The sequence below is a fragment of the Streptomyces sp. NPDC044063 genome (assembly GCF_056434285.1).
Map to the genome: position 1 here is coordinate 1 of NZ_JBWKFM010000013.1, position 57,391 is coordinate 57,391.

Sequence of the window (57,391 nt, forward strand, 5' to 3'; positions counted from 1 at the left end):
AGAAAGGTGGTGGGAAGATTGTCGGCACCCCCCCCTCTCCCCCCCCCCCCCCACAACCCCCCCCCCCCCCCCCCGATTCCGGCACGCCCCCTCCAACGCTTCCTTTACGCCCCGACTTCTCGCCGTTCGCCCGTTTCCTGGGCGCCCGGCGGAAGTTGGGCAGTACATGAATCGTGACCGTTCCCCGGCCATGTTCCGCCTGGCGGCCGCCTCCATGGCCGGCACCGCCATCGAGTTCTACGACTTCTACGCCTACGGCACCGCCGCCGCCCTCGTCCTGGGCCGGCTGTTCTTTCCCGGGGTCTCCCCCATCACCGGCACCCTCGCCGCCTTCGGCACCTTCGGCGTCGGCTTCATCGCCCGCCCCCTCGGGGCGATGCTCTTCGGCCACATCGGCGACCGCCACGGCCGCCGCCCCGTGCTCGTCCTCTCCCTGCTGCTGACCGGCGTCGCCACGGTCGCGGTCGGCTGTGTGCCCACCTACCGGGACATCGGCCTGGCCGCCCCGGCGCTGCTCCTGCTCCTGCGCTTCCTCCAGGGCCTCGGCCTCGGCGGGGAGTGGGGCGGCGCGGTGCTGCTCACCACCGAACACGCGCCCGCCCACCGCCGCGCGCTGTGGGCGAGCTTCCCCCAGACCGGCCCCTCCGTCGGCTTCCTGCTCGCCAACGGCATCACCCTGGCCCTCTCGGCCACCCTGACGGACGCGGACTTCCTGTCCTGGGGCTGGCGCGTGCCGTTCTGGGCCGCCGGCGTACTGGCCGCCGTGGGGCTGCTGCTGCGCGCCCAGCTCGCCGAGACCCCGGAGTTCCGCGACCTGGCCGACCGGGAGAGCCTCTCCAGGCTCCCCCTCGCCGAGGTCGTCCGCGACCACTGGCGGCTGCTCCTGCTCACCGGCGGGGCGCTGTCGTTCGGCTACGCCGTCTACTACGCGGTCACCACCTGGGCCCTGTCCTACGGCACCGGGACCCTCGGCGTCGACCGGACCGTCATGCTGAGCTGTGCCATGGTGGCGGTCGCGACGAACGGCGCGGCCACCCCGCTGGTCGCCCTCCTCTCGGACCGCTACGGCCGCCGTCCGCTGTGCCTGGCCGGCTGCGCGGCGGTGGCGTTGTGGATGTTCCCGCTGGTCCGCCTGCTGCACACCGGCCGCCCCGCCCTGATGCTGCTGGGCTTCGTCGTGGCGATGCTGTCCTTCGGCCTCGCCTTCGGCACGGTCGGCGCCTACCTCCCCGAGCTCTACGAGGCCCGGATCCGCTGCACGGGCGCGGCTGTGGGCTACAACCTGGCGGGGGTCCTGGGCGGTGCCGTCACCCCGCTGGTCGCGACCGCCGCGGCCCGGGGCGAGGGGACACCCTGGGGCGTGGCGGCTTATCTGGCCGGTGTCGCGCTGCTGAGCCTGGCCTGCTTCCTGCTGCTGCCGGAGACCCGCCCGGCGCCGGCCGTCGGGCCCGCCGCCGAGGCCGCGCCCGCCTGAGCGGGCCCGCCGGCCCCGGTGGGCACCCGCCCGTCAGGCGCGGGCGCTCTCCCGGCCGGCCCCGTCCCGTTCCTCCCCGGTCGCCGGGGCCGCCACCGCGGCCTCGGCGGCCTCCTCCCGCGCCTGCCGGGCCGAGGCCCGCAGGCTGGTGACGGTCGTGACGGCCAGCACCGCGCAGATGACGCCGAGCGAGACCGGGATGCTGATCTCGGGGACGGCGACGCCGCTCTCGTGCAGGGCGTGGAGGACGAGCTTGACGCCGATGAAGCCGAGGATGACCGACAGGCCGTAGGAGAGGTGGACCAGCTTCCTCAGCAGGCCGCCGATGAGGAAGTACAGCTGGCGCAGGCCCATCAGGGCGAAGGCGTTGGCCGTGAAGACGATGTACGGGTCCTGGGTGAGGCCGAAGATCGCGGGTATGGAGTCCAGCGCGAAGAGCACGTCGGTGGTGCCGATCGCCAGCATGACGATCAGCATCGGCGTCATCAGCCGTCTGCCGTTCTCGGTGATGAACAGCTTCGTGCCGTGGTAGCGGTCGGTGGACGGGAAGCGCCGCTCGACCAGCTTCAGGAAGCGGTTCTCCTCGAACTCCTCGTCCTCCTCGTCCGCGCGCGCCTCCTGGATGAGCTTCCAGGCGGTCCAGACGAGGAACGCGCCGAAGAGGTAGAAGACCCACGAGAAGTTGGCGATGATCGCCGCGCCGGCGCCGATGAACACGGCGCGCAGGACCAGGGCGATCAGCACGCCCACCATCAGCACCCGCTGCTGGTAGACCGTCGGGACGGCGAACTTCGCCATGATCAGGACGAAAACGAAGAGGTTGTCGACGCTGAGCGACTTCTCCGTGATGAAGCCGGCGAAGAACTCACCGGCCGGCTGCCCGCCGCCGAAGGCCCAGAGCCCCAGCCCGAAGAGCCCGGCCAGGGCCACCCAGACCGCCGTCCAGACACCGGCCTCCTTCACGGAGACCTCGTGCGGCTTGCGGCCTCCGATGAAGAAGTCGGCGGCGATGAGGGCGCAGAGACCGAGGATGGTCAGCACCCACAGGGTCAGGGAGACGTCCACTGTTCCTCCGGTACGTCGTACGGGCGTACGGCAGTTCCCAGAACGGTACAGGAACACCCAAGGAAAAGTAAAGAGAAACCCAAAATCCCAGCTCAGCGGCCCTTTGCCGGCAAAAGGCCGCCGTCCGTCCGCCGGATACCGCTAGATGCCGTAGGCCTTCCGGGCCTGGCCGACCTGCCAGAGCACCTGCCGGAGCACCTCGCTCCCGGCGGGCGCCCGCGAGGGCTCGTACGTCCAGGAGTGGCCCACCCAGGGGTCGGCGAGGTGGTCGTCGGGCACCGGCGTGATCCGCAGCAGCGAGCGCCACAGGGGGTCCAGCACGGGCCCGTAGCCCCGGGCGTCCTCGCGGTCGGCGACCATCAGCAGGTGCACGCCCACGGACGGCCCCTCGTCCGCGAGGTAGCGCAGCTGGGTGACGGCGCGGTCGTCGAAGCCGTGCGGGAAGTCGTTGACGATCAGCAGCTGCTCGGCGGTGTCCAGGTCCGGCGGCAGGGAGTCCAGGGCTCCGCTGCGGACCGCCATCTGCACCAGGTCGACGCGCCGCGTCAGCCGCTCCAGCACCTCCGTCACGCCCCGGGCCCCGGCGACGGGCGGCTCCTTCAGCGCCCCGTACTCCAGCAGCGGGGCCAGCGCCGTGCCCGCCGCGCCCGCCGGGTCGATGACGTGCGCCGAGTAGTCGCCGACGGGGTGGACGGCGAGGAGCCGCACGGCGTGCGCGACCGCGCAGTCCAGGGCCAGCCGGCGCCGCTCGGCCGGGTCCGCCAGGCCCGCGTCCTTGGCGGAGCGGCCGCTGTCGATCCACAGCCCGCGCTCCAGCGGCAGCCGCACCAGCATGGGGACGCGCAGCTCGGGGCGCTCGGGCAGGTGGAGGTCGCCCAGGCGCAGCGCCATGGGCCGCTCCAGCGGCACCTGGTAGCCCTGCCACACGGGGCTGTCCCAGCGGGCGTAGGCGGGCGGCAGGGCGTGCTCGACGACCTCGGCCTCGGCCACCAGCCGGTCGAGGTCCCGGTCGAGCGCGGCGCGCGCCTGGCCGATCAGCTCGGTCTGCCGGGCCCGCGCCGCCTCCCGCGCGGCGTCGGCGGCCGGGCCGACCCGGGTGAGCGGGTCGGAGAGCACCCGGTCCAGCTCCTGCTCCAGGCGCGACTCCGCGAAGTCGGCCGCGCTGCGGTAGGCGGCGGTCGCCCGGGCCAGGTCCTCGAACATGCCCCAGACCTGGTTGTAGAGCCGCTCGTCCATGGTCCAGCCGGTGGCGTCACCGGCCACCGGCCGGTACGGCTCGTCCGGCCCGGTCGCGGGGGTGGCCGGAGCGGGCTCGGGCGGCGCCGCGGTGGCACGGCCGGGGTGGCGGTAGTCGACCGGGCCCGTGGAGGGCGCGGCGCGCGCCGGAACGGGCTCCGGGGCGGACGCCTGCGGGCCGGTCCCGGAGGTCCGGGGGGAGGGCCGGTCGTCGGCCGGGCCGCCGCCCGCCGGGGCGGTCCGGCGCCCGGCGGCGTCGGCCCCGGCGACCTGCGCGGGCGGGGGCGCGACCGCGCGGGCCATGCCCTGGGCGACCGCCTCCTCGATGGCCGCCGCCATGTCCGCGGCCCGGGACAGCCCCTGGTCGTGCAGCATGGCGGCCAGCCCGCCCGCGTACCCCTGGCCGACCGCCCGCACCTTCCAGGCGCCCTGCCTGCGGTAGAGCTCCAGGACGACGACGGCCGACTCGGCGTCCAGGCCGGTGACGGTGTAGCTGGCGAGCTCCGTGCCGTCGGTCGCGGTCACGGCGACGAACGGGGCGGCCAGGGCCCCGAAGCGGCCGGGGCCGGACGTCCCGGCGGGCAGGGCGAGCAGCACATGGACGCGGTGCGCGGTGTCCGGGAGGGCCTCCAGGTCGACCGCCAGCCGGTGCTCGGCGGCGGCCTGCCGGGAGACCTCCAGGCCGGGGATCCGGGGCGAGGCGGGGTGGGCGACCCACTCCTCGCCGGGGATCCTGCCGTCCGCGTCGCCGAGCGTCGCTCCCGCCACCACCGGTCGGCCCGCCGAGATCCGGATCTCCAGCCGGGTCTCGGACAGCGGGTGGTTCTGCCCCCGCATCAGCTCGGCCGTCATCGCCGCTTCCCCCTTGTCGTGCTCGCCATGTCGTTGCTCGTTGTGACGAGGGCCCGGCGGATGCTCCGCCGGGCCCGGTCCGCTCCGCCGCGACACCCGTCGCGGCCCGGGCGGACTCAGATGACGGCCTGGATCTCCGCCAGCAGGTCCTGGAACGTCCGGCCGTTGGACGGGGAGCCGATGGCCGTCATCTGCCAGCCGTTGCCCACCCGGTGCACCTTCGCCATGATCTGGGCGGTGTACTGGCCGCCGCCGTCGAGGGTGTAGCGCGCCAGCTCCTGACCGGTCGTCTCGTCGACCAGACGGCAGAAGGCGTTCTGCACCTCGGCGAAGGTCTGGCCGGTGAACGAGTTCACCGTGAAGACGATGGTGTTGATGTGCACGGGAACGCGCGCCAGGTCGACGAGGATCGCCTCGTCGTCGCCGCCCTGGCCCGCGCCGCCGACCAGATTGTCGCCGGTGTGGCGGACCGAGCCGTCCTTGCTGACCAGCTGCTGGAAGAAGGCGACGTCGACCGGCTGCTTGTCGGCGAAGAGCACCGCCGAGGCGTCCAGGTCGATCTCCCGCGTACGCGACCCGAACAGCCCGCGGCGAGGGGCCGCCTGCCAGCCCAGCCCCATCCGCACCGCGGTCAGGGTGCCCCCGTCGGCCTTCTGCAGGCTGATGCCCTGGCCCTTGGACAAATTGACCGTCACGCGCGTCCCTCTCGTTCGTACATCCCCGTCACCGCGCCGTGCGCGCGGTGTGCTTGAACGACCCTATGCACAGCCGGGGGCGGCGTACGCACCCGAGGGGGGCTTTGTGGCGGTCTTGCAACATGCCCGGCCACCGGCCCGTGACCCGCCCCTCCCCAGGGCAGCCGCCCCGTCACGGACCGTCAGGCCAGGCCCGCCTCGCGCATCTGACGCAGCTCCTTCTTCAGCTCCCCCACCTCGTCGCGCAGCCGGGCCGCGACCTCGAACTGGAGCTCCGCGGCGGCCGCCCGCATCCGGTCGGTCATGTCCTCGATGAGCTGGGCGAGTTCCGCGGCGGGCCGGTCGGTGGGCACGGCGGCCGCCGCCTTGGCCTTGCCGCGGCCCTTCCCCTTGGCCGCCGGGACCGGGGCCCGGCCCTTGCCCTGGTCGCCCTTGCGGTAGCCCGTGCCCAGCAGCTCCTCGGTGTCGAGCTCCTCGCGGGCGAGGGTGGCGACGATGTCGCCGATCTTCTTGCGCAGCGGCTGGGGGTCGATGCCCCGTTCCTTGTTGTAGGCGATCTGCTTCTCGCGGCGCCGGTTCGTCTCGTCGATGGCCTTCTCCATCGCCGGAGTGATCTTGTCGGCGTACATGTGGACCTGCCCGGAGACGTTGCGCGCCGCACGGCCGATGGTCTGGATCAGGGACGTGCCGGAGCGCAGGAAGCCCTCCTTGTCGGCGTCGAGGATCGCCACCAGCGACACCTCGGGCAGGTCGAGGCCCTCGCGCAGCAGGTTGATGCCCACGAGGACGTCGTACTCGCCGGCCCGCAGCTCCCGCAGCAGCTCCACCCGGCGCAGGGTGTCGACGTCGCTGTGCAGATAGCGCACCTGGATGCCCAGCTCCAGGAAGTAGTCGGTGAGGTCCTCGGCCATCTTCTTCGTCAGCGTCGTCACCAGGACGCGCTCGTCCCGCTCGGTGCGCGTGCGGATCTCGTGCACCAGGTCGTCGATCTGCCCCTCGGTCGGCTTGACCACGACCTCCGGGTCGACCAGGCCGGTGGGGCGGATGATCTGCTCCACGAAGCCCTTGCCGCGCGAGAGTTCGTACGGGCCGGGCGTCGCGGACAGATAGACCGTCTGCCCGATGCGCTCGGTGAACTCCTCCCACTTCAGCGGGCGGTTGTCCATGGCCGAGGGCAGCCGGAAACCGTGCTCGACGAGCGTGCGCTTGCGGGAGGCGTCGCCCTCGTACATCGCGCCGATCTGCGGGACGGTGACGTGCGACTCGTCGATGACGAGGAGGAAGTCCTCGGGGAAGTAGTCGAGCAGGGTGTTGGGCGGGGAGCCCGGCTCGCGGTCGTCCATGTGCAGCGAGTAGTTCTCGATGCCCGAGCAGGAGCCGACCTGCCGCATCATCTCGATGTCGTAGGTGGTGCGCATCCGCAGCCGCTGGGCCTCCAGCAGCTTGCCCTGCTTCTCCAGCTGGGCCAGCCTCCGCTCCAGCTCCGCCTCGATGCCCGCGACGGCCTTCTCCATGCGCTCCGCGCCGGCGATGTAGTGGCTGGCGGGGAAGACGTACAGCTCCTGGTCGTCGGAGATGACCTCGCCGGTGAGCGGGTGGAGGGTGGAGAGCGCCTCGATCTCGTCGCCGAACATCTCGATCCGGACGGCGAGCTCCTCGTAGACCGGGAAGATCTCGATGGTGTCGCCGCGCACCCGGAACGTGCCACGGGTGAACGCCAGGTCGTTGCGTGTGTACTGGATCTCCACGAAGCGGCGCAGCAGCTGGTCGCGGTCGATCTCCTGACCGACCTTGAGCGGCACCATGCGGTCCACGTACTCCTGCGGCGTGCCCAGGCCGTAGATGCAGGACACGGACGCCACCACGACCACGTCACGCCGGGTGAGCAGGGAGTTCGTCGCGGAGTGGCGCAGCCGCTCGACCTCCTCGTTGATGGAGGAGTCCTTCTCGATGTACGTGTCCGACTGGGGGACGTACGCCTCGGGCTGGTAGTAGTCGTAGTACGAGACGAAGTATTCGACGGCGTTGTTCGGGAGCAGCTCCCGGAACTCGTTGGCGAGCTGGGCGGCCAGCGTCTTGTTCGGCGCCATGACGAGCGTCGGGCGCTGGAGCTTCTCGATCATCCAGGCCGTGGTGGCCGACTTGCCCGTACCCGTCGCGCCGAGCAGCACGACGTCCTTCTCGCCGGCCCGGATGCGCCGCTCCAGGTCGGCGATGGCCGTCGGCTGGTCACCGCTGGGCTGGAAGGAGCTGACGACCTCGAAAGGCGCCACCTTGCGTTCGATCTTCGATACGGGCCGCATGACACCACCGTACGGCCCACCACTGACAACGGCCTCGTCCCCGCCGTTCCACCCCTGTTTCCCGGGCCGCGCGGGGGCGAACACGCGGCGAAGAGTCGGCAAAGGGTCTCTCGTCCGGCTGCCCCGCCCGTCGCGATCGCGTAGGTGTTTCGTGTACGACTTTCCGTGCACCGGGTACGACTTTCCGTACAGGCCGGCCGGCGCGGCCCCGCGCCGGTCCGGAACGCCGTGAGGAGCCGCCATGCGCATCCGCCCCGTCTCCGTGACCAGCGCCCTTCTCGGTCTCTCCCTGACGACGCTCGCCGCCCTGTCCACGGTCGGTCTCGGCGCCGCCCCGGCGGGCGCCACGGCCCGCCCCGCCGCGCCCGTGGTCATCGGCCACCGCGGGGTGCCGGCGCTGGCGCCGGAGAACACCCTGGCGTCCATCGACAGAGCCGCGCGCCTGGGCACCGTCTGGGTCGAGAACGACGTCCAGCGCACCAAGGACGGCGCCCTGATCGTCATGCACGACACCACCCTGGAGCGGACGACCGACGCGAAGAAGCGCTACCCGCGACGGGCGCCCTGGAAGGTCGCCGACTTCACCCTCGACGAGATCCGGCGGCTGGACGCCGGCAGCTGGTACGACCGCCGCTTCGCGGGCGAGCGGGTGCCGACCCTGGAGGGCTACCTGCGCCGCGTCGACCACAACCACCAGAAGCTGCTGCTGGAGGTCAAGGCACCGGAGCTCTACCCCGGCATCGAACGGCAGCTCGTCGCCGAACTGCGCCGCACCGGCTGGCTCGACAGGTCCCACGTCAGGGACAGACTCGTCGTGCAGAGCTTCAACGCCTCCTCCCTGAAGACGCTGCACACGCTCCGCCCCGACCTCAAGAAGGGCTTCCTGGGCGCCCCCAAGGCCTCCCAGCTGCGCTCCTACGCGGCGTTCGCCGACCAGATCAACCCCAGCCAGGGCAGCGTGAACCCCGCCTGGCTGCGCTCCGTGCACGCGCTCAAGGGCCCCCACGGCAGGCGGCTGGAGGTCTCCGCCTGGACCGTCGACGACCCCGAAGAGGCCGTGCGGCTGGCCCACATGGGCGTCGACGGCATCATCACCAACGCCCCGCACGTCGTCGCGGACGCGCTGGACGACGACGCGGACGACACCTCCCTCCTCGACGACGTGCTGCCCGGGGTCGCCGAGATGCTGTGAGCCCCGGGCCGGGGGCCGCCGGCCGCCCGCCGGACGGCCCCCGCGCCCCTGGCCCGTGACCGATTGTCAGTGGCACGCCCTAGCGTTCCCGTCAGTCGACCGGCCGCCCGTGGCCGGCGGGAGGAAGGGCTTGGCCATGGCGGGGAACACGACGTACCTGGAGCTGTCCCAGGACGGCGGCGGGGCGCACAAGTTCTACGAGGTGACCGTCGACGGCACGACCGTCTCCGTGCGCTACGGCCGCATCGGCGCGGACGGGCAGTCGCAGACCTCCACCTTCCCCACCACCGAGAAGGCGCGGGCCGCCGCCGCCAAGAAGGTCGGCGAGAAGGTCCGCAAGGGCTACGCGCCCGCCGTGCGGGGGGCCAGGGCCGCCCGCCCCGTGACGCGCCGCCAGGTCACCTCCGCGCCCTCCACGGCCCGTGCCGTCGCCCCGGTCCTGTGGCGCTTCCGCACCGGCTCCGCCGCCTTCGGCATCCACATCGACGAGGACCGCTGCTGGGTCGGCAACCAGTCCGGCGACGTCCACACCCTGAGCCACGACGGCGAGGTCCTCGCCCGCTACCGCCTGCCGGACGGCGTCAAGTGCCTGGTGGCGGACGACTTCTGGATCTACGCCGGCTGCGACGACGGCACGGTCTACGACCTGTCGGGCAAGGTCCCCTTCGCCGCCTACGAGATCGCCTCCGACGTCGACATCTTCTGGCTCGACATCCACGAGGGCGTCCTGAACGTCGCCGACCGCGACGGCGGGCTGACCGTCATCGACCACGAGGACGAGTACCAGTGGTCGCGCAGGAGCTCCGGGCACGCCGCCTGGATGGTCCGCCGGGACGAGCGCGCCGTCTACCACGGCCACAGCGGCGGCGTGACCGCGTACGCCCAGGACGGCGGCGCCGAGCTGTGGCACACCCGCACCGCCGGTTCCGTGCTCTTCGGCTGGCAGGAGGAGCACTCCGTGTACGCGGGCACGAACCGCAACGTCGTCCAGCGCCTGGCGAAGACCGACGGCTCCGTGGAGGCGTCCTACCGCTGCGACGCCGCCGTCTACTCCTGCGCCACCGCCCCGGACGGCCGCTACGTCTTCGCCGGCGACTCCTCCTCGTCCGTCTACTGCTTCACCGCGGACGGCACACGGCTGTGGAAGCTGAGCACGGGCGGCGGTTCGGCGCTGTCCATGCAGTATCTCGACGAGAAGCTCTACATGGTCACCACGGACGGCTCCCTGGTCTGCGTCGACGCCTCGGAGAGCGCCGTCGACGCCGCCCGGGCGGGTACGGTCCCGGTCCCGGTGGACGTCAAGTCGGCCGCCGCGCTGCCCACCTACGCCCCGGCGACCACGGTGACCACCGTCGCCTCCCCGCCCGCCTCGGGCATCGTCGTCGAATGCGTCCAGGAGGCCGGCCGGCTCCGGGTCCACGTGGTCTCCGGCGGCTACGAACCCACCTGGAACGTCCAGTTCCCCCAGCACATCCGCCAGGCCGGCGCCCGCTATGTCGTCGAGGCCCTCTCCCCCGCCGCCTCCGGCTTCTACCGGGTCCGCGGCGAGATCCAGCGCCTGCTCTGAGGGCGGCGCCGGGCCCCGCCGGGGTGGATGCTGGAGGTGGGAGATGGTGCGCCATGCGTACGGGCAACGAGCCGGCCACCGCCCGCAGCCCGCTGCGGCTGCGCTGCGGGCTCGCCGTCTTCGGCCTGGTGTGGACCGCCGCCGGCACGGCGGCCTTCGCCGCCACGGGCCGGACCGGCTGGGCGGTCGCCTGCGGCGTGCTGCTGCTGGTGACCGTCGTCGACCTGATCATGATCATCCGCCATATCCGGCAGGGCGCGCACTACCAGCCGGGCCGCGACGTCCCGCCCTACGAACCGGTGAAGCCGGAGAGGGAGGACGGGCCCGGGCCCTAGGGCCCGTCGTCCTCCGCCTCCGGGCCGCCGCGCCCCACACCGCGTTCCCACGCCTCCCGCAGGGGCCGGGACCGCTCGCCGAGGGCCTCCGCGTAGGCGCCGACCCGTACGGCCTCGTCGAGGCCGATGCGCCCGGCGAGGATCTCGCGGGCCATCTCCCGCAGCACCTCGCCGGCACCTCCCTCGGCCAGGTGCCGCAGGGCCCCGTGGAGCACGCGGGCCTGCGCCTCGTCGCGGCCGGGGGCCAGGAACTCCTCGTAGCCGACTTCTCGTTCGCCCATGATGTCCCTCCTGGCTCAGACTGCCGGGTGGTCGTAGCCCGCGCGGGGCAGCGGAAAGGTGTGGATCCCCGCCGCGGTCTCGCCGATGACGCGCTCGATCGCCGCGTAGCCGGTGTTCACGGCCGACTGGGCGGCGGTGACCATCAGGGTCATCCGCTGCCACTCCTTGAGGATGACCTCGGCCTCGGCAGCGCCCAGCGCGTAGCCCATCGCGGCGCCCCAGCCCGTCCAGCCGCCGGCCGTGCCGGCCGCGGCGGCGATGGCGGCGGTCACCAGGGCGTCGAGGATCGCCCCGATGCACTGGGCGACGCCCTCGGCGGCCTGGGAGACCGCGTGCGCGATCATGTAGTACTCGCCGCTCAGCGTGTACAGGGAGTCGCGGAACGTCTCCAGATGTCGGCGGAGCGCGTCGAAGTAGAGGAAGGCGGCGTCGGCGGCGTTGCCGTGCCAGGACGCGTCGGCGCGGCGGTTCGCGGCGTCGAGGGAACGGGCCAGGGCGTCGCAGGAGCGTCCCAGGTTGCGCCAGGCCTCGGAGCACTGGGCGTAGGCCGACCAGTCCCCGGCGAACACGTTCTTCGCCCACTCCAGGGGGTCCTGCGTCGTGACCAGCTCGGCCAGCTTGAGCAGCCACGCCCCCGGGCTGAGCACGTCGCCGACCGCGTTGAGCGCGTCCAGGGGATGGGTGAACTTCTCCGGTTCCCGGGGCGGCAGGAGAGCGGCCGTGGGGTCCGGGGCACCACCGGCGGAGGCGGTGCTGTGGGAGGCGGTGCCGTGAGAGGCGGTGTGCGCGGAGTTCATGGCGGGTCAGCGCCTCACCCGCGGCCGGGCCGCGTCGAAGTCGGCCGCCACGGCCCGGTCGGTGTGCCGGTAGTACGAGGCGGCGGCGCGTAACTCGTCCGCGGAGCCCCGCAGGACGGCGGTGAGCCGTTCGAGCGCGCCCAGCGCGTCGTCGCACACGCCCTCGTGCCCACCGAGCACCAGCTCCATCAGCCCGGCCCGCAGGGCGGGGACCCGTGTGAACCGGCGGGCGTACGCGAGCACGTCACCCGCGTCGTCCGCGGCCCTGCCGACCTGCCCGGCGAACGCCTCCAGCCGGTCGCAGTCCACCTGAAGCGGCGTGGACATCCGAGACTTCCCTCCCCATGTCGTGTTTCCGTCCCCCGTCGCGCGCCCGCCCTACGGCGAGACGAGCGCCAGCAGGACGCACAGCAGCGCGCCCACGCCGCCCACCCGGCGCAGCCACTTGACGGGCTCCGCGAGGAGCGACCCGCCGACGATCGTCCGGGCGGCGGTGAACTGGGCGATGGTCCGGCGGGGGAACCCGACGACGAGCGTCACCAGCCCGTGCGCGTCGAGGAGCATGCCCGCGAAGAAGAAGGCCAGCCAGCACCAGAAGTTCCGCGGGCTGACCAGGTAGTAGTCGGAGTCGTCGCGGTAGACGTCCACCCGCTCCCCGGGCACGTACCAGCCGGCCAGCCGGGCGTCCTCGCGGGCGGCCCCGCCCGCGGCGGGACGGAACACGCCGTCGCACACGCTCTTCTCGTCACCGCCGCCCGCGCGCTCCAGCCGGCAGTGGGCGACGGTGACGGTGCCCCTGTCGGCGACGTAGCCCGCCGCCTTGACGGCGTGCGTGACCGAGACCTCCATGAGGGCCAGCCCGAAGAGGACGAGGCAGAACCCGCCGATGCGCGTCCGGTACCTCCGTACGGGCGGGGGCCCGAGCGGCCCCGGCCCGAGCGGGCCCGGAACGGCCAAGAGTGTTCCCCTCACACCAGCTCCACTCGTGACGCTGTCGAGGGCGCAACGCTACTCAGCCGCGGCGGCCCGCGCCGGACGACACATCGGGCGGCGGGGAGCCGGTGGCGGCGGGCCCGCGGCCCGGACGGCCGGCGCGGAGCCGGCGCCGGGCCGGTGGGAGGCGGGTGGGGAGCCGGTACGGGGGCGGTCCGCGGGGAGCCGGGCCGTCCGGCGGGGTGCGCCGGGGCTCACCCGATGGAGCGAACGGCGAACGGCCGTCAGCCCTGTCCGGCCCGCCGGCGCAGCTCCTCCCACACCTCCCGGACGCGCGGTTCGAGGGTCTCCAGCGGGCCGTCGTTGTCGATGACGATGTCGGCGGCGGCCAGCCGGTCCTCGCGACCGGCCTGGGCGGCCATGCGGGCGCGGGCCTCGTCGGGCGTCATGCCGCGCAGCCGGACGAGGCGGTCGACGCGGGTCCCGGTGCCGGCGTCGACGACCACGACGAGGTCGTAGAGGGGGGCGAGCCCGTTCTCGACGAGGAGGGGGACGTCGTGGACCACGACGTCGGCCTCGCCCGCCGCCGCCTCGAGCTCGGCGGAGCGGGCGCGGACGAGGGGGTGGACGATGGCGTTGAGGGCGGCGAGCCGGCCGGGGTCGGCGAAGACGATCGCGCCCAGCGCGGGCCGGTCGAGGGTGCCCTCCGGGGTGAGCACGCCCGGCCCGAACTCGGCGACGACCGCCGCGAGTCCGGGGGTGCCCGGCTCGACCACCTCCCGCGCGATCCGGTCGGAGTCGATGATCACCGCCCCGTACGCGGCGAGGAGCCGCGACACCTCGCTCTTGCCCGCGCCGATTCCGCCCGTGAGGCCCACCTTCAGCATGGGCCCCACGCTATCGGGCGCCCCGTCAGCGCCCGCCGTCGCCCTCCCTGTCGGCGAGGAAGCGCTCGAACTCGGCGCCCAGTTCGTCGGCGGAGGGCAGGTCGACGGGCTCGGCGACCAGGCTGCCGCGGCTCTCGGCACCGGCCACCGCGTCGTACTGGTGCTCAAGGCCGCGGACGAGCGAGACGAGCTCCTCCTCGCCCTCGGCGAGCTGACGCTCGATCTCCTCCTGGGTCCGCAGCGCGGCGTTGCGCAGGGAGTGGGCGGCGGAGGGCAGGACGAGCCCGGTGGCGGCGGTGACCGCCTCCAGGGCGGTGAGGGCGGCGTCCGGGTACGGGGAGCGGGCGACGTAGTGCGGGACGTGGGCGGCGACACCGAGGACGTCGTGCCCGGCCTCGGCCAGGCGGTACTCGATGAGGGATTCGGCGCTGCCGGGCACCTGGGCCTCGTCGAAGTAGCCGCGGTGACCGGGCGTGAGGTCGGTGCGGTTGCCGTGCGGGGTGAGGCCCACGGGGCGGGTGTGCGGGACGCCCATGGGGATGCCGTGGAAGTTGACGGACAGGCGCACGCCGAGCCGCTCGACGAGCTGGCGCACGGCGGCGGCGAAGCGCTCCCACTCCACGTCGGGCTCGGGCCCGCTCAGCAGGAGGAAGGGGGCGCCGGTGGCGTCCTGCACGATGCGCAGCTCGATGGCGGGGGTCTCGTAGGCGCTCCACCGGTCGCGCTGGAACGTCAGCAGGGGGCGGCGGGCGCGGTAGTCGATGAGCCTGTCGTGGTCGAAGCGGGCGACGACCTGGTGCGGCAGGCCGTCGAGCAGCCGCTTGACGATCAGGTCGCCCGTGTCACCGGCGTCGATGTAGCCGTCGAAGTGGTAGAGCATGACCAGACCTGCGGTGTCCTGAGCCAGGGCCAGGTCGGCCACGGCGAGCCCCTTGGGCTCCCATTCGTACAAACCCTGCGGATCCAACACAGTGACCGTTCCTCCTCATGTTCCGTACGGGGGAACGTTCTTGGAGGGCCGTGTCATTCCCGGGCGGGGACCGATCGACGAAACGGGTACCCGGACGCGTCCGGGAATGCGTAAGGCCCGCTCTCCAGGAGAGCGGGCCTTACGTCGGTCAGCTAGTCAGCTGCCGTGGGGCAGAGCCTCAGCTCTGGCCGCCGGCGAGCTTCTCGCGCAGGGCGGCGAGAGCCTCGTCCGACGCCAGGGCGCCGGAGGTGTCGGCCGACTCCGAGGAGTACGAACCGCCGGAAACCTGGCCACCGGCCTGCGGGGCGGCCTGGGCGCCCTCGGCCGCAGCCTCGGCGTCCGCCTCGCGGGACTTGATGACCTGCGCCTGGTGCTGCTCGAAGCGCTGCTGCGCCTCGGCGTACTGGCGCTCCCACTCCTCGCGCTGCTTCTCGTAGCCCGGCAGCCAGTCGTTGGCCTCGGGGTCGAAGCCCTCGGGGTAGATGTAGTTGCCCTGGTCGTCGTAGGACGCGGCCATGCCGTACAGGGTCGGGTCGAACTCGACCACGGACGGGTCGGCACCGAAGGACTCGTTGGCCTGCTTCAGCGAGAGGCTGATGCGACGACGCTCGAGGTCGATGTCGATGACCTTGACGAAGATCTCGTCGTTGACCTGGACGACCTGCTCCGGGATCTCCACGTGGCGCTCGGCCAGCTCGGAGATGTGGACCAGGCCCTCGATGCCCTCGTCGACGCGGACGAACGCACCGAACGGAACGAGCTTGGTGACCTTACCCGGGACGACCTGACCGATCTGGTGGGTCCGGGCGAACTGCTGCCACGGGTCCTCCTGGGTCGCCTTGAGCGACAGGGAGACGCGCTCGCGGTCCATGTCGACGTCCAGGACCTCGACCGTGACCTCCTGGCCGACCTCGACGACCTCGGACGGGTGGTCGATGTGCTTCCAGGACAGCTCGGAGACGTGGACGAGACCGTCGACGCCACCCAGGTCCACGAAGGCACCGAAGTTGACGATGGAGGAGACGACGCCGGAGCGCACCTGACCCTTCTGGAGGGTGGTGAGGAAGGTCTGGCGGACCTCGCTCTGGGTCTGCTCCAGCCAGGCGCGGCGGGACAGGACCACGTTGTTGCGGTTCTTGTCCAGCTCGATGATCTTGGCCTCGAGCTCCTTGCCCACGTAGGGCTGGAGGTCGCGGACACGACGCATCTCGACGAGGGAGGCCGGCAGGAAGCCACGGAGGCCGATGTCGAGGATGAGACCACCCTTGACGACCTCGATGACGGTACCGGTGACGATGCCGTCCTCTTCCTTGATCTTCTCGATGGTGCCCCAGGCACGCTCGTACTGGGCGCGCTTCTTCGAGAGGATCAGGCGGCCTTCCTTGTCCTCCTTCTGGAGAACCAGGGCCTCGATCTCGTCGCCGACCTTGACGACCTCGTTCGGGTCGACGTCGTGCTTGATCGAGAGCTCGCGCGAGGGGATGACACCCTCGGTCTTGTAACCGATGTCGAGCAGGACCTCGTCCCGGTCGACCTTCACGATGACGCCGTCGACGATGTCGCCGTCGTTGAAGTACTTGATCGTCTCGTCGATCGCGGCGAGGAAGGCTTCCTCGTTACCGATGTCGTTGACCGCAACCTGCGGGGTGGTGGCGGTGGTCTCGGTGCTGCTCGTCATGTGGGAAAGGGCTCCGGTACGGACATTGAAGTCGTAGGTACTGCTACGCCGAGAGCCCTTATCGCACCGCCGAAGCCGGACAGCGTTGGAGGCGCGCTCCCCGGAGAACCGGGGAGTCCGAAGACCCGAAAGCGGGAGCACCTCGGCAACCGAGGGGACATACAACAGGTGCGAGCGCGGCCTGCTCCGTCTGAGGCGCGCAGGCTCGCAGCGCAACTTGTAGCATACGGGGGCAGCCGGACACGGTCAATGCGCGAAGGCGCACACCCGGGATGAATCCCTGCAAATCCGGCACAACTCAGGTTGTTCGAGGCCACGAGGGTCCCGCCGCACCCCGCCGTGGTGACCGGCCGGGAACCTGCGAAGATCGAGCTCCAGCGAGCTCCGAAGATCGACCAGAGGGTGCGACCGCCGAGATGACCCAAGAATACGAGCCCCAGGCGACCCGCCGTGACTCCGGCGGAACGGAGAGCAGCCGGGCGAGCCGCGGCTGGTGGGACCGCAACGCCGACGAGTACCAGCTCGAGCACGGCGGCTTCCTCGGCGACGACCGCTTCGTCTGGGGACCCGAGGGCCTGGACGAGGCGGACGCCGCCCTGCTGGGGCCCGCGAGCGGCCTGAGGGGCCGGGACGTCCTGGAGATCGGCGCCGGCGCCGCCCAGTGCTCCCGCTGGCTGGCCGCCCAGGGCGCCCGCCCGGTGGCCCTGGACCTCTCCCACCGCCAGCTCCAGCACGCGCTGCGCATCGGAGGCGGCTTCCCGCTGGTGGAGGCCGACGCCGGGGCGCTGCCCTTCGCGGACGGCTCCTTCGACCTCGCCTGCTCCGCGTACGGGGCGCTGCCCTTCGTCTCCGACCCGGTCGGCGTCATGCGCGAGGTCCACCGGGTGCTGCGCCCCGGCGGCCGCTGGGTCTTCTCCGTCACCCACCCCCTCCGCTGGGCCTTCCCGGACGAGCCCGGCCCCGAGGGCCTGTCCGTCGCCGCCTCCTACTTCGACCGCACCCCCTACGTGGAGCAGGACGAGCGGGGCGTCGCCGTCTACGTGGAGCACCACCGCACGCTGGGTGACCGGGTGCGCGACGTGGTGGCCGCCGGCTTCCGCCTGACCGACCTGGTCGAGCCGGAGTGGCCGGCCTGGAACCAGCAGGAATGGGGCGGCTGGTCGCCGCTGCGCGGGCATCTGATCCCGGGCACGGCGATCTTCGTCTGCGAGCGCGACTAGCGCCGGCGCCCCTCACGGGGCGCGTCCGGCCGTGGGCGAGACTGGGCAGGTGATCCGTGACGACGTCCTCGCCCAGCTGCCCGTACGGTCCGTGCTGCCCCGCCTCGGGGAGGCGCTGGACGGGCACGGGACGGCCGTGTTGTGCGCCCCGCCCGGCACCGGCAAGACCACGCTCGTACCGCTGGTGCTGGCGGGACTGACCGGCTCCGGGCCCGTGCGCCGCGTCCTGGTGGCCGAGCCGCGCCGGATCGCCGCCCGCGCCGCGGCCCGCCGCATGGCCTGGCTGCTGGGCGAGGAGGTGGGCGGCCGGGTGGGCTTCACCGTGCGCGGCGAGCGGCGGGCCGGGCCCGCCACCGTCGTCGAGGTCGTCACCACCGGTGTGCTGCTCCAGCGCCTCCAGCGCGACCCGGAACTCGCCGGGGTCGACGTCGTGGTGCTCGACGAGTGCCACGAGCGCCATCTGGACGCCGACACCGCGGCCGCCTTCCTCCTCGACGTCCGGGCCGCGCTGCGCCCGGAGCTGCGGCTGGTGGCGGCGTCGGCGACGACCGACGCCGAGGGCTGGGCCCGGCTGCTGGGCGGCGCGCCGGTGATCGAGGCGGAGGGCGTCTCGTACCCCGTGGACGTCGTATGGGCCCCGCCGCCGCGCCCGGTGCGGCCGCCGCACGGCATGCGCGTGGACCCCGCCCTGCTCGACCACGTCGCCGCGGTGGTCCGCCGGGCACTGCGCGAGCGCGCGGGCGACGTGCTGTGCTTCCTGCCCGGCGTGGGCGAGATCGGGCGGGTGTCGAACCTGCTGGGCGGGACGCCGGAGGGCGCCGAGGTGCTCCAGGTGCACGGCCGGGCCCCGGCGGCCGTGCAGGACGCGGTCCTGGCCGGCGGCTCGGGCACCCGACGGGTGGTGCTGGCGACCTCGGTGGCCGAGTCGAGCCTGACGGTGCCGGGCGTACGGATCGTGGTGGACGCGGGCCTGGCCCGGGAACCGCGCACGGACCACGCCCGCGGCCTGAGCGCCCTGACGACCGTACGGGCCTCGCGCGCCGCCGGCCGCCAGCGCGCGGGCCGGGCCGGGCGCGAGGCGCCGGGCACGGTCTACCGGTGCTGGGCGGAGGCCGACGAGGCACGGCTGCCGGCGTACCCGGCCGCCGAGATCACGGTCGCGGACCTGACGGCGTTCGCGTTGCAGGCCGCCTGCTGGGGCGATCCGCTCGCCTCCTCCCTCGCCCTGCTCGACGCGCCGCCGGCGGGCGCGCTGTCCGCCGCGCGCGCCGTCCTGGCGGCCACGGGCGCCGTCGACGCCGAGGGGCGCCCCACGGACCGGGGCCGCCGCATGGCCCGGCTGGGGGTGCACCCGCGGCTGGCGCGCGCCCTGCTGGACGGCGCGCACGAGGTGGGCGCGCGCCGCGCGGCGGAGATCGTGGCGCTGCTGAGCGAGGAGCCGCCCCGCGAGTACGGCGACGACCTGGCGGCCGCCTGGCGTGCCGCGCGGCGCGGCGGCGACGCCTACGGGGCGCGCTGGCGGGCCGAGGCGCGCCGCCTGGAGGGCTCGCTGCGGGACGTCGCCGGCGCGGCGGCCGGGGCCGGGCCCCTGACCGACGACGCGGCAGCGGGCCTGGTCGCGGCCCTGGCCTTCCCGGAGCGGGTGGCGCGGGCGCGCGGCGAGGGCGCGTACCTGATGGTGTCGGGGACGGGCGCCGGGCTGGGCGAGGGCTCGCGGCTGCGCAGCGCTCCCTGGCTGGCGGTGGCCGTGGCCGACCGGCCCGTGACGGCCGCCTCCGCGCGCGTGCGCCTGGGCGCGGTGATCGACGAGGACACGGCGCGGTCGGCGGCGGGCGCGCTGTTCGCCGAGGGCGAGGAGGTCCACTGGTCGGCGGAGCGGCGTGACGTGGTGGCCCGGCGGGTGACGCGGCTGGGCGCGGTGGAGCTGGCCTCGGGCCCGCTGACCGCCCCGGACCCCGCCCGGCTGCGGGCCGCGCTGCTGGAGGGGCTGCGGGCCGAGGGTCCGGGGCTGCTGCGCTGGAGCGCGGACGCGTCCGCGCTGCGGCAGCGGCTGGCGTTCCTCCACCGCGAGCTGGGCGAGCCCTGGCCGGACGTGTCGGACGAGGCGCTGGTGGCGGGCGCGGACGCGTGGCTGGGCACGGAGCTGGACCGGGCGCGCCGGCGTGCCGATCTGGAGCGGGTGGACGCCGGGGCGGCGCTGCGGTCGCTGCTGCCCTGGGCGGGCGGCGAGGCGGCGCGGCTGGACGAGCTGGCGCCGGAGCGGCTGGAGGTGCCGAGCGGCTCGCGGATCAGGGTGGACTACGGCGCCGGGCAGCCCGTGCTGGCGGTCAAGCTGCAGGAGCTGTTCGGGCTGGTGGAGACGCCGCGGGTGGCGGGCGGGCGGGTGCCCGTGCTGGTGCACCTGCTGTCGCCGGCGGGGCGGCCCGCGGCGGTGACGGCCGATCTGGCGTCGTTCTGGCGGGACGGCTACCGGGCGGTGCGGGCCGAGCTGCGCGGCCGCTACCCCCGGCATCCGTGGCCCGAGGACCCCTCGGCGGCCACGGCGACGCGCCGCACCAACGCGCGCCGCGCGTGAGCGCCGGGCCGGGACACTTCCCCGGGGTGAGGTGTGGGGGGTGAGGTGTGGGGGGTCAGGTGTTGGGGATCAGGTGTTGGGGATCAGGAGTTCGAGGTCAGGTGTTCGGGGTCAGGGGAGGTACCGCTCGATGGCGGCGGCCCCCTTCTCCTCGATGAGGCGCTTGGCGCGCTCGACGCGTTCCGGCGTCACGTCGTGGCCGGAGGCCATGACCAGGTCTTCGGGGTCGAAGGGCCGCTCGCTGCCGGTGTAGAGCCGGCTCGGGCGGGACGGGGTGGACGCGTCCTCCGGATTCTTCGTCACGGTGGGCCTCCTCTGTTCGGCGACCCCTCGTCCGGGGTCGGCCGTTCGGGTTTCCCTCCATCGTGTGCCACGCCGGGCGCCCGCGCACGCCGGCCCCGGGCCTCCAGGACGAGTGCCGCCACGAGCAGGACCGCGCCGGCGCCGAGCAGGCCCCACGGGAGGTCGCGGGTGAGCAGGAGGACGAGGCGCCGCTGGGCCTTCACGGTGGCGACGGTGTCGTCCACGTAGTCGGGCCGTATGGTGACGTGTCCGGCGAAGGCGGTGATCGGCTTCTTCTCCGGGTGGCCGGTCCAGCGCATCTCCTCCCGGTGGTCCTCCTCGCCGTTGACGGGGGCGCCGGTGACGGGGTCGACCCAGAACATCCGCCGGGTGGTGTACCAGCGCTCCAGCCCGAGCTGCCGGACGGTGTCGGGGGTGATACCGAGCGGCAGCCGGCGGGGCAGCGGCACCTTGGTCCACGGGATCGTCTGTTCGAAGTAGTAGACCCGCAGTCCGTGGAAGGTACGGGTGCCCCGGTAGTGGATGGGGGCGGAGGTGCGGGTCATCAGGTCGAAATAGCGGTAGTCGCGCTTCTCGACGAGGAACGGCCACTTGTACTCGATGCCGTCGCGGCGCACGGGCGTGTCGTCGACGTGCTCGCCGCCCGCGTGCACGGGCTGCTGGCTGTGGGCGTCGAAGACGTAGCGCTCGGGGATGCGGGAGACCATCGCGCCGTCGGGCCCGGCGGCGTAGGTGAGGGCGTCCCAGACGACGACGTCCCGGCCGGTGGCGGCCTTGACCCGGCGGGCCTCGGCGACGTCGCCCTTGAGGGTCTGGATCATGGTGACCCTGGGCACGCGCCGGGGTTCGAGGGTGGCGTAGTCGATGAGGGTGGCGTCCTTCGCCTCCAGGACGACCGCCCGGTAGGTGTGGGCGGGGACCTTGGCCAGCCGGGGGAAGGCGTACCAGCGCAGCAGGGGGGACAGGGCCGCGCAGAACACGGCGAGGGCGAGCAGCACCAGGCTCGCTCGGCGGCGCACCGCGGCCCGCTCAGGGGTGCGCGGGCGGGGAGGTCAGCAGGGGCTCGGGGGAGGTCCGGCCGCCGGGCGGCCCGACGGCCGTGACGACGAGGACGAGGGCGAGGGCGGCGGCCAGTCCGACGGCCGCGGCGAGCAGCGCGCGCATGCGAAGCCTCCCTGCGGGAACCCGCGTACCTGACGATGCATCAGGCATGCGGACGGTAGCAACGCGCGCCGCGGATCGGAACCGCGCGGACGCGACCGCCCGCGACCCCCGCCCCCGGACGGGGGCGGACGGGCCGCGGGCGGCGGGGATGTCCCGGTGTCCGGGCGGCGCGAATCAGTGCGCGGCGGACTCCCAGTCCGTGCCGACGCCCACCGACACGTCCAGCGGCGCCCGCAGCTCGACGGCGGCGGCCATCTCGCGGCGGACCAGCTCCTCGGTCCGCTCCCGCTCGCCCGGAGCGATCTCCAGCACGATTTCGTCGTGCACCTGGAGCAGCATCCGGGAGGAGAGCCGCTCCTCCTCCAGCGCCCGTGCCACCCGCAGCATCGCGATCTTCACGATGTCGGCGGCCGTCCCCTGAATCGGGGCGTTGAGCGCCATCCGCTCGGCCATCTCGCGCCGCTGCCGGTTGTCGCTGTTCAGGTCCGGCAGATAGCGGCGGCGGCCCAGCATCGTCTCGGTGTAGCCCGTGGCCCGGGCCTCCTCCACGACGCGCTGGAGGTAGTCGCGCACCCCGCCGAACCGCTCGAAGAACGTGTCCATCAGGCGCCGCGCCTCGTCCGGCGCGATGTTCAGCTGCTGGGACAGGCCGAACGCCGACAGACCGTACGCCAGGCCGTACGACATCGCCTTGATCTTGCGGCGCATCTCGGGGTCGACCTCGCCCTTGGCGACACCGAACACCTGGGAGGCGACCGTGGTGTGGAGGTCCTCCCCGGACGCGAACGCCTCGATCAGGCCCTCGTCCTCCGACAGGTGCGCCATGACCCGCAGCTCGATCTGGCTGTAGTCGGCGGTCATCAGCGACTCGAAGCCCTCGCCGACGACGAAGCCGCGGCGGATCGCCCGGCCCTCGTCCGTCCGCACCGGGATGTTCTGGAGGTTCGGGTCGGTGGAGGACAGCCGGCCCGTCGCCGCCACGGTCTGGTTGAACGTCGTGTGGATACGGCCGTCGGGCGCGATCGCCTTGATCAGACCCTCGACCGTGGACCGCAGCTTCGACTGCTCACGGTGCCGCAGCATGATCACCGGGAGCTCGTTCTCCGTCTGCGCGGCGAGCCAGGCCAGCGCGTCGGCGTCCGTGGTGTACCCGGTCTTCGTCTTCTTGGTCTTCGGCAGGCCCAGCTCGCCGAAGAGCACCTCCTGCAGCTGCTTGGGCGAGCCCAGGTTGAACTCGCGGCCCGCCGCCGCGTGCGCCTCCCGCACCGCCTGCTGCACCGCCGCGGCGAACTGCTGCTCCATCCGCTCCAGCCAGCCGCGGTCCGCCGCGATGCCCGAACGCTCCAGGTCGGACAGCACCGCGCTCGTCGGCAGCTCCACGTCCGTGAGCAGATCGGCGGCACCGACCTCCTTGACCCGGCCGGCGAACGCCTCGCCCAGATCCAGGACCGTCCGCGCGCGCCCCATCAGGGCGTCCGCCTCCGCCTGCTCGTCGGCGCCGAAGGCCAGCTGCCCGTCACCGGCCGCGGCCGTGGCCAGCTCCCGGCCCAGATACTCCACCGACAACGTGTCCAGGGCGAACGAGCGACGCCCCGGCTTCACCAGATACGCCGCCAGGGCCGTGTCCATCGTCACGCCCTCGACCGGCCAGCCGTGATCGGCGAACACCCGCATCACGGACTTCGCGTCATGCATCACCTTGGGCCGCTCCGGGTCGGCCACCCAGGCGGCGAACGCCCGCTCGTCGGCCTCGTCCAGCTCCGCCGGATCGAACCACACCGCCGGACCGTCGCCCGTCGCCAGCGCGATCTCGGAGACCCGGCCCGCACCCTGCGACCAGCTGTCCGTCACGGCCACGCCCAGCGGGCCCGCACCATGCCCGGCCAGCCACGGCGCCAGCTCGCCCGCGGCCAGCAGCGCGCCGTCCACCTCGGCACCGGCCTCCGGCTCCGCCTCCTCGGCGGACTCCCCGCCCGGATCGGCCGCCAGCAGGCGGTCGCGCAGGCCGAGGTTCCGGATCTCCAGCCGCTCCAGGAACGTCACCAGCGCCAGCCGGTCGTACGCCTGGCGCTCCAGGTCGTCCGGGTGCGTCGACAGCCGCACGTCGCGCACCATCTCGGTCAGCCGGCGGTTGAGCTTGACCGCCTCCAGGTGGTCGCGCAGATTCTGCCCGGCCTTGCCCTTGACCTCGTCGACGCGCTCCACCAGCTCCGCGAACGAACCGAACTGGTTGATCCACTTCGTGGCCGTCTTCTCGCCCACGCCCGGGATGCCCGGCAGATTGTCCGACGGGTCGCCGCGCAGCGCCGCGAAGTCCGGATACTGCCGGGGCGACAGGCCGTACTTCTCCACGACCTTCTCCGGCGTGAAGCGCGTCAGCTCCGACACGCCCTTCGTCGGATACAACACCGTCACCGCGTCGGTGATCAGCTGGAAGGAATCGCGGTCGCCCGTGACGATCGAGACCTCGAAGCCCTCCGCCTCGGCCTCCGTCGCCAGCGTCGCGATCACGTCGTCGGCCTCGAAGCCGTCCACCGCGAAACGCCGGACGTTCATCGCGTCCAGCAGCTCGCCGATCAGCGTCACCTGGCCCTTGAACTCGTCCGGGGTCGCGGACCGCGTCGCCTTGTACTCCGGGTACTCCTCCGAGCGCCACGTCTTGCGCGACACGTCGAACGCCACCGCGAAATGCGTCGGCTTCTCGTCACGCAGCGTATTGGCCAGCATCGACGCGAAGCCGTACACCGCGTTCGTCGTCTGACCGGAGGACGTCGTGAAATTCTCCGCGGGCAGCGCGAAGAACGCCCGGTACGCCATGGAGTGCCCGTCCATCAACAGCAGACGGGGGCGGCCTCCCCCCGCTGCCTCGCTGCCGGTCGTCTCGTTCGTCTTCGTCGCCTTTGCTGCCACGCCCCCGATCCTGCCACGGACCACTGACAATCCCGTCCACACCGCCCACGCCCCGCGCCCGCCCCCGTCCCGGCACCCGCCCCGTGACAGGATCGACGCACCCGTGCGCACCGCACACCACCGACCGCTCAAGGGGGAGCGAGATGGCAGGCCAGCCGCCCACCGGCGATCCCGTACAGGACGCACCCGACGTCACCGCCCCGCAGCACGCCGCCGCGGGCATCCCCGCCATCGCCCACTCGCTGCGCATCGCCCACGAGCAGATGGGCGTCCGGCGCACCGCCCTCACCCTCCTCCGCGTCAACCAGAAGAACGGCTTCGACTGCCCCGGCTGCGCCTGGCCCGAGCCCGAGAAGCGCCACACCGCCGAGTTCTGCGAGAACGGCGCCAAGGCCGTCGCCGAGGAGGCCACCCTCCGCCGCGTCACCCCCGCCTTCTTCGCCGAGCACTCCGTCGCCGGCCTCGCCGACCGCAGCGGCTACTGGCTCGGCCAGCAGGGCCGTCTCACCCACCCCATGTACCTCGCCGAGGGCGCCGACCACTACGAACCCGTCACCTGGGACCGCGCCTTCGACATCATCGCCGAGGAGCTCGGCGCCCTCACCGGCCCCGACGAGGCCGTCTTCTACACCTCGGGCCGCACCAGCAACGAAGCCGCCTTCCTCTACCAGCTCTTCGCCCGCGAGTTCGGCACCAACAACCTGCCCGACTGCTCCAACATGTGCCACGAGTCCTCGGGCTCCGCACTGACCGAGACCATCGGCATCGGCAAGGGCAGCGTCCTGCTGGAGGACCTCCACAAGGCCGACCTGATCATCGTCGCCGGCCAGAACCCCGGCACCAACCACCCCCGCATGCTCAGCGCCCTGGAGCGGGCCAAGGCCGGCGGCGCGAAGATCATCACCGTCAACCCGCTCCCCGAGGCCGGCCTCGAACGCTTCAAGAACCCCCAGAACGCCCGCGGCCTCGCCGGCGTCGGCACCGCCCTCACCGACCTCTTCCTCCAGATCCGCCTCGGCGGCGACCAGGCCCTCTTCCGCCTGCTCAACAAGCTCGTCCTGGAGACGGACGGCGCCGTCGACACCGCCTTCGTCGAGGAACACACCCACGGCTTCGAGGACTTCGCCCGCGTCGCCCGCACCGCCGACCGGGACGAGACCCTCCGCGCCACCGGCCTGTCCCGCGAGGACATCGAGGCCGCCCTGCGCATGATCCTCGCCTCCCGGCGCACCGTCGTCTGCTGGGCCATGGGCCTCACCCAGCACAAGCACGCCGTCCCCACCATCCGCGAGGTCGTCAACCTCCTGCTGCTCCGCGGCGCCATCGGCCGCCCCGGCGCCGGCGTCTGCCCCGTCCGCGGCCACAGCAACGTCCAGGGCGACCGCACCATGGGCATCTTCGAACGCCCCACCGGCGCGTTCCTCGACGCCCTGGAGAAGGAGTTCGGCTTCACCGCCCCCCGCGCCCACGGCCTCGACGTCGTCCGCGCCATCCGCGCCCTCCGCGACGGGCGGGCCAAGGTCTTCTTCGCCATGGGCGGCAACTTCGTCTCCGCCACCCCCGACACCGACGTCACCGAGGCCGCCGTCCGCCGCGCCCGCCTCACCGTGCACGTCTCCACCAAGCTCAACCGCTCGCACGTCATCACCGGCGCCCGCGCCCTCATCCTCCCGACCCTCGGCCGCACCGAACGCGACCGGCAGCGCACCGGCGACCAGTTCGTCACCGTCGAGGACTCCATGGGCATGGTCCACGCATCCCGCGGCCGCCTCGACCCCGCGGGCCCCCGGCTGCTCTCCGAACCCGCCATCGTCTGCCGCATGGCCCGCCGCGTCCTCGGCCCCTCCAGCACCACCCCCTGGGAGGACTTCGAGAACGACTACGCCACCATCCGCGACCGCATCGCCCGCGTCATCCCCGGCTTCGAGGACTTCAACGCCCGCGTCGCCCGCCCCGGCGGCTTCACCCTCCCCCACGGGCCCCGCGACAGCCGCACCTTCCCCACCGCCACCGGCAAGGCCAACTTCACCGCCGCACCGGTCGAGTACCCCCAGGTCCCCGAGGGCCGCCTGCTCCTGCAGACCCTCCGCTCCCACGACCAGTACAACACCACCATCTACGGCCTCGACGACCGCTACCGCGGCATCAAGAACGGCCGTCGCGTCGTCCTTCTCCACCCCGACGACGCCCGCGCCCACGACCTCGCCGACGGCTCCTACGCCGACCTCGTCAGCGAATGGACCGACGGCAGCGAGCGCCGCGCCCCCGGCTTCCGCGTCGTCCACTACCCCACCGCGCGCGGCTGCGCCGCCGCCTACTACCCCGAGACGAACGTCCTCGTCCCGCTCGACCACACCGCCGACACCAGCAACACCCCCGCCAGCAAGTCCATCGTCATCCGGCTCGAACGGGCGGAGCGGGCGGAGCAGGCGGCGAGGGCGGAGCAGGCGGAGCGGCCGGAAGGAGCCGCGGCCGGCGAAGCGGAACGGTAGGCCCCAGACAGTCGATGGTTGACGAAAGTACCGTTCAGCTGAAAAGACGTTCACACGACAACGACCGACGACGATCGGAGCGACGACGCATGGGCGAGCACAGCAGGACCACCTTCCCCCAGGAGACCCTGGACCAGTGGGCCGAGAGCGGCCTCGACCTCACCACCCTCTTCTCGGCCGGCCACCTCGGCGAGCGCATGAGCGTACGGGTCGTCGAGGCCTCCCCCGACCGCGTCGTCGGCACCATGCCGGTCGAGGGCAACACCCAGCCCTACGGCCTCCTCCACGGCGGCGCCTCCGCCGTCCTCGCCGAGACCCTCGGCTCCGTCGGCGCCATGCTCCACGGCGGCCCCGGCCGCATCGCCGTCGGCGTCGACCTCAACTGCACCCACCACCGCGGCGTCCGCTCCGGCCTGGTCACCGGTGTCGCCACCCCCGTGCACCGCGGACGCACCACCGCCACCTACGAGATCGTCATCACCGACGAACAGGGCAAGCGCGTCTGCTCCGCCCGCCTCACCTGCCTGCTGCGCGACGGCGACGCGAGCTGACGCCGCCCGCCCCCGCGGCGACCCCTCCGGCGCCGGCCGCGGCACCCCCGCGCCCGGCGCCGAAGCGGAATGTGATCTCCGTCATAACAAGACAGTCACAGCGCGCTCTTCACCTCTGCCCGACCCCGGCACCCACCCCTTAGAGTCACGGCCAATCACGACCCCCCGCCGGGCGGATCACCGACGTCAGCACAGCACCTTTCCACGCGCCCGGCGAGCGAACCGGCACCTCGGACGAGGCCGCCGCGCCAGGGAAAGGATTCACCGTGCGACACCGTTCCCTCCTCGCCCTCACCACCGCCCTCGCCACCGGAGCCCTCGTCCTGTCCGCCTGCGGATCACGCGACGACAAGGGCGGCGGCACGGACGACAGCGGCGACCGGACCACCGTGACCATCGGCGTCGACGCCCCGCTCACCGGATCGCTCTCCCCCTTCGGCCAGGGCATCAAGAACTCCGTCGACCTCGCCGTACGGACCGCCAACAAGAACCACGAGGTCAAGGGCGTCACCTTCAAGACCGTCGCCCTCGACGACCAGGCCGTCCCCGGCACCGGTCAGCAGAACGCCGCCAAACTCGTCGCCGACAAGAGCGTCGTCGGCATGGTCGGCCCCATGAACTCCGGCGTCGCCCAGTCCATGCAGGGCGTCTTCGCCAAGGCCGACCTCACCCAGATCTCCCCCGCCAACACCAATCCCGCCCTCACCCAGGGCGACAACTGGGCCAACGGCGAGAAGAAACGACCCTTCGCGACCTACTTCCGCACCGCCACCACCGACATCATCCAAGGCCGCTTCGCCGCCCAGTACTTCCACAACGACGCCAAGAAGAAAAAGGTCTTCGTCGTCGACGACAAACAGACCTACGGCGCCGGACTCGCCTCCATCTTCACCCAGGAATTCAAACGCCTCGGCGGTGAGATCGCCGGAACCGACCATCTCACCGTCAAGGAGACCGACTTCACCGCCATCGCCAACAAGATCAAGCAATCCGGCGCCGACTCCGTCTACTTCGGCGGCCAGTTCCCCGAGGGCGGCCTCCTCTCCGACCAGGTCAAGAAGGCCGGCGCCCGCATCCCCCTCATGGGCGGCGACGGCATCTACAACCCCGGCTTCATCACCGCGTCCGGCGAGAACAACGACGGCGACCTCGGCACCTCCGTCGGCTATCCCGTCGAGGAACTCCCCTCCGCCAAGACCTTCGTCGCCAACTACAGCGCCGGCGGCTACAAGGACCCCTACGCCACCTACGGCGGATACTCCTACGACGCCGCCTGGGCCATCATCCAGGCCGTCAAGAAGACCGTCGAGGACAACAACGGAAAACTCCCCGCCAACCCCCGCGCCAAAGTCCTCGACGCCGTGGGCAAGGTCTCCTTCGACGGCGTCACCGGAAAGGTCTCCTTCGACCAGTACGGCGACACCACCAACAAACAACTCACCGTCTACCAGGTGACCGACGGCGCCTGGAAGTCCATCAAGAGCGCCACCTTCAAGGACTGACCACACCCGTCCCGCACCACCACCCGTACCCCACCCGCACCCCGCGCGAGGGCACACCGCCACGCCCTCGCGCGGGCTGCCCCCACCACACCCGACGGGGAGGAACGCGGTGCACGAACTGCCGCAAACACTGGTCAGCGGACTCGCCCTCGGCGCCCTCTACGGCCTCATCGCCATCGGCTACACCATGGTCTACGGCATCGTCCAGCTCATCAACTTCGCCCACGGCGAGATCGTCATGATCGGAGGCTTCGGCGCCCTCACCGTCCGGCTCCAGCTCCCCGGCTCCACCCCCCTCGCCGCCGCCCTCCCCCTCATGCTCCTCGGCGGAGCCCTCGCCTCCGTCGCCGTCGCCACCGCCGCCGAACGCTTCGCCTACCGGCCCCTGCGCGACGCGCCCCGCCTCGCCCCCCTCATCACCGCCATCGGCCTGTCCATCGCCCTCCAGCAACTCGTCTGGGCCTTCTACCCCGACGCCAAGAAATCCCGCTCCTTCCCCCAGTTCCACGGCGACGCCTTCGAGATCACCGGCAACCTCCACATCCAGCGCGACGACCTCTTCGTCCTCCTCGCCGCCCCCCTCTGCATGATCGCCCTCGGCCTCTTCGTCGCCCGCAGCCGCACCGGCCGCGCCATGCAGGCCACCGCCCAGGACCCCGACACCGCCCGGCTCATGGGCATCGACACCAACCGCATCATCGTCATCGCCTTCGCCATCGGCGGCGCCTTCGCGGCCGTCGCCGCCGTCGCCCAGGGACTGCGCGCCGGACAGATCAACTTCGAGATGGGCTTCATCCTCGGCCTGAAGGCGTTCACCGCGGCCGTCCTCGGCGGCATCGGCAACATCTACGGCGCCATGCTCGGCGGAGTCGTCCTCGGCATCGCCGAAGCCGCCTCCACCACGTACATCCAGCACATCCCCGGCATGCAGCAGCTCGGCGGCGGAGGGTGGAAGGACGTATGGGCCTTCGTCCTCCTCATCCTCGTCCTGCTCGTCAGGCCCCAGGGCCTGCTCGGCGAACGCGTAGCGGATCGGGCGTGAGACGCATGAAACGACAGAACCCGAAGGACGACCGGACCCCGGACGACCCACGGAACCCGGGCGGCCGGCAGGCTCCGGGCGACCGCACAGATGGAACGGACACACCACCCACCGCGCACCAGCACAACAACCGCGCCTCCGGCACGGGCACCGGCACGGGCAGCGGCACCGGCACCGGCACCGGCATCCCGGGAATCCCCCGCATCCCCCTCCCCCTCACCACCGCCCGCACCCTCGTCCTCGCCGGCACCGCCCTCACCGCCGGCTCCACCTTCCTCGCCTGGACCTGGACACGCGCCTTCCCCGGCAACCTCACCATCACCGGCTACCCCGGCGGGCTCCAACTCCTCACCCTCACCGGCGCCCTCCTCACCCTCGCCCACACCCTCGGCACCGCCGGCACACCCGGCCTCCGTTGGCTCAGCCCCACCCGCGGCCACACCGCCACCCGCTACCTCGCCCTCGGCACCCTCGCCACCACCTGGTACACCCTCATCACCATCGCCGTACGCCTCGGCGGCACCATCAACCTCGAACCCGGCGGCTACCTCGCCGGCGCGGCCTCCCTCGCCGCAACCCTCGGCGCCCTCGGCCTCCCCACCGACCCGCCCCGCAACCGGCTCCCCGCCCCCGCACCCCTACCCACCTGGGCCGAGATCCTCCTCATCGCCACCCTCTACGGCACCGGACTCGCCATCCTCACCTACGGCATCGGCACCGCCTACGGCGAACTCTTCACCGGCTTCCTGCTCCTCACCGGCTTCACCGCCGCCGCCCTCGTCACCGCCGGCCTCACCACCCACGTCGCCGCGCTCACCGCACGACACCGCCGCGCCACCCTCACCGCCGCCCTCGTCGCGGCGGCCCTCTTCCCGCTCACCCAGGACACCGACGAATACACCCTCATCGCCGTCAACATCCTGATCTTCGCCACCGTCGCCCTCGGCCTCAACGTCGTCGTCGGCCTCGCCGGTCTCCTCGACCTCGGCTACGTCGCCTTCCTCGGCGTCGGCGCCTACACCGCCGCCCTCGTCTCCGGCTCCGGCGCCTCCACCCTCCACATCCACTTCCCCTTCTGGGCCGCCGTCCTCACCGGCGCCGCCGCCTCCCTCGTCTTCGGCGTCGTCATCGGCGCCCCCACCCTCCGGCTGCGCGGCGACTACCTCGCCATCGTCACCCTCGGATTCGGCGAGATCTTCCGCATCGCCGTCGGCAACCTCAACGGCGAATCCGGCCCCTCACTCACCAATGGCCCCAACGGCATCCCCAACATCCCCAACCTCGTCATCCTCGGCTACAACTTCGGCGACCAGCACTCCCTCGCCGGCATCACCCTCAACCCCTTCGCCAACTACTACCTCCTCATGCTCCTCGTCACCGTCCTCGTCATCCTCGTCTTCAGCCGCGCCGGAGACTCCCGTATCGGCCGCGCCTGGATCGCCATCCGCGAGGACGAGACCGCCGCCACCGCGATGGGCATCAACGGCTTCCGCGTCAAGCTCATCGCCTTCGCCCTCGGCGCCACCCTCGCCGGGCTCGCCGGCACCGTGCAGGCCCACGTCTCCACCACCGTCGTCCCGGAGCAGTACGTCTTCGCGGGCCCCGTACCCCCCAACTCCGCCTTCCTCCTCGCCGCCGTCATCCTCGGCGGCATGGGCACCGTCACCGGCCCCCTCCTCGGCGCCGCCCTGCTCTACCTCATCCCCGCCAAACTCCAGTTCCTCCAGGACTACCAACTCCTCGTCTTCGGCGCCGCCCTCATCCTCCTCATGCGCTTCCGCCCCGAGGGGATCATCGCCAACCGCCGCCAGCAGCTCGAGTTCCACGAACCACCCACCACCCCCACCCTCACCAAGGCGGAGGCGTGACCCCATGACCACCACCGCCGAACAGCCCGTCCTCACCGCCACCGGCGTCACCATGCGCTTCGGCGGCCTCACCGCCGTCCGCGCCGTCGACCTCACCGTCAACCCCGGCCAGATCGTCGGCCTCATCGGACCCAACGGCGCCGGAAAAACCACCTTCTTCAACTGCCTCACCGGCCTCTACACCCCCACCGAAGGCACCGTCACCTACCGCGGCACCCGCCTACCCCCCAAACCCCACCTCGTCACCCAGGCCGGCATCGCCCGCACCTTCCAGAACATCCGCCTCTTCGCCAACATGACCGTCCTCGAGAACGTCCTCGTCGGCCGCCACACCCGCACCCGCGAAGGCCTCTTCTCCGCCCTCCTCCGCGGCCCCGCCTTCCGCCGCGCCGAACAAGCCTCCGAGGAACGCGCCATGGAACTCCTCCACTTCACCGGCCTCGCCCCCCAACGCGACCAGCTCGCCCGCAACCTCCCCTACGGCGACCAGCGCCGACTCGAGATCGCCCGCGCCCTCGCCAGCGACCCCGGCCTGCTCCTCCTCGACGAACCCACCGCCGGCATGAACCCCCAGGAGACCCGCGCCACCCAACACCTCGTCCACGCCATCCGCGACCAGGGCACCGCCGTCCTCGTCATCGAGCACGACATGCGCTTCATCTTCACCCTCTGCGACCACGTCGCCGTCCTCGTCCAGGGCGAGAAACTCGTCGAGGGCACCCCGCGAACCGTCCAGAACGACGAACGCGTCATCGCCGCCTACCTCGGCACCCCGGCCCCCGCGGAGGACACCGAACGATGACCGCCCTGCTCGAGGTCCACGACCTCCGCGTCGCCTACGGAAAGATCGAAGCCGTCAAGGGAATCGGCTTCACCGTCGAAGCCGGCGAGATCGTCACCCTCATCGGCACCAACGGCGCCGGCAAGACCACCACACTCCGCACCCTCTCCGGCCTCCTCACCCCCACCACCGGCACCATCCGCTTCAACGGCCACCCCATCGCCGGCACCCCCGCCCACCACATCGTCGCCCTCGGCCTCGCCCACTCCCCCGAAGGCCGCCACATCTTCCCCCGCCTCACCATCACCGAGAACCTCAAACTCGGCGCCTACCTCCGCAAGGACACCCACGGCATCACCGACGACATCCAGCGCGCCTACGAGCTCTTCCCCATCCTCGGCGAACGCGCCCACCAAAGCGCCGGCACCCTCTCCGGCGGCGAACAACAGATGCTCGCCATGGCCCGGGCCCTCATGTCCCGCCCCAAGCTCCTCATGCTCGACGAGCCCTCCATGGGCCTCTCCCCGATCATGATGCAGAAGATCATGAGCACCATCGCCCAGCTCAAGACCACCGGCACCACCATCCTCCTCGTCGAACAGAACGCCCGCGCCGCCCTCTCCCTCGCCGACCGCGCCCACGTCATGGAAACCGGCCGCATCGTCCTCTCCGGCACCGGCACCGACCTCCTCCACGACACCTCCGTCCGCAAGGCCTACCTCGGCGAGGACTGACCCCGCGCATACGACGGAGGGCCCGCACCCCCCATGGGGACACGGACCCTCCGCACCGGAACGCGACCGGCCTACTGCTCCTTGGCCGCCTTCTTCTCCCGGGCGTCCTCGATGACCGCCTCGGCCACCTGCTGCATCGACAGCCGGCGATCCATCGACGTCTTCTGGATCCACCGGAACGCCGCCGGCTCCGTCAGCCCGTACTGCGTCTGCAGAATGCTCTTCGCCCGGTCCACCAGCTTCCGCGTCTCCAGCCGCTGCGAGAGATCCGCGACCTCCCGCTCCAGCGCCTTCAGCTGCACGAACCGCGACACGGCCATCTCGATCGCCGGCACCACGTCGCTCTTGCTGAACGGCTTCACCAGATACGCCATCGCCCCGGCGTCCCGCGCCCGCTCCACGAGATCACGCTGCGAGAACGCCGTCAGCATCAGCACCGGCGCGATCGACTCCGCGCCGATCCGCTCCGCGGCGGAGATCCCGTCCAGCACCGGCATCTTCACATCGAGGATCACCAGATCCGGCCGGTGCTCCCGCGCCAGCGCCACCGCCGTCTCCCCGTCGCCGGCCTCGCCCACGACGGAGTAGCCCTCCTCCTCGAGCATCTCCTTGAGGTCGAGCCGGATGAGGGCCTCGTCCTCGGCGATCACGACGCGCGTGACGTTCGGAGGGGTGTGCTGCGGCTCGTCGTCGACAGGCGGCTGGGGCTCGGCGGCGCTCACGGGTCTCCTTGTTCCAGGCAGGGGTACTGCCCCATGAGCCTACCTAGCTGCGATATGTTTGACGCACGGCGGGTTTCCGCTAACCTTGGTTTCATAGGCTAGCCCCGGTAGCCCAGCGGTAGAGGCCATGGATTCAAAACCCATTCAGCGTCGGTTCGAATCCGACTCGGGGCACTTGACCTTCAATCCCAAGGTCACCAATCGGATCCAATTCGGTGATGATCTTCGCTCGTCAGAGTGAGCGTGCCGTCGAATCCTGTCTTCCGCAGCGCTGCCCCGGCGACGCTCGCAGACATGTACGACCTCGAGACGCGCAATCGTGCTGTCAATCTGATGCGCAACGGCGTGCCCAATCGCGTCGTCGCCGAGCAGCTGGGCGTTCCACGCGGCACTATCGGCTGGTGGCGATCGGAAGATCGAAGACGTCGTGGCGAAGTGTTCGTACGGCCGACGGACTGTCCCCGATGCACGGGCCGGGAGCTCGACCAGGAGGCCTACGCCTATCTGCTCGGCCTGTACCTGGGCGACGGCCACATCGTCGCGAAGCCCAAGCAGAACCACCTGTCCATCTTCTGCGGCGACGTATGGCCCGGTCTCATCAATGCCGCCGAGGAGGCCATGCGGAAGGTCATGTCGCTACCAAGCACCGGTAGGCGCCAGCAACGTGGCTGCACCGAGGTGAAGTCCTACTCACAGCACTGGCCCTGCATGTTCCCCCAGCACGGTCCCGGCAAGAAGCACGAACGACGGATCGTGCTGGAGAACTGGCAGCAGAGCATTGTGGACGCCCACCCCTGGGAGTTCCTGCGCGGACTGATCCACTCCGATGGATGCCGCATCACGAACTGGACCACCCGCGTCATCAATGGCGAGACCAAGCGGTACGAATACCCGAGGTACATGTTCGCCAACAAGTCCGACGACATCCGCCAGTTGTTCTGCGACACGCTCACACAGGTGGGTGTCGAATGGACCGTGCTGGCCCGCGGCAGCGACCCTTTCAACATCTCCGTCGCCCGCCGCGCATCCGTCGCCCTCATGGACGCCCACATAGGCCCCAAGTACTGACGTACCGACCCGCCGCCTACCCCTTCGGCGCGTCGTCCTCCCCGATGTGGTGGACGCGTACGAGGTTCGTCGATCCTGGGGTGCCCGGCGGGGAGCCTGCCGTGATGATGACCATGTCGCCCTTGCGGCAGCGGCCGATGCGGAGCAGGTGGTCGTCGACCTGTTCGACCATTTCGTCGGTCGTCTGGACCATGGGGCCGAGGAACGTCTCCACGCCCCATGTGAGGTTGAGCTGCGAGCGCGTGGCCGGTTCCGGGGTGAAGGCCAGGAGCGGGATGGGCGAGCGGTAGCGGGAGAGACGGCGGACCGTGTCACCGGATTGCGTGAAGGCCACCAGGAACTTGGCTCCGAGGAAGTCGCCCATCTCGGCCGCGGCGCGGGCGACGGCGCCGCCCTGGGTGCGGGGCTTGCTGCGTTCGGTGAGCGGGGGGAGGCCCTTGGCGAGGACGTCCTCCTCGGCGGCGGCGACGATGCGGCCCATGGTCTTGACGGTCTCGACGGGGTATTTGCCGACGCTGGTCTCGCCGCTGAGCATGACGGCGTCGGTGCCGTCGATGACGGCGTTGGCGACGTCGGAGGCCTCGGCCCGGGTGGGGCGGGAGGATTCGATCATGGAGTCGAGCATCTGGGTGGCGACGATGACCGGCTTGGCGTTGCGCTTGGCGAGCTTGATCGCTCGCTTCTGGACGATCGGGACCGTTTCGAGGGGCATTTCGACGCCGAGGTCGCCGCGGGCGACCATGATGCCGTCGAAGGCGGCGACGATGTCGTCGAGGTTCTGGACGGCCTGTGGCTTCTCGATCTTGGCGATGACGGGGAGGCGGCGGCCCTCCTCGTCCATGACGCGGTGGACGTCGTGGATGTCGCGTCCGCTGCGGACGAAGGAGAGGGCGATGATGTCGGCGCCGGTGGCGATGGCCCAGCGGAGGTCTTCGACGTCCTTCGGGGAGAGGGCGGGGACGGAGACGGCGACGCCGGGGAGGTTGAGTCCCTTGTGGTCGGAGATCATGCCGCCTTCGATGACGATGGTCTTGACCCGGGGCCCGCGGACCTCGATGACCTCGAGGGTGACGCGGCCGTCGTCGACGAGGATGCGTTCGCCCTGGGTGACGTCGCCGGCGAGACCGGCGTAGGTGGTGCCGCAGCTGTGGCGGTCGCCTTCGGCGCCCTCCTCGACGGTGATGGTGAACTCGTCGCCGCGTTCAAGGAGTACAGGGCCTTCGCGGAAGCGGCCGAGGCGGATCTTCGGGCCTTGAAGGTCGGCGAGGACGCCGATGCTGCGGCCGGTCTCGTCGGCCGCCTTGCGTACCCGCTGGTACCGCGCTTCGTGCTCGGCGTAGGTGCCATGGCTGAGGTTGAAGCGGGCGACGTCCATTCCGGCTTCGACGAGGGCCTTGATCTGCTCGTAGGAGTCGGTCGCGGGCCCCAGGGTGCAGACGATTTTCGCTCGGCGCATGGCACGACCTTATGACCTACTGGCGGGTAGAGAATTACGTGCGGCAACTTCCCAACGTCGGTTGCGCAAAAGCTTGTTGACACCTTGTGAAATGTGCACGCGGGCGCTCTGATGAGCGCCCCCGTCGGTTGTTTTGAATGCTTGTCATAGTGCGGGCCGGGTCATGGTGAAGCGCGCGTTGACGTGGGCGTGGACGGCCTGGCGCTGGGGTTCGAGATCGAGTTCGATTTCATGGGCTGCGCCGCCGGGGGCGCCGTATCCGCCGCGGGCCATGCCGCCGCCGAAGCCGGACATGCCGAGGCCTTCGGTGCCGTCGTCGGCGAGTTCGAGGAGGGCGGTGAGCCGGGCGCCGAGCGCTTCGGCGTATTCGCGGGCGCGCTGGACGGCTTCCTGGACGGCCAGGCGGCGGGCTTCGCGGTGGGCGGGCGAGTCGGGGCGGAGGCCCCACCAGGGCCCGTTGATGCTGGTGAGGGGCAGGTCGGCGAGGCGGGTGACGAGTTCGCCGAGGACGGTGAAGTCGTTGAGGGTGGCGGTGAGGTGGACGCTGCCGTGGTACGAGCGGACGCGCTCGTGGCGGCCCTTGTCGGCGAACTGGGGGGCCACGGTGATGATGCCGGTCTCGAGCTTTTCGACGGCGTCGCCGTAGGACTTGACGAGGTCGAGGGCGCGGGTGTTGCGGCGGGTGAGGTCCTCGAGGGTGGCGGTGCGGTCGGTGCCGCGGGCGGTGACGCTGATGCCGAGGTGGGCGACTTCGGGGTCGACTTCGAGGCGGGCTTCCCCGCGGACGGCGACGCGGGGGGTGTCGGGGGTGCCGTAGGGCAGGGGGGCGGGGTCGGGTGCGTTCATGGGGTCAGCGTGGCAGGCGGGGGGTGGGGGCGTCCTGGCCGGTGGGTGGTGATGTGAATCGCAGCCCGGTGAGGGTGTCGGGGGGTGCGGGGGCTGGGCCAGAATCTACGCGCGTCGGTCCGGGCGGGGAGCCCGGCCATGAAATGGGGAGAACAGAACGTATGCCGCTCAACCGTAGGAATTTCCTGGGACGTACGGCTGTGACGGGCGCAGGGGTGGCTCTCGCGGGGGCCGTGGGGGCGGCGCCGGCCGCGGCGGAGTCGGCGGACTCCTTGGCTCGCCGGCAGAGGCGGTACTCGTTCACCGTGATGGGGACGACCGATCTGCACGGCAATGTCTTCAACTGGGATTACTTCACGAATGCCGAGTTCGACGACAAGGCGCACAACGACGTCGGTCTGGCGAAGATCTCGACGCTGGTGAATCAGGTGCGGGCGGAGAAGGGGCGTCGCAATACGCTGCTGATCGACGCGGGTGACACGATTCAGGGCACTCAGCTGTCGTACTACTACGCCAAGGTCGATCCGATCACGAAGGCGCATGGTCCGGTGCATCCGATGGCGCGGGCGATGAACGCGATCGGGTACGACGCGGCGGCGCTGGGCAACCATGAGTTCAATTACGGTATTCCGGTGCTGCGGAAGTTCGAGGAGCAGTGCACGTTCCCGTTGCTGGGTGCCAACGCGCTGGACGCGAAGACGTTGAAGCCGGCGTTCCGGCCGTATGTGATCAAGCGGGTGTGCACGCCGCACGGGCGTGATGTGCGGGTGGCGATCCTGGGTCTGACGAATCCGGGCATCGCGATCTGGGACAAGGCGAATGTGCAGGGGAAGATGGTGTTCCCCGGCCTGGAGGAGCAGGCGGCGGTGTGGGTGCCGAAGCTGCGTTCGCTGGGTGCGGATGTGGTGATCGTGGCGGCGCATTCGGGGTCGAGCGGTACGTCGTCGTACGGTGACCAGCTGCCGTATGTCGAGAACGCGGCGGCGCTGGTGGCCGAGCGGGTGCCGGGGATCGACGCGATTCTGGTGGGGCACGCCCACACGGAGATTCCCGAGTACCGGGTGACCAATAAGGAGACGGGCCGGCAGGTGGTGCTGTCGGAGCCGTTGAAGTGGGGGCAGCGGCTGACGCTGTTCGACTTCTCCGTGGTGTGGGAGCGGGGCGCCTGGAAGGTGGAGTCGGTCGGTGCGAAGGTGCTGAACTCCAATACGGTGGCCGAGGACCGGCGGATCACGCGGATGCTGGAGGCCGAGCATCGCAAGGTCGTGGCGTATGTGAACCAGGTGATCGGTACGTCGTCGGCGGCGATGAGTGCGGCGGAGGCGCCGTACAAGGACACGCCGGTGATCGATTTCATCAACCATGTGCAGGCGGAGACGGTGCGGGCGGCGCTGGCGGGTACGGCGTACGCGAAGCTGCCGGTGCTGTCGCAGGCGTCGTGCTTCTCGCGTACGGCGGGTATGCCGGCGGGGAAGGTGACGATCCGCGAGGTGGCGGGGCTGTATCCGTTCGAGAACACGCTGGAGGCGCGTGTGCTGACGGGTGCGCAGCTGCGGGATTATCTGGAGTTCTCGGCGCGGTATTACGTGCGGACGGCGGCGGGTGTGCCGGTGGATCCGGCGGCGCTGACGAACGCGGAGGGTGTTCCGGATTACAACTACGATGCGGTGAGCGGCCTCTCGTACGAGATCGATGTCGCGAAGGTTCCGGGTTCGCGGATCGTGAATCTTTCGTTCGACGGGAAGCCGCTGGTCGATTCCGCTGAGTTCGTGCTGGCGGTGAATAATTACCGGGCGAGTGGTGGTGGGAATTTCCCGCATGTGGCGCGGGCGAAGCAGGTGTGGGCGAATTCGGAGGAGATCCGTAACACGATCATCGGCTGGGTGAAGGCTCAGGGGTCGGTGGATGTGGGCCGGTTCGCGTCAGTGGACTGGAAGCTGACGCGGGATGGTGTGCCGGTTTTCTGAGGCACCGGTGTGCTGGAGCCGTGGTTGCGGCCGCGGCTCCAGGCCGAAGGTGGTGAAGGCGGTGCGGTGGGGCAGGGGGTGGACGGTCCTGCCGGTGAGGGCGTTGAGGATGACGGCGCTGCGCCAGGCGGCGAGGCCGAGGTCGGGGGTGCCGACGCCGTGGGTGTGGGTCTCGGCGTTCTGGACGTGGATGGCGCCCTTGACGGAGGGGTCGAGGACGAGCCGGTGGTGTTCGTCGATGCGGGGGCGTCCGTTGGAGTCGCGGCGGACGTAGGGGTCGAGGGCGGCGAGGAGGGTGTCGACGCGGCGTTCGCGGTAGCCGGTGGCGAGGACGACGGCGTCGGTGGTGAGGCGGGAGCGGGTGCCCTGCTGGGTGTGTTCGAGGTGGAGTTCGACGCGGGTGGCGCCGACGCGGCCGGCGGTGCGGACGAAGACGCCGGGGGTGAGGACGGCGTCGGGCCAGCCGCCGTGGAGGCTGCGGCGGTAGAGCTCGTCGTGGATGTCGGCGATGGTTCCGGCGTCGATGCCTTGGTGGAGCTGCCATTGCTGGGGCAGGACCTGGTCGCGTACGGCTTCGGGGAGGGCGCGGAAGTAGTGGGTGTAGTCGGGGGTGAAGTGTTCGAGGCCGAGTTTGCTGTACTCCATGGGGGCGAAGGCGGGGCTGCGGGCGAGCCAGTGGAGTTTCTCGCGGCCGGTGGGGCGGTTGCGGAGGAGGTCGAGGAAGACTTCCGCGCCTGATTGCCCGGAGCCGATGACGGTGATGTGTTCGGCGGCGAGGAGTTTGTCGCGGTTGTCGAGGTAGTCGGCGGAGTGGATGACGGGGACGCCGGGGGCTTCGGCGAGGGGGCGGAGGGGTTCGGGGATGTAGGGGGCGGTGCCGACGCCGAGGACGAGGTTGCGGGTGTAGGCGCGGCCGAGGGCGTCGGCTTCGCCTTCGGGGTCGAGCTGGGTGTAGTCGATTTCGAAGAGGACGCGTTCGGGGTTCCAGCGGACGGCGTCGATGTGGTGGTTGAAGTGGAGGCCGGGGAGGTTGTCGCTGACCCAGCGGCAGTAGGCGTCGTATTCGGCGCGGTGGATGTGCTGGCGCTCGGAGAAGTAGAAGGGGTAGAGGCGTTCGCGGGTCTTGAGGTAGTTGAGGAAGGTCCAGGGGCTGGTGGGGTCGGCGAGGGTGACGAGGTCGGCGAGGTAGGGGACCTGGAGGGTGGTGCCGTCGATGAGGAGGCCGGGGTGCCACTGGAAGGTGGGGTTCTGGTCGTAGAAGGCGGTGCGCAGGTCGTCGATGGGGTGGGCGAGGGCGGCGAGGGAGAGGTTGAAGGGGCCGATGCCGATGCCGACGAGGTCGAGGGGTTGGTCGGGGGCGGAGGCGGCGGGCTGGGGGCTGGTCATCGGGTGGTGTGGCCTTCCACGAGGTGCAGCAGGTGTCGGAGGTCGTCGGGGTGGGTGTGGGGGTTGAGGATGGTGGCTTTGAGCCAGAGGCCTTCGGGGGTGGTGGCGCGGCCGAGGACGGCGTGGCCGGTGTGGAGGAGGCGGCGTCTGGTGTGAGCGGTGGTGTGGTGGTCGGCGCCGGCGGGGCGGAAGAGGACGGTGCTGATGGTGGGGCGGGAGTGGAGTTCGAGTCCGGGGTGGGCGTCGATGAGGTCGGCGAGCTGGTGGGCGGTGGCGCAGACGCGTTCGACGAGGTCGGCGATGCCGCGGCGGCCGAGGGCGCGCAGGGTGACGGCGATCTTGAGGATGTCGGGGCGGCGGGTGGTGCGCAGTGAGCGGTGGAGGAGGTCGGGGAGGCCGGCGTCGGTGTCGTCGGGGGCGTTGAGGTAGTCGGCCTGGTGGGCGAGGGGGCGCAGGGCGCTGGCGTCGGGGACGGCGAGGAGGCCGGCCGCGATGGGTTGCCAGCCGAGTTTGTGCAGGTCGAGGGCGATGGTGTGGGCGCGGTCGAGGCCGGTGAGGGCGGTCTTGAGGGTGTCGCTGAAGAGGAGGGGTCCGCCGTAGGCGGCGTCGATGTGGAGGGTGGCGCCGTGGGCGTCGCAGAGGTCGGCGATGGCGGGGAGGGGGTCGATGCGGCCGGTGTCGGTGGTGCCGGCGGTGGCGATGACGAGGTGGGGGGTGCCGGGTGGGGTGTCGGGGTGGGTGAGGGCGGTGTGGAGGTCGTGGGGGTCGAGGGTGCCGGTGGGGGTGGGGAGGGTGTGAGGTGCGGGGAGGCCGAGGAGCCAGGCGGAGCGGTGGATGCTGTGGTGGGCGTTGTCACCGCAGATGATGCGGAGGGGCCGGCCGGTGCCGTGGGGGCGGGAGATCTCGCGGGTGGTGGTGCGGGCGGGTTCTCCGGTTGACGTGCGGGCCGGCGCGCGGGGCGCTCCGAGGGCCGTTCCGGGAGCCGCTTCGCGCGCTGTTCCGCGGGCCGTCCCGGAGGCCGTCCCGCAGGCCGCTTCGCGAGCCGCTTCGCGGGCGAGGAGGAGCGCGAGCTGGTTGGACTCGGTGCCTCCGGTGGTGACGAGGGCGTCGGGGGCGGGGCGCGCGGGGTAGGCGAGGGCGGCCAGGGCGCGGGCGGTGAGGGCTTCGAGGGCGGTGGCGGAGGGGCCCTGGTCCCAGGAGTCGAGGGAGGCGTTGAGGGCGCTGGCGGCGAGGTCGGCGGCGGTGGCCAGGGCGAGCGGGGGGGCGTGGAGGTGGGCGGCGCAGTAGGGGTCGGCGGGGTCGGCGGCGCCTTCGGCGAGGGCCTGGACGAGGGTGTGGAGGGATTCCTCGGGTCCGGTGCCGTGTTCGGGGAGGACGGGGGTGGCGGCGGCCCGTATGCGGGCGGCGACGGCGTCGGGGCCGCCGGCGGGGAGGGGTCCGCCGCGGGCGGTAGCGCCGCGGGCGAGGGCGCGCAGGGTGGTGTCGAGGAGGGGGCGCAGGGCGTGGGCGCCCTGGGTGCCGCCCGCGAGTGCGGCTGCGGGGGTGTGGCGGGCTGCGGGCGGCGCGGGCATGGGGGTGGCCCCTCCGGGTGGACTGGGGGTGGTCGTGGGTGTCCGTTCCTGGCCCGCCGGTCGGGGCCGGGGCGGGGCGGACGGCTCAAGCTACCCGCTGTGTACGCTGCGTGACCTGGAGTGGGGGAGGTTTCGCCCGATGGTGGTACGGGCCCGGCATGCGTTGGCTGTAGGGGGCCGGCATGGCCTTGTGACGGGCGTGAGTTGGGCCGCCGGGCGGGGTGGGGGTCTCCGGTGGGGTGGCGCTTCAAGGTAATGTGCACACCATGGCCATGACTTTTGCTATCGACGTGGGGCCGCTGAAGCCCGAGCCCGCACCGCTCGTCCTCGGACTGGTGCTCTTCTTCATCGTTTTCGCCGTGATGGCGAAGGTGATCCTGCCGCGGATCAACAAGGTGCTCGTCGAGCGCGAGAAGGCCACCGACGGTGCCTTCGAGGACGCCGAGGAGACGCGCGCCGAGGCGGAGCGGGTCCACGCCGAGTACCAGGCGCTGCTGGCGGAGGCGCGGCACGAGGCCGCGCGTGTGCGTCAGGAGTCGCAGGAGCAGGGTGCGGCGATCATCGCCGAGCTGCGGGCCGAGGGTCAGCGTCAGCGTGAGGAGATCATCTCCGCGGGTCACGCCGTGATCGACGCCGAGCGCGCGGTCGCCGAGGCGGAGCTGCGCGAGCAGGTCGGCGCGCTGGCCACGGAGCTGGCGGGCAAGATCGTCGGCGAGTCGATGGCCGACTACGCCCGGGAGAGCGGTGTCGTGGACCGCTTCCTGGAGGAGCTGCGTACGGCCCAGCCGTCGGACGCCGCCAAGCGCGACTGACGACCGGCCGCCGACCGGCGAAGCCATAGGCCCAGGCGCCCGCACCCCATGAGGGGTGCGGGCGCCTTGTCGTTTCGGGGGACGCCTTGCCGTTTCCAAGGACGCCTTGCCGTTTCCGGGGACGCCTTGCCGTTTCCGGGGACGCCTTGTCGTGCCGGGGCCGGCTACGCGTGGCGGGCCCTGATGGTCAGGGCGCGGCGGAGGTCGTCGAGCTGGTCGGCGATCCTGCGGCGCAGGGCGGGGGTGGGGTCGGCGTCGCGGAGGCAGGCCTCGCCCAGGCGCAGGGTGTCCTCGTCCACGAGGGTGCGGGGGAAGCCGGGGCCGCCGGCGGCGGAGGCGAGGGCCGGTCCGCGGCGGGCGGCGAGGGCGACGGCGGCGGGGTGGTAGAGGTCGCGGTAGGGGCGCAGGAGGTCGGTCTGCTCGGCCTGCCAGAAGCCCTGGGCGGTGGCGGTGAAGAGGTAGTTGGACAGGTCGTCGTCACCGCCGTACATGGCGTCCCAGGCGGCGGCCTTGGCGGCGGGGTCGGGGAGGGCCGCGCGGCAGCGGGCGGCGCCCTCCTGGCCGGTGGCGCTGGGGTCGCGGTCGAGTTCGGCGTCGATGTCGGCGGGGGTGACGGCGCCGAGGACGGCGAGGCGGGCGAGGAGGCGCCAGCGCAGTTCGGGGTCGAGGGCGGGGCCGCCGGGGACGGTGCCGGCGCGCAGCCAGTCCTGGAGGGTGCCGGGGGTGGTGGCGCTGTCGGCGAGGGTGCGTACGGCGGTCAGGCGCAGGCCGGTGGGGTCGGGGTGGGGGTGGCGGTCGAGGAGGTCGTGGCAGAGGGCGGTGAGGTCGGCCAGGGCGCGGGGCCGGTCGGCGGGCGCGGTGCAGCGGTCGGCGATCTCGTGGCGGGCGAAGGGCAGGACGCCTTCGGCGATGGCGGTGTCGGTCTCGTACGGCAGGTGGGCGCGGGCGGCCGCGAGGTAGGCGGCGGGGGGCAGCTCGCCGTCGCGGACCATGTCGCGGGCGGCGTTCCAGAGGACGGCCCGGGCGAGGGGGTCGGGGAGGGCGGAGAGGGAGCCGAGGGCGGTGGTCCAGGAACCGGGGTCGAGGCGGACCTTGGCGTAGGCGGTGTCGCCGTCGTTGAGGAGGAGCAGGGCGGGGCGGGGGCCGGTGTGGTCGGTGGTGCGGGTGCCGCCGCCGGGCGGGAGGTCGGTGGTGAGGTGTTCGCGGGCGACGAGGGCGCGGTCGTCGCCGGGGGCGTGGTCGTAGAGCCCTATGGTCAGGCGGTGGGGGCGGGTGCCGGTGTGGTGGAGGTCGAGGCGCCAGGTGCCGGGGGCGGGGGTGGTGAGGTGGGGGGTGAGGGTGTCGACGCCGGTGGTGCGCAGCCAGTCCGCGGCCCAGGCGTGGACGTCGCGGTCGGAGTGGCGGGCGAGGGAGTCGATGAAGTCGGCGAGGGTGGCGTTGCCGAAGCGGTGACGGGCGAAGTGGTCGTTGATGCCGGCGAGGAAGTCCTTCTCGCCCAGCCAGGTGACGAGCTGGCGGAGGGCGGAGGCGCCCTTGGAGTAGGAGATGCCGTCGAAGTTGAGCAGGGCGGAGGCGGTGTCGCGGACGTCGTCGGGGCCGGGCGCCACGGGGTGGGTGGAGGGGCGCTGGTCGGCGTCGTAGCCCCAGGCCTTGCGGGACACGGCGAACTCGGTCCAGGCGCCGGTGAAGCGGGTGGCCTCGGTGAGGACCTGGTAGCCCATGTACTCGGCGAAGGACTCGTTGAGCCAGATGTCGTCCCACCAGCGGAGGGTGACGAGGTCGCCGAACCACATGTGGGCCATCTCGTGGGCGATCACCACGCCGCGGGTCTGGCGCTGGGTGTGGGTGACGGCGGAGCGGAAGACGTACTCCTCGCGGAAGGTGACGAGGCCGGGGTTCTCCATGGCGCCGGCGTTGAACTCGGGGACGAAGGCCTGGTCGTAGGAGTCGAAGGGGTAGGGCTCGTCGAAGATCTCGTGGTAGCGGTCGAAGCAGCGGCGGGTGATGTCGAGGAGTTCGTCGGCGTCGGCGTCGAGGTGGGGGGCGAGGGAGCGGCGGCAGTGGAGGCCGAAGGGGATGCCGGCGTGCTCGGTGCGGACGCTGTGCCAGGGGCCGGCGGCGAAGGCGACGAAGTAGGTGCTGAGGGGGCGGGTGGTGGCCAGGCGCCAGCGGCCCGCTCCGGGCGGGCCCACCCGGGTGGCGGTGCCGTTGCCGAGGACGGTCCACTCGGGGGGCGCGGTGACGGTGGCGTCGTAGCGGGCCTTGAGGTCGGGCTGGTCGAAGGCGGCGAAGACGCGCTGGACGTCGTCGAGGAAGGTCTGGGTGTAGAGGTAGGTCTCGCCGTCGGCGGGGTCGGTGAAGCGGTGCATGCCCTCGCCGGTGCGTGAGTAGGCCATGTCGGCCTCGACGCGGAGTTCGTGGGCCCCGGCGGTGAGGGTGAGCGGGAGGCGGTTGTCGCTCAGGGTGGCCGGGTCGAGGGGGGTGCCGTCGAGACGGGCGGCGCGCAGGGTGGCGGGCTTGAGCTCCACGAAGGTGGTGCCGTCGGCGCGGGCGGTGAAGTGGATGACGGTGGTGGAGCCGAAGTGCTGGTCGCCGCGGGTGAGGTCGAGGTCGACCTCGTAGCGGTGGACGTCGAGGAGGCGGGCACGGGTCTGCGCTTCGTCGCGCGTCAGTACGGGCATGGGATCATGCTGCCGCACGGCGCCGGAGGGGCCGCCGGGTTTTCCCGCCGGGCCGGGGCCCGTCGCCACCGGGCCGGGGTCGCGGGTGCGGGACCCGGGTGCGGGACGCGCGCCCGGGCCCGGCGGCGAGGGATCAGGCGCGGGCGATCGTCTCGTGGTGGCGGATGACCTCGGCGATGATGAAGTTCAGGAACTTCTCCGCGAACGCCGGGTCGAGCTTGGCGTTCTCCGCGAGCTCGCGCAGCCGGGCGATCTGGCGGGCCTCGCGGGCCGGGTCGGCGGGCGGCATCCGGTGGGCCGCCTTGAGGTGACCGACCTGCTGGGTGCATTTGAAGCGCTCGGCGAGCATGTGGATCACCGCGGCGTCAATGTTGTCGATGCTGTCGCGCAGGCGGCGCAGCTCCGCCCGGACGGACTCGTCGTCGGCGCTGCGTACGGGCTCGTCATTGGCACTGTTGTTCATGTCCACCCCACCGAGCCTATGCGGAAGAACGCGGCCGGATGACCGGAGGGTGCTCCGGATCGGGGACGCGGTCGCTCCAGCCGCCGGGAACGACGCGCCCCGAACGCGCCCGGAAGCGGACGGGGGCGGTGCCCACCCGTCGGGTGAAGAGGCGGCTGAAGTAGGCGGGGTCGTCGTAGCCGACGCGGCGGGCGACGGCGGCGACGGGCAGCTCGGTGGCGGCGAGGAGCTCCTTGGCGCGGCCCAGGCGGATGCCGAGCAGGTAGTCCTTGGGGCTGCACCCCGCGCCGCGTCGTACGGCGGTGCGGAGTTCCGCCGGGGTCATGCCGTGCCGGGCGGCGTGCTGGGTGACGGACAGCGGCAGGAAGGCGTCGCGGGCGAGGGCGCGCAGCACCGGGTCGGTGTCGCCGCCCGTGTCGGCGCGGGCGCGGCGCAGGGCGACGAGCAGTTCGTGGACGGCGGCGGACGTCTCGACCTCCAGCAGCGGGTTGCCGTGCCGGGCGGCCCGGGCGATACGGGTGACGGCGGCGCGGGGCGCGGTGGTGTCGGTCAGGGGGACGACGGGCCGGCCGGGGTCGAGGTAGCCGAGCTCGGTGTAGGCGGCGACGGCGCTTCCGGTGAAGTCGACGAAGCTCTCGTCCCAGCCGGCGCCGGGCGCGGCCCCGTAGTGGTGGGGGACGCCGGGGACGAGCTGGATGAGGGCGGGGGCGGTGACGGGGTGGGTGCGGCCGTCGGGGGTGCGGTACCAGCCGCCGCCGGCGGCGATGACGACGGCGACGTGGTGGTCGAGGACGCGGGGGCCGACGGCGGGCAGGGCACCGTGCTGGAGGCCCACGCCGAGGCAGACCAGGCCGAGCCGGTGGTGGACCGGGCCGGGGGTGAAGTACCGCATCCATGTGTGGTACACGCGTCGCGCCCCCGTCTCGTGGGTCCGGCAGCTCGTCGTCCGTCCAATCAGGCCCGATCTTTGTCCATGGCCCTCTCCCCCGCCAGAGGGCCACGATGGTCCCCGGTCGTGGTGGGTGCCGGCGGCGAGGGCGAGGCGGGTCATGCCGGAGTTCGTGGTGGGGGACGACGCGTTCGAGCTGGACGGGCGGCCGGTGCGGCTGCTGTCCGGGGCGCTGCACTACTTCCGGGTGCACGAGGGGCTGTGGGCGCACCGGCTGGGGATGCTGCGGGCCATGGGGCTCGGCTGCGTGGAGACGTACGTGCCGTGGAACCTCCACGAGCCGGAGCCGGGGCGGGTGCGGGACGTGGCGGCGCTGGGCCGGTTCCTGGACGCCGCCCGGGCGGCGGGGCTGTACGCGATCGTGCGCCCGGGCCCGTACATCTGCGCGGAGTGGGAGAACGGCGGACTGCCGTCCTGGCTGACGCGGCGGGTGGGGGCGGGCGTGCGCACCCGGGACGCGGGATTCCTGCGGGCCGCGGAGGACTGGCTGGGGCTGGTGGCGGGCGAGGTGGTGGGCCGGCAGGTGGACCGGGGCGGCCCGGTGGTGCTCGTCCAGGTGGAGAACGAGTACGGCTCGTACGGCGGCGACGGGGTGTATCTGCGGCGGCTCGCCGGCCGGCTGCGGGAGCTTGGGGTGACGGTCCCGCTGTTCACGTCGGACGGCCCGGAGGAGCACATGCTGTCGGCGGGGACGGTGCCGGGGGTGCTCGCCGCGGTGAACTTCGGGTCGGGGGCGCGGGAGGCGTTCGCGACGCTGCGGCGGTTCCGGCCCCGGGGGCCGCTGCTCTGCGCGGAGTTCTGGTGCGGCTGGTTCACCCACTGGGGCGGCGAGGAGGCGTCGCGGGACGCGCGGGACGCGGCCGCGGCGCTCGCGGAGATCCTGGAGTGCGGCGCCTCGGTGAACGTCTACATGGCGCACGGCGGCTCGAACTTCGGCGGCTGGGCGGGGGCGAACCGGGCCGGTGAGGACTTCCGGGGCGCGCTGCGACCGGTGATCACCTCGTACGACTACGACGCCCCTGTCGACGAGTTCGGGCGGGCGACGGAGAAGTTCCGGGCGTTCCAGGAGGTGCTGTGCCGCTACGCGGAGGAGCCGCCGCCCGCGCCGCCGCCGGCGCCGCCGGTGCTGGGCGCGCCCGCCGTGGCGGAGCCCGCGGGGTGGGCGCCGCTGGGCGAGGTCGTGGACGCGCTGGGGCCGCCGGAGGCGGAGGGGCCGGTACCGCCGGTGTTCGAGGACCTCGGGGTGGACCGCGGGGTGGTGCGCTACCGCTTCGCGGTGCCGGGGCCGCGGCGGGCGTATCCGCTGTGGGTGGCGGGGCTGCGGGACGTGGCGGTGGTGTACGTGGACGGGGTGCGGGTGGCGGTGCTCGACGGCTCGGCGGACGGGGTCGCGGGCCCGGCTCCGGGTCCGGTCCCGGACGCGGCTCCGGACCGGGCTCCGGACCCGGCGCCGGTCGGTGAGGTGGCGGGGCCGGCGGAGGTGGAGCTGTGGGTGGAGTCGCTGGGCCGGGTCAACTACGGGCCGTGCCTGGGCGAACCGAAGGGCGTCACGGGCGGGCTGCTGCACGAGCGGCAGTACGTGCACGGGGTGCGGGCACGGGGGCTGCGGCTGGACGCCCTGGAGGAGCCGGGGGCACTGGACGCGGTGCCGTGGCGGCCGTCGCCGGACGAGGACGCGTGGGCGTCCGTGCCCGGGGGCGGGGGAATGGCCGGAGGTGTGGCCGGGGGCATGGCCGGGGGTGCGGTCGGGGGCATGGCCGGGGGTGCGGTCGGGGGCATGGCCGGGGGTGCGGTCGGGGGCCCGGGGCTGTACCGGTGGTCGTGCCGGGTGGCGGGCGCCGGGGACGCGGTGCTGGTGTTGCCGGGGTGGGTGCGGGGCTTCGTGTGGGTGAACGGCTTCTGCGTGGGGCGGTACTGGGACCGGGGCCCCCGGCGGACCCTGTACGTACCGGGGCCGGTGGTGCGCGAGGGGGCCAACGACCTGCTGGTGCTGGAGTTCGAGGGGGCGGGCGGACGGGGGATCCGGCTGGAACCCCTGCCTCCGTCCCGCTGGTCACCGGCCGATGACGGTGGCCAACGGGACGGAACCCCGTGAATGTTTATTGCCCGACTATCTGCACGGTGAAGCCGTCCAGACAGAATTCAGCTGACCCGTTTTCCCCGGTCTTCCGCAGCCCCACCCACGCCTCACCCGTCGCGGGGGCCGTGAACTCGTAGACGAACTCCGTGGGGTGCGTGGCGACCGGCAGCGGCGTGCGCGTCAGTTCGCGCGCCTCCGGCTCGTCGACGGCCGTGACCCAGGCGTACTGGCCGGCCAGTTCGTTCTCGTAACGGAAGCGGACGCGGTGGCGGCGGCCGGGCGCGAAGCGGACGGTGTGGGGCACCGTGCGGTACACAAGACCGGGGTTCTCGCCGCGCGACTTGAGCGAGTGGGTGCCGTCGATGACGTCGTCGACGGCCTTGCCGTTCCAGCCGCGTTGGGTGTACGGCGCGTGGCGGCGGGCGATGTGGGTGCGCGGGTCGGTGCTGCCGCCCGCGTCCCCCTTGACGAACGGCCCCCAGCCCTGGGGCACGTGCTCGAAGTCCTCCCGGACGAGGGCGTCCCCGGGCGCGGCGCGCCGGCCGCGCACGACCCGTACGGCGTCGAACCGGACCCGTGCCTCGCCCGCGGCGGCCGTCAGCGAGAGCGTCACCGGGCCGCCGCCGGGCGGCACGGTGAACCAGGTGAACATGCGCTGGAAGCGGGTGCCGTGCTTGCGGTCGGCGGCGACGTGGTTGACGGCGGTGGAGGTATCCGTCCAGTTGACCGCCGTGACGCCGTCGCCGGTCCGCACCTCCAGCGCGGCCCGGCGCCGCTCCCCCGCCGTGACGCCGACCTCGACCTGGACGGACGCGGCGTACGTGCCGGGGGCGAGCCGGGCGAGCCGCTGGCCGACGCGGGCCGCCGGGCCGGGGCCGATGACCAGTTCGCCGTCCCCGAGCGGGCTGGTGACCACGGTGGCGGGGCCGGTGACCCGCCAGGCGTCGAGGGTGCCGGAGTGGAAGGCGGGGTCGCGCAGCGGGGTGCCCTCGCCCCAGGCGGGGTCGGCGGGCGCCGGGCCGCGCCGGCGGGTGACCACGTAGGGCCGGCCGGGCGCGGCGTCGATGGTGATCCTGCCGTGGCGCACGGGGAGTTCGGCGGTGCCGGCGCGGCCCTGGTCGGTGAGCCGGTGGAGGAAGACGGTCCGCCGGCGGGCCCAGCCGCGGGGCAGGGTCCAGGTGGTGCGGCCGCCGCGGGGGTTGTAGTGGTAGAGGCGGTCGGGGTCGGTGGCGCGGCGGGGCTCCCAGGGCAGGAGGTAGGTGTCGCCGGCCAGGACGGTGCGGCCGTCGGTGGTGATCCGGCGGGTGCCGCCGGCGTCGGAGACGCGGGTGGTGACGACGGGGGCGTGCCCGGGGGCCGGGGTGGGGGCCGGGTCGGGGGCGAGGGTGATCTCGTGGTCGGTCCAGGTGCGGACGGGGAAGGCCTGGAGATATTTCGCGGGCAGGTTCTTCTCCCAGATCAGCCGCTGGAAGGCGGTCCAGTCGGTCTTTCCGCGCCAGCCCTCGAAGGTGCCGAGCCGGGCGGTGCCGAGGAGGGGCCACTTGTCGGCGAAGACGTCCTTCTGGTGGTGGCGGATGAAACGGATGAGCCGGGAGTTGATGCCGCGGGAGGTGTCGGGGCCGTAGTCGGTCTCGGTGGCCCAGTGGGACCAGAGGCTGGAGCGTTCGAGGCCGTGGCCCCATTCGCTGGTTATCAGCCAGCCCTGGGCGCGCAGGAGGCGCTGGAGGGCGTCGGAGTTCCAGCCGGACTCGCGGAAGACGTCGATGTGGAGGGTGGTCAGGGCGGGGTGGGTCTCCTCGCGCAGCCGGCGGAAGCGGCGGGCGATGTCGCCGGAGACGAGGTCGCGGCGGGCGTCGATGCGGTACGCCTGGTCGAGCCAGTCCCACTGCGGGTTCTTCCGGTCGACGAGGGTGTCGGAGAAGGCGTCGGCAACCGGATAGGCCTCGGTGGTGTTCACATGAACAGAGAAGTCGCTGTTCCACTGGCTGCCGATACGGAGCAGGGTGTTCAGGTCCGCCCGACCACCCGCACGCTCGTTGTAGTCGCCACCGTAATCGGGGTGCGCGGAGTCGTGCCCCTCGGACTGGTACCCCTTGAGCAGAGTGACCTGCCGTAGCCCGTCAGTGGACAGATGCACGCGTTTGACGTTGTCGAGGGTGTCGAGGAAGGGGTTGGTGGCCTGGCTGGCGAAGTTGAAGGCGATGTGGGGGACGACGCGCAGGTGCTGCTCGTCGGCGCCGAGGGGGTTCACCATGATGTCGCGCATCGCGATGGCGGCGTCCTGCCAGTCCACGATGCCGTCGCCGTTGCGGTCCCGGGTGACGACGACGGTCGCGTACGGCAGCGGGTCGGTGGTGTGCGCGCCCGCGGCGCGGTGGGTCCACTGCCCGCAGGTGAGCTGGGCCTTGGTGTAGCCCTCGCACCGGAGGGTCCGGCGCCACAGGCGGCCCTTCTCCCACGCGGTGGCGGCGTCGGGCCTGTCGTGGACGGTGTTCGTCTCGATGGCCGCGGCGAGCCGGTCCGTGCTGACGACCGCGTACGCGCATCCGACGGGCGCCGCGTCGGGCGGCGGTGGGGTGGGGGTGAGCCGGACGAGGGTGTCGCCGCTCCTGGCCGCGTCCAGCTGGACGCGGGCGGCGAGCAGCGTCGCGCCGGGCTGGGTGCTGCGCACGCTCAGCAGGGCGAGGCCCGGGACGCTCAGGGTGCCGACGCGGAGCGCGGGCGACTCGGTGATCCGGGTGACCCGCCAGTCGACGCGGGGGCCGTCGACGCGGATCTCCACGTCGATCCGGGTGCCGCCGGGGAGGGCGAGGGCGTACGCGGCGCGGTCGCCGGCCGGGGAGAGGGAGTGGGTGACGCGGGGGGTGTGCTCGGTGCCGTCGACGATCAGGGAGGTCACGGTGTCCTCCTGTCCGTGGAGGACGGCGCCGGTGGTGCGGTGGGTGTAGGAGACGACGCGGGGGAAGGAGGTGTCGACGCGGACGTCGAGCTCGGTGGAGCGGAGAACGGCCTCGGTGCCGTGTGCCGCCGCGGGGGCGGCACGGGAGGGGCCGGCGAGGCCGATCCCGGCGAGTGCGGTGGTGACGACGACGGCCCGGCGGCCGGGCCCCTGTGGCTGGTCTGCGGTCACCGTCCCACCGTGGGGCGGAAGGGGCGGAGGGGACCATGGACAAACCGGGGAGGGCGTTGGACTCGTGGCGCCCGCGGGTGGCGTCAGGCGAGTTTGTCCAGGGTGCCCTTGACCACCTGGGTGGAGCCGTCGCGCATCCTCCCGGTGTAGAAGAAGGTGACGCGGTGGGCGGTCGCGGCGGTGAGCGTGATCTGCCCCCGGGGGACGCACCGTCCGGTCCTGATGTCCTCCCCCAGCGTGATCGCCCTGCGGTCGTCGCCGACCTCCTGGAGGACGAGAACGCCCTTGCACAGCAGTCCGGGAGCCGTGTATTCGACGCCGCCGGCCTCGCCGCCCGCCCCCGGCTCGGTGATCGAGAGCGCGGCGGTGTAGACGGAGCCCCGCGTGCCCTCCTCGGCGACGTCGCCGCGCCACCGCCCGACGAACGCGTTCGGCACCCCGCTGTCCCGGGGCGCGGAGGCGTGACCGGGCCGGAGGGAGTCCGGCAGCCCGTATTTGCCGATCAGCGCGGCCCCCAGCGTGCCCAGCACGGTGAGGACCCCGCCGATGGCCGCCGCCCACAGGGGGATGTGGCGATCGCTTCGGGACTGCGGAACAGACATGGGACCACCCAGGGCGAGGTGCGGCGGAGCGATGAGGGACATCCTCCCGGTCCCCGTACGTCGCGGGCGCGGGGTTTCCCGCAATCCATGATTTTTTCGATTGGCCCGTCGAACAGCCGGCTTGCGCTTTCCGTTGCGTCAACTTCTACGGTCGTTCATGTGGCCGGAGAGACCGGCCCGGCGAGGGGAGGCACGACCGATGGCCTGGTCGATCGCGGAAGTGGCCCGGATGTCCGGGGTGACGTCCCGGACACTGCGGCACTACGACGACATCGGTCTGCTGCCGCCCGCGTGGATGGGAAGCAATGGGCACCGCTACTACGAGGAGGCCGATCTGCTGCGGTTGCAGCAGATCCTGCTGATGCGGGAGCTGGGCCTGGGACTGCGCGAGATCCGGGAGGTCCTGGACAGCCGGATCGACCGGGTGGCCGTGCTCCGCGAGCACCACCGGCGGCTGCTGGAGGAACAGGACCGGCTGGGCCGGCTGGCCCGCACGGTCGGCCGCACCATCGCCGAACTGGAGAGGAACGAGGACAAGGACGACATGACGAAGATCAACAGGCCGGAGAACCTGTTCGAGGGCTTCGAGCCCGCCCGCCACGACGACGAGGCGCGCGAGCGGTGGCCCGAGCAGTGGGAGCAGTCCCGGCAGGCCGCGGAGGGCATGACCCCCGCCGACATGGAGCGGTGGCAGCGCGAGGTCACGGCGCAGATGATCCGCATGGCGGAGTTCATGGTGGCCGGCACGCCGGTCGCCGACCCCGCCGTGCAGGCCGAGGTGGAGACCCACTACCAGGGCGTCTGCCGCTTCTGGACCCCGAACGCGGTCGCGTACAAGGGGCTGGGCCGGCACTACGTCGACGACCCGGCGTTCCGCGCGAACTTCGACCGGATCGCCGACGGCCTGGCCGACTACCAGTGCGAGGCGATGGCCGTCTACGCCGACGCCCGCCTGAGCTGATCGCTCACCCGTACCGCCGGGGGCTGCAGACCCCGGCCGGACGGCTGCGGCATCATCAGTTCATGATCGCCACGATGCAGTGCACCGTCATCGACTGTCCCGACCCGCTCGCCCTCGCCGACTTCTACGCGGCCGTCCTGGGCTGGCAGGTCGAGGCCGACGAGACCGATCCGGACTGGGTGTGGCTGAACGCCCCCGGGCGGACCCAGCGGCTCGCCTTCCAGCGCGTGCTGAGCGAGTACCGCCCGCCCCGCTGGCCCGATCCCGCCCATCCGCAGCAGTTCCACCTGGACTTCGACGTCGACGACGTCGAGCACGCCCAGCGGGAGGTCATCGCGCTGGGCGCCACGTTCCTGTACGACAGCGGCGGCGAGACGAGGGGCTTCCGCGTCTTCGCGGACCCCGCGGGGCACCCCTTCTGCCTCTGCTACGGACAGAAGGAGCAGCAGGAGCAGTAGGAACAGCAGGAGCGGTAGGAACAGCGGTGGCGGCAGCCGCGCCTCACAGCTCCGCCGCCACCCTCCGCAGCGCCTCCCCCGCGCCGCCCACGATGGGGGCGCCATGGCCGAAGCAGGCCGTGTCGACGTCGGACAGCGACGCCTGGCGGCGGAAGGCCGCGATGACGCCCGCACGGTCGACGTTGAAAACGCCGGGCATCAGCGCCTCGACATTGGCGATGGTGTCACCCGTGAACAGCAGGCCGGACGAGGGCAGATGGAGCGCGATGCTGCCCGCCGTGTGGCCGGGGACGTGGACGACGCGCGCCTCCTCGCCCCAGTCGAGGGTGTCGCCCTCCCCCAGCTCCCGGTCGACCCGGCAGGGCGAGGGCGGGGCGGCCTCCCCCACGGCCGCGTGGACGGACTCCCAGAGCGGCAGCTCCCAGTCCTCCAGGACCGGCGGCGGCTCGGGGGCGTCGCCGCGGATGACGGGCGCGTCGGCCGCGCCGGCCAGCACCCGCGCCCCGGTGGCCGCCGCGAGCGCGGCCGCGGAACCGGTGTGGTCCATGTGGGAGTGGGTCAGCACGATGTCGCGGAGCTCCTCCGGGCGGGCGCCGAGGCCGGCCAGGGCGTCGAGGACCGGTTCGGCGTGGCCCGGGAGGCCCGCGTCGATCATGGCCCAGCCTTCGCCGCCGGGCAGCCGCAGGACGTAGGCCTGGCCGGCGGTGAAGCCCAGCATCCAGAGGCGGGGGGTTATCGGGATGATCTTCATGGGGTCACGCTACGGACCAGGCTGGGCCCGCGCCCGCTGTTGCGCCCTCGGCGGATTGAGCGCCCGGCGAACACCCACCGGCGCCCGCCACGAGGGCCCGCCGACACCGGGCGGACGTCAGCCCGGCCCCGCCGCACCCCGCCGCTCCGCCTCCCGCTCCCCCGGCCCCTCCCCCTCCCCCTCCCGGTCCACCGGGAAGAGCGCCGTCACCTGCCAGCCGCCCTCCGGCGCCGGGCCGGCGTGGAGACGGCCGCCCAGGGCCTTGGCCCGCTCGGCGAGCCCGACCAGGCCGAAGCCGCCGCCACGCGCCTGCTCGGAGAGGCTCGCGGCCCGTCTGCCGTCGTCCGCGATGCGCAGCTCCACCCCCTCCGGGACCCCGCGCACCCCGATTCGTACGGCGGTGGCGTCGGCGGCGTGCTTGCGGATGTTGGTGAGGGCCTCGCGGACGACGCGGTGGACGCCCGCGGCGACCTCGCCGGGGAGCCAGGTCTCCATGCCCTTCTCGATGTAGAGGGCGACGGGCGGTCCGGTGCGGGCGAACTCCTCGGTCAGCTCGCGGACCTCCGGCAGGCCGGCGACGGGTTCGGTCTCGGGTTCGCCCTCGCGCAGGACGCCCACCAGGCGGCGCATCGCGCCGAGGGCGGCGCTGGCGGAGTTCTCGATGCGCTCGAACGTGTCGCTCGCGGCGGCGCCCTCCAGGGCCGTGAAGCGGGCGGCGCGGGCCTGGACGACGATGCCGGTGACGTGGTGGGCGACGAGGTCATGGAGCTCGCGCGCGAGTTCGAGGCGTTCGGCGGTGCGCACCGCCGCCATGTCGCGGACGCGCTGGGCGTCGTGGCCGCGCAGGACGAGGGAGTACGCGCCGACGACGGCGGTCAGCACCGCGAAGAGGGCGGTGAAGCCGCCGGGGTTGAGGTCGCGGACGGGCGCGGCGACGGCGGCGACGGCGAGGAGGGGGCCCAGGAGGCGGGCGACGCGGGCCGGGGAGCGGGAGACGACCTCGGTGAGGAGGACGAGCAGGGCGACGTCCTCCCCGACGCCCCAGACGGCGGTGGGGTGCTGCCCGGTCATCAGGACGAGCGAGGCGGTCAGGGAGACGGCGACGGCGACGGCCGCGCGGACGGTGAGCGGGATCCAGCTCCAGGGCAGGGCGCACAGGCAGACGGCGACGCCGGAGGCGAGGACGACGGCGTGCGGCTGGCTGGGCTGGCGCGCGAGGGAGAACCCCTCGAAGGCGACGAGGAAGAGCAGGGCGGCGCCGAGGGCCACCTTGCCGAGGCCGGCCCGGCGGGGATGACGGGCGGCCCGGCGGACCCACCGGTTCATGTCCGGGCCCCGGCGTCGCGCGGGGCCCCGGCACCGCCGGACCCGTGGGCCGGCCGTCCCGGCGGGGCCGGCCGTCGTTCGCCGCGCGCGTTCACGTGCCGCTCGTGGCCAGCCCGCTCTCCCAGGCCCAGGCGGCGATCTCGACACGGTTCCGGGCGTCGAGCTTGAGCTGCACATTGGCCAGGTGGGTCTTGACCGTGGACAGGGAGACGAACAGTTCGGCGGCGATCTCGGCGTTCGTCGCGCCGCGCGCCAGGCAGCGGACGACGTCGGCCTCGCGGTCGGTGAGGGGTTCGGAGGGCTGCCGGACGCCGGACGCCGGTGCCGAGCCTCCCGTGGGGGCCATGTCCCGCAACAGGCGGACGGTGATGGCGGGTGAGATCAGGGAGTCGCCGACGGCGGCGGCGTGCACGGCCTCGACGAGCATGGCGGGGCTGGCGTCCTTCAGCAGGAAGCCGGAGGCGCCGTTGCGCAGCGCGGTGTGCACGTATTCGTCGAGGTCGAAGGTGGTGACGATGACGATGCGGGGGCGCTGGCCGCGCTCCGGGTGGGCGGCGGAGATCTCCGAGAGCCGCCGGGTGACCTCCAGGCCGTCCAGCTTGGGCATGCGGATGTCGAGCAGCAGGACGTCGGGCTGGAGGCGCTCGACGGCCTCCAGTGCCGCCTCGCCGTCGACGACGTCGGCGACGACGTCGATGTCGGGCTGGCTCTCCAGGATCATCCGGAAGCCGGTGCGGACCATCTCCTGGTCGTC

Annotated in this window: 47 protein-coding genes and 1 tRNA gene (1 of these 48 cut by a window edge); 20 read left to right on the top strand and 28 right to left on the bottom strand. The window is 72.5% G+C overall.

All coding sequences use genetic code 11. The annotated features are described in order from the left end of the window. Window positions 1-190 precede the first annotated feature (190 nt). A complete protein-coding gene (locus AC07BS_RS17650) occupies window positions 191-1,474 on the top strand; it encodes an MFS transporter (RefSeq protein ID WP_478933219.1) in 1,284 nt (427 codons plus the stop codon). A gap of 33 nt (window positions 1,475-1,507) precedes the next feature. Here AC07BS_RS17650 and AC07BS_RS17655 read toward each other — a convergent pair whose 3' ends face one another. The 4 genes from AC07BS_RS17655 to uvrB form a co-directional block, all read right to left on the bottom strand. After that, the gene (locus AC07BS_RS17655) at window positions 1,508-2,539 is read right to left on the bottom strand and encodes a TerC family protein (protein ID WP_478648466.1); all 1,032 of its coding nucleotides are present in this window, start codon (window positions 2,537-2,539) and stop codon (window positions 1,508-1,510) included. 141 nt (window positions 2,540-2,680) lie between these two features. Next, complete coding sequence (locus tag AC07BS_RS17660; RefSeq protein ID WP_478933063.1) at window positions 2,681-4,627, bottom strand: TerD family protein; 1,947 nt, start codon at window positions 4,625-4,627, stop codon at window positions 2,681-2,683. A 116-nt stretch (window positions 4,628-4,743) separates the two neighbouring features. Then, on the bottom strand, window positions 4,744-5,322 hold the full coding sequence (locus tag AC07BS_RS17665; RefSeq protein ID WP_478648460.1) for a TerD family protein: 579 nt from the start codon (window positions 5,320-5,322) through the stop codon (window positions 4,744-4,746). 182 nt (window positions 5,323-5,504) lie between these two features. Beyond that, window positions 5,505-7,625: an excinuclease ABC subunit UvrB gene (gene uvrB, locus AC07BS_RS17670; protein WP_478933065.1), complete on the bottom strand. Its 2,121-nt coding sequence runs from the start codon at window positions 7,623-7,625 to the stop codon at window positions 5,505-5,507. A 241-nt stretch (window positions 7,626-7,866) separates the two neighbouring features. Here uvrB and AC07BS_RS17675 point away from each other — a divergent pair, with 241 nt between their 5' ends. The 3 genes from AC07BS_RS17675 (at window position 7,867) to AC07BS_RS17685 (ending at window position 10,719) form a co-directional block, all read left to right on the top strand. Continuing rightward, window positions 7,867-8,817, top strand: coding sequence for a glycerophosphodiester phosphodiesterase (locus tag AC07BS_RS17675; RefSeq protein WP_478933067.1), 951 nt, complete (start codon window positions 7,867-7,869; stop codon window positions 8,815-8,817). A 136-nt stretch (window positions 8,818-8,953) separates the two neighbouring features. After that, on the top strand, window positions 8,954-10,384 hold the full coding sequence (locus AC07BS_RS17680) for a WGR domain-containing protein (protein ID WP_478933069.1): 1,431 nt from the start codon (window positions 8,954-8,956) through the stop codon (window positions 10,382-10,384). A 53-nt stretch (window positions 10,385-10,437) separates the two neighbouring features. Beyond that, window positions 10,438-10,719, top strand: a complete 282-nt coding sequence (locus AC07BS_RS17685; RefSeq protein ID WP_478933071.1) for a DUF6343 family protein — start codon at window positions 10,438-10,440, stop codon at window positions 10,717-10,719. On the opposite strand, the gene AC07BS_RS17690 is transcribed toward AC07BS_RS17685, so the two are convergent. The 7 genes from AC07BS_RS17690 to rpsA all read right to left on the bottom strand — a co-directional run bounded on the left by AC07BS_RS17690 (window position 10,716) and on the right by rpsA (window position 16,266). Next, window positions 10,716-11,000, bottom strand: a complete 285-nt coding sequence (locus AC07BS_RS17690; RefSeq protein WP_478648449.1) for a hypothetical protein — start codon at window positions 10,998-11,000, stop codon at window positions 10,716-10,718. The genes AC07BS_RS17685 and AC07BS_RS17690 overlap by 4 nt on opposite strands. Before the next feature lie 15 nt (window positions 11,001-11,015). Continuing rightward, on the bottom strand, window positions 11,016-11,798 hold the full coding sequence (locus tag AC07BS_RS17695; protein ID WP_478648446.1) for a hypothetical protein: 783 nt from the start codon (window positions 11,796-11,798) through the stop codon (window positions 11,016-11,018). Window positions 11,799-11,804: 6 nt separating this feature from the next. Continuing rightward, the gene (locus AC07BS_RS17700; RefSeq protein ID WP_478648444.1) at window positions 11,805-12,125 is read right to left on the bottom strand and encodes a type VII secretion target; all 321 of its coding nucleotides are present in this window, start codon (window positions 12,123-12,125) and stop codon (window positions 11,805-11,807) included. Window positions 12,126-12,176: 51 nt separating this feature from the next. Further along, window positions 12,177-12,770 carry a hypothetical protein gene (locus AC07BS_RS17705; protein WP_478933074.1) on the bottom strand — a complete coding sequence of 198 codons (594 nt, stop codon included), beginning with the start codon at window positions 12,768-12,770 and terminating at the stop codon, window positions 12,177-12,179. A gap of 245 nt (window positions 12,771-13,015) precedes the next feature. After that, on the bottom strand, window positions 13,016-13,618 hold the full coding sequence (coaE, locus tag AC07BS_RS17710) for a dephospho-CoA kinase (RefSeq protein ID WP_478648439.1): 603 nt from the start codon (window positions 13,616-13,618) through the stop codon (window positions 13,016-13,018). A 25-nt stretch (window positions 13,619-13,643) separates the two neighbouring features. Continuing rightward, window positions 13,644-14,588 carry a PAC2 family protein gene (locus AC07BS_RS17715; protein WP_478648436.1) on the bottom strand — a complete coding sequence of 315 codons (945 nt, stop codon included), beginning with the start codon at window positions 14,586-14,588 and terminating at the stop codon, window positions 13,644-13,646. A 178-nt stretch (window positions 14,589-14,766) separates the two neighbouring features. Further along, complete coding sequence (rpsA, locus tag AC07BS_RS17720) at window positions 14,767-16,266, bottom strand: 30S ribosomal protein S1 (protein WP_099201896.1); 1,500 nt, start codon at window positions 16,264-16,266, stop codon at window positions 14,767-14,769. A 416-nt stretch (window positions 16,267-16,682) separates the two neighbouring features. On the opposite strand from rpsA, the gene AC07BS_RS17725 reads away from it, so the two are divergent. Further along, entirely contained in the window at window positions 16,683-17,486 is an 804-nt protein-coding gene (locus tag AC07BS_RS17725; protein ID WP_478648433.1) for a class I SAM-dependent methyltransferase, read from the top strand. 49 nt (window positions 17,487-17,535) lie between these two features. After that, a complete protein-coding gene (gene hrpB, locus AC07BS_RS17730; RefSeq protein WP_478933077.1) occupies window positions 17,536-20,061 on the top strand; it encodes an ATP-dependent helicase HrpB in 2,526 nt (841 codons plus the stop codon). A 111-nt stretch (window positions 20,062-20,172) separates the two neighbouring features. Here the strand turns inward: hrpB and AC07BS_RS17735 are convergent, their stop codons facing one another. The 4 genes from AC07BS_RS17735 to polA form a co-directional block, all read right to left on the bottom strand. Beyond that, complete coding sequence (locus AC07BS_RS17735; protein ID WP_478648428.1) at window positions 20,173-20,364, bottom strand: hypothetical protein; 192 nt, start codon at window positions 20,362-20,364, stop codon at window positions 20,173-20,175. After that, window positions 20,361-21,383, bottom strand: coding sequence for a cell envelope lipid trafficking protein PgfA (gene pgfA / locus AC07BS_RS17740; protein WP_478648426.1), 1,023 nt, complete (start codon window positions 21,381-21,383; stop codon window positions 20,361-20,363). The genes AC07BS_RS17735 and pgfA overlap by 4 nt, the downstream gene beginning before the upstream one ends. 10 nt (window positions 21,384-21,393) lie before the next feature. Continuing rightward, window positions 21,394-21,528, bottom strand: a complete 135-nt coding sequence (locus AC07BS_RS17745) for an SPW_0924 family protein (RefSeq protein ID WP_478648424.1) — start codon at window positions 21,526-21,528, stop codon at window positions 21,394-21,396. Window positions 21,529-21,702: 174 nt separating this feature from the next. Next, the gene (gene polA / locus AC07BS_RS17750) at window positions 21,703-24,360 is read right to left on the bottom strand and encodes a DNA polymerase I (RefSeq protein WP_478648746.1); all 2,658 of its coding nucleotides are present in this window, start codon (window positions 24,358-24,360) and stop codon (window positions 21,703-21,705) included. 221 nt (window positions 24,361-24,581) lie between these two features. On the opposite strand from polA, the gene AC07BS_RS17755 reads away from it, so the two are divergent. The 7 genes from AC07BS_RS17755 (at window position 24,582) to AC07BS_RS17785 (ending at window position 33,408) form a co-directional block, all read left to right on the top strand. After that, entirely contained in the window at window positions 24,582-26,930 is a 2,349-nt protein-coding gene (locus AC07BS_RS17755) for an FdhF/YdeP family oxidoreductase (RefSeq protein WP_478933080.1), read from the top strand. 89 nt (window positions 26,931-27,019) lie between these two features. Further along, on the top strand, window positions 27,020-27,481 hold the full coding sequence (locus AC07BS_RS17760; RefSeq protein ID WP_478648420.1) for a PaaI family thioesterase: 462 nt from the start codon (window positions 27,020-27,022) through the stop codon (window positions 27,479-27,481). Between the two features lie 266 nt (window positions 27,482-27,747). Beyond that, window positions 27,748-28,983, top strand: coding sequence for a branched-chain amino acid ABC transporter substrate-binding protein (locus AC07BS_RS17765; RefSeq protein ID WP_478648417.1), 1,236 nt, complete (start codon window positions 27,748-27,750; stop codon window positions 28,981-28,983). A 109-nt stretch (window positions 28,984-29,092) separates the two neighbouring features. Next, a complete protein-coding gene (locus AC07BS_RS17770; RefSeq protein ID WP_478933083.1) occupies window positions 29,093-30,025 on the top strand; it encodes a branched-chain amino acid ABC transporter permease in 933 nt (310 codons plus the stop codon). Between the two features lie 5 nt (window positions 30,026-30,030). After that, window positions 30,031-31,893 carry a branched-chain amino acid ABC transporter permease gene (locus AC07BS_RS17775; protein ID WP_478933085.1) on the top strand — a complete coding sequence of 621 codons (1,863 nt, stop codon included), beginning with the start codon at window positions 30,031-30,033 and terminating at the stop codon, window positions 31,891-31,893. A 4-nt stretch (window positions 31,894-31,897) separates the two neighbouring features. Beyond that, a complete protein-coding gene (locus AC07BS_RS17780; RefSeq protein ID WP_478933087.1) occupies window positions 31,898-32,695 on the top strand; it encodes an ABC transporter ATP-binding protein in 798 nt (265 codons plus the stop codon). Beyond that, entirely contained in the window at window positions 32,692-33,408 is a 717-nt protein-coding gene (locus tag AC07BS_RS17785) for an ABC transporter ATP-binding protein (protein WP_478648406.1), read from the top strand. Before AC07BS_RS17780 ends, AC07BS_RS17785 begins: the two co-directional genes overlap by 4 nt. A gap of 71 nt (window positions 33,409-33,479) precedes the next feature. Here AC07BS_RS17785 and AC07BS_RS17790 read toward each other — a convergent pair whose 3' ends face one another. Further along, entirely contained in the window at window positions 33,480-34,130 is a 651-nt protein-coding gene (locus tag AC07BS_RS17790; RefSeq protein ID WP_478648404.1) for an ANTAR domain-containing response regulator, read from the bottom strand. A 101-nt stretch (window positions 34,131-34,231) separates the two neighbouring features. Between AC07BS_RS17790 and AC07BS_RS17795 the strand changes: the two genes are divergently transcribed. Continuing rightward, window positions 34,232-34,304, top strand: a tRNA-Leu gene (locus tag AC07BS_RS17795). Window positions 34,305-34,424: 120 nt separating this feature from the next. Further along, a complete protein-coding gene (locus AC07BS_RS17800) occupies window positions 34,425-35,198 on the top strand; it encodes a helix-turn-helix domain-containing protein (RefSeq protein WP_478933089.1) in 774 nt (257 codons plus the stop codon). Window positions 35,199-35,214: 16 nt separating this feature from the next. On the opposite strand, the gene pyk is transcribed toward AC07BS_RS17800, so the two are convergent. Both pyk and AC07BS_RS17810 read right to left on the bottom strand, forming a co-directional pair. Beyond that, entirely contained in the window at window positions 35,215-36,654 is a 1,440-nt protein-coding gene (pyk, locus tag AC07BS_RS17805) for a pyruvate kinase (RefSeq protein ID WP_478648400.1), read from the bottom strand. A gap of 144 nt (window positions 36,655-36,798) precedes the next feature. Next, complete coding sequence (locus tag AC07BS_RS17810; protein ID WP_478648397.1) at window positions 36,799-37,500, bottom strand: SIMPL domain-containing protein; 702 nt, start codon at window positions 37,498-37,500, stop codon at window positions 36,799-36,801. A gap of 161 nt (window positions 37,501-37,661) precedes the next feature. Here AC07BS_RS17810 and AC07BS_RS17815 point away from each other — a divergent pair, with 161 nt between their 5' ends. Continuing rightward, a complete protein-coding gene (locus AC07BS_RS17815) occupies window positions 37,662-39,467 on the top strand; it encodes a bifunctional metallophosphatase/5'-nucleotidase (protein ID WP_478648395.1) in 1,806 nt (601 codons plus the stop codon). On the opposite strand, the gene AC07BS_RS17820 is transcribed toward AC07BS_RS17815, so the two are convergent. Together AC07BS_RS17820 and AC07BS_RS17825 are read right to left on the bottom strand one after the other, a co-directional pair. Next, window positions 39,423-40,853, bottom strand: a complete 1,431-nt coding sequence (locus tag AC07BS_RS17820; protein ID WP_478933092.1) for a lysine N(6)-hydroxylase/L-ornithine N(5)-oxygenase family protein — start codon at window positions 40,851-40,853, stop codon at window positions 39,423-39,425. The two genes, AC07BS_RS17815 and AC07BS_RS17820, sit on opposite strands and share 45 nt — an antisense overlap. Continuing rightward, entirely contained in the window at window positions 40,850-42,424 is a 1,575-nt protein-coding gene (locus tag AC07BS_RS17825) for a pyridoxal phosphate-dependent decarboxylase family protein (RefSeq protein ID WP_478933094.1), read from the bottom strand. The genes AC07BS_RS17820 and AC07BS_RS17825 overlap by 4 nt, the downstream gene beginning before the upstream one ends. Window positions 42,425-42,696: 272 nt before the next feature. On the opposite strand from AC07BS_RS17825, the gene AC07BS_RS17830 reads away from it, so the two are divergent. Next, entirely contained in the window at window positions 42,697-43,236 is a 540-nt protein-coding gene (locus AC07BS_RS17830; RefSeq protein ID WP_478648386.1) for a F0F1 ATP synthase subunit B, read from the top strand. A 164-nt stretch (window positions 43,237-43,400) separates the two neighbouring features. On the opposite strand, the gene pepN is transcribed toward AC07BS_RS17830, so the two are convergent. The 3 genes from pepN to AC07BS_RS17845 form a co-directional block, all read right to left on the bottom strand. Next, the gene (gene pepN / locus AC07BS_RS17835) at window positions 43,401-45,917 is read right to left on the bottom strand and encodes an aminopeptidase N (RefSeq protein ID WP_478933097.1); all 2,517 of its coding nucleotides are present in this window, start codon (window positions 45,915-45,917) and stop codon (window positions 43,401-43,403) included. A gap of 133 nt (window positions 45,918-46,050) precedes the next feature. Next, window positions 46,051-46,380, bottom strand: a complete 330-nt coding sequence (locus tag AC07BS_RS17840; protein ID WP_478648743.1) for a chorismate mutase — start codon at window positions 46,378-46,380, stop codon at window positions 46,051-46,053. 16 nt (window positions 46,381-46,396) lie between these two features. Next, complete coding sequence (locus AC07BS_RS17845) at window positions 46,397-47,287, bottom strand: helix-turn-helix domain-containing protein (protein WP_478933099.1); 891 nt, start codon at window positions 47,285-47,287, stop codon at window positions 46,397-46,399. A 142-nt stretch (window positions 47,288-47,429) separates the two neighbouring features. Between AC07BS_RS17845 and AC07BS_RS17850 the strand changes: the two genes are divergently transcribed. Beyond that, a complete protein-coding gene (locus AC07BS_RS17850) occupies window positions 47,430-49,424 on the top strand; it encodes a beta-galactosidase (protein WP_478933101.1) in 1,995 nt (664 codons plus the stop codon). A gap of 4 nt (window positions 49,425-49,428) precedes the next feature. On the opposite strand, the gene AC07BS_RS17855 is transcribed toward AC07BS_RS17850, so the two are convergent. Then, window positions 49,429-52,539 carry an endo-alpha-N-acetylgalactosaminidase family protein gene (locus tag AC07BS_RS17855; protein WP_478933103.1) on the bottom strand — a complete coding sequence of 1,037 codons (3,111 nt, stop codon included), beginning with the start codon at window positions 52,537-52,539 and terminating at the stop codon, window positions 49,429-49,431. An 83-nt stretch (window positions 52,540-52,622) separates the two neighbouring features. After that, the gene (locus AC07BS_RS17860; RefSeq protein WP_478933105.1) at window positions 52,623-53,141 is read right to left on the bottom strand and encodes a hypothetical protein; all 519 of its coding nucleotides are present in this window, start codon (window positions 53,139-53,141) and stop codon (window positions 52,623-52,625) included. A gap of 199 nt (window positions 53,142-53,340) precedes the next feature. On the opposite strand from AC07BS_RS17860, the gene AC07BS_RS17865 reads away from it, so the two are divergent. Together AC07BS_RS17865 and AC07BS_RS17870 are read left to right on the top strand one after the other, a co-directional pair. Further along, a complete protein-coding gene (locus AC07BS_RS17865) occupies window positions 53,341-54,102 on the top strand; it encodes a MerR family transcriptional regulator (RefSeq protein ID WP_478933107.1) in 762 nt (253 codons plus the stop codon). Window positions 54,103-54,164: 62 nt separating this feature from the next. Beyond that, window positions 54,165-54,560, top strand: coding sequence for a VOC family protein (locus tag AC07BS_RS17870; RefSeq protein WP_478933109.1), 396 nt, complete (start codon window positions 54,165-54,167; stop codon window positions 54,558-54,560). 43 nt (window positions 54,561-54,603) lie between these two features. On the opposite strand, the gene AC07BS_RS17875 is transcribed toward AC07BS_RS17870, so the two are convergent. The 3 genes from AC07BS_RS17875 to AC07BS_RS17885 form a co-directional block, all read right to left on the bottom strand. Then, window positions 54,604-55,311 (bottom strand): MBL fold metallo-hydrolase, encoded by a 708-nt coding sequence (locus tag AC07BS_RS17875; protein WP_478933111.1) that lies wholly within the window; start codon window positions 55,309-55,311, stop codon window positions 54,604-54,606. 117 nt (window positions 55,312-55,428) lie between these two features. Then, window positions 55,429-56,637 (bottom strand): sensor histidine kinase, encoded by a 1,209-nt coding sequence (locus AC07BS_RS17880; protein WP_478933113.1) that lies wholly within the window; start codon window positions 56,635-56,637, stop codon window positions 55,429-55,431. 91 nt (window positions 56,638-56,728) lie between these two features. After that, window positions 56,729-57,391, bottom strand: partial view of a response regulator gene (locus tag AC07BS_RS17885; RefSeq protein ID WP_478648360.1) — the 3' portion only. It continues 24 nt past the right edge of the window; the window shows 663 of its 687 coding nt (coding positions 25-687); the start codon falls outside the window, past its right edge; it ends in the stop codon at window positions 56,729-56,731.

Coding starts and splice junctions, on each gene's coding strand:
- pepN (WP_478933097.1), bottom strand. CDS start 45,917: ATGCCCGTACTGACGCGCGACGAAGCGCAGACCCGTGCCCGCCTCCTC.
- AC07BS_RS17755 (WP_478933080.1), top strand. CDS start 24,582: ATGGCAGGCCAGCCGCCCACCGGCGATCCCGTACAGGACGCACCCGAC.
- AC07BS_RS17875 (WP_478933111.1), bottom strand. CDS start 55,311: ATGAAGATCATCCCGATAACCCCCCGCCTCTGGATGCTGGGCTTCACC.
- AC07BS_RS17815 (WP_478648395.1), top strand. CDS start 37,662: ATGCCGCTCAACCGTAGGAATTTCCTGGGACGTACGGCTGTGACGGGC.
- AC07BS_RS17745 (WP_478648424.1), bottom strand. CDS start 21,528: ATGCGCGCGCTGCTCGCCGCGGCCGTCGGACTGGCCGCCGCCCTCGCC.
- rpsA (WP_099201896.1), bottom strand. CDS start 16,266: ATGACGAGCAGCACCGAGACCACCGCCACCACCCCGCAGGTTGCGGTC.
- AC07BS_RS17690 (WP_478648449.1), bottom strand. CDS start 11,000: ATGGGCGAACGAGAAGTCGGCTACGAGGAGTTCCTGGCCCCCGGCCGC.
- AC07BS_RS17800 (WP_478933089.1), top strand. CDS start 34,425: ATGTACGACCTCGAGACGCGCAATCGTGCTGTCAATCTGATGCGCAAC.
- AC07BS_RS17850 (WP_478933101.1), top strand. CDS start 47,430: ATGCCGGAGTTCGTGGTGGGGGACGACGCGTTCGAGCTGGACGGGCGG.
- polA (WP_478648746.1), bottom strand. CDS start 24,360: ATGGACGGGCACTCCATGGCGTACCGGGCGTTCTTCGCGCTGCCCGCG.
- uvrB (WP_478933065.1), bottom strand. CDS start 7,625: ATGCGGCCCGTATCGAAGATCGAACGCAAGGTGGCGCCTTTCGAGGTC.
- AC07BS_RS17825 (WP_478933094.1), bottom strand. CDS start 42,424: ATGCCCGCGCCGCCCGCAGCCCGCCACACCCCCGCAGCCGCACTCGCG.
- AC07BS_RS17675 (WP_478933067.1), top strand. CDS start 7,867: ATGCGCATCCGCCCCGTCTCCGTGACCAGCGCCCTTCTCGGTCTCTCC.
- AC07BS_RS17785 (WP_478648406.1), top strand. CDS start 32,692: ATGACCGCCCTGCTCGAGGTCCACGACCTCCGCGTCGCCTACGGAAAG.
- AC07BS_RS17685 (WP_478933071.1), top strand. CDS start 10,438: ATGCGTACGGGCAACGAGCCGGCCACCGCCCGCAGCCCGCTGCGGCTG.
- AC07BS_RS17725 (WP_478648433.1), top strand. CDS start 16,683: ATGACCCAAGAATACGAGCCCCAGGCGACCCGCCGTGACTCCGGCGGA.
- AC07BS_RS17830 (WP_478648386.1), top strand. CDS start 42,697: ATGACTTTTGCTATCGACGTGGGGCCGCTGAAGCCCGAGCCCGCACCG.
- coaE (WP_478648439.1), bottom strand. CDS start 13,618: ATGCTGAAGGTGGGCCTCACGGGCGGAATCGGCGCGGGCAAGAGCGAG.
- AC07BS_RS17840 (WP_478648743.1), bottom strand. CDS start 46,380: ATGAACAACAGTGCCAATGACGAGCCCGTACGCAGCGCCGACGACGAG.
- AC07BS_RS17775 (WP_478933085.1), top strand. CDS start 30,031: ATGAAACGACAGAACCCGAAGGACGACCGGACCCCGGACGACCCACGG.
- AC07BS_RS17860 (WP_478933105.1), bottom strand. CDS start 53,141: ATGTCTGTTCCGCAGTCCCGAAGCGATCGCCACATCCCCCTGTGGGCG.
- AC07BS_RS17680 (WP_478933069.1), top strand. CDS start 8,954: ATGGCGGGGAACACGACGTACCTGGAGCTGTCCCAGGACGGCGGCGGG.
- AC07BS_RS17700 (WP_478648444.1), bottom strand. CDS start 12,125: ATGTCCACGCCGCTTCAGGTGGACTGCGACCGGCTGGAGGCGTTCGCC.
- AC07BS_RS17660 (WP_478933063.1), bottom strand. CDS start 4,627: ATGACGGCCGAGCTGATGCGGGGGCAGAACCACCCGCTGTCCGAGACC.
- AC07BS_RS17870 (WP_478933109.1), top strand. CDS start 54,165: ATGATCGCCACGATGCAGTGCACCGTCATCGACTGTCCCGACCCGCTC.
- AC07BS_RS17820 (WP_478933092.1), bottom strand. CDS start 40,853: ATGACCAGCCCCCAGCCCGCCGCCTCCGCCCCCGACCAACCCCTCGAC.
- AC07BS_RS17780 (WP_478933087.1), top strand. CDS start 31,898: ATGACCACCACCGCCGAACAGCCCGTCCTCACCGCCACCGGCGTCACC.
- AC07BS_RS17810 (WP_478648397.1), bottom strand. CDS start 37,500: ATGAACGCACCCGACCCCGCCCCCCTGCCCTACGGCACCCCCGACACC.
- AC07BS_RS17650 (WP_478933219.1), top strand. CDS start 191: ATGTTCCGCCTGGCGGCCGCCTCCATGGCCGGCACCGCCATCGAGTTC.
- AC07BS_RS17865 (WP_478933107.1), top strand. CDS start 53,341: ATGGCCTGGTCGATCGCGGAAGTGGCCCGGATGTCCGGGGTGACGTCC.
- AC07BS_RS17880 (WP_478933113.1), bottom strand. CDS start 56,637: ATGAACCGGTGGGTCCGCCGGGCCGCCCGTCATCCCCGCCGGGCCGGC.
- pyk (WP_478648400.1), bottom strand. CDS start 36,654: ATGCGCCGAGCGAAAATCGTCTGCACCCTGGGGCCCGCGACCGACTCC.
- AC07BS_RS17695 (WP_478648446.1), bottom strand. CDS start 11,798: ATGAACTCCGCGCACACCGCCTCTCACGGCACCGCCTCCCACAGCACC.
- AC07BS_RS17760 (WP_478648420.1), top strand. CDS start 27,020: ATGGGCGAGCACAGCAGGACCACCTTCCCCCAGGAGACCCTGGACCAG.